The 55,111-nt window shown below is 64.9% G+C and carries 56 protein-coding genes (1 of these 56 cut by a window edge); 24 read left to right on the top strand and 32 right to left on the bottom strand.

The window, feature by feature from the left end; genetic code table 11:
- Positions 1-136: 136 nt before the first annotated feature.
- The 4 genes from Q8J98_RS02340 to Q8J98_RS02355 all read right to left on the bottom strand — a co-directional run bounded on the left by Q8J98_RS02340 (position 137) and on the right by Q8J98_RS02355 (position 3,463).
- Positions 137-643 carry a GbsR/MarR family transcriptional regulator gene (locus Q8J98_RS02340; RefSeq protein ID WP_305292975.1) on the bottom strand — a complete coding sequence of 169 codons (507 nt, stop codon included), beginning with the start codon at positions 641-643 and terminating at the stop codon, positions 137-139.
- Positions 640-1,644, bottom strand: coding sequence for an aldose epimerase family protein (locus tag Q8J98_RS02345; protein ID WP_305292976.1), 1,005 nt, complete (start codon positions 1,642-1,644; stop codon positions 640-642). The genes Q8J98_RS02340 and Q8J98_RS02345 overlap by 4 nt, the downstream gene beginning before the upstream one ends.
- A complete protein-coding gene (locus tag Q8J98_RS02350; RefSeq protein ID WP_305292977.1) occupies positions 1,641-2,471 on the bottom strand; it encodes a 2-dehydro-3-deoxygalactonokinase in 831 nt (276 codons plus the stop codon). Before Q8J98_RS02350 ends, Q8J98_RS02345 begins: the two co-directional genes overlap by 4 nt.
- Before the next feature lie 62 nt (positions 2,472-2,533).
- Positions 2,534-3,463: a zinc ABC transporter substrate-binding protein gene (locus Q8J98_RS02355; protein ID WP_305292978.1), complete on the bottom strand. Its 930-nt coding sequence runs from the start codon at positions 3,461-3,463 to the stop codon at positions 2,534-2,536.
- Positions 3,464-3,547: 84 nt separating this feature from the next.
- Here Q8J98_RS02355 and Q8J98_RS02360 point away from each other — a divergent pair, with 84 nt between their 5' ends.
- The 4 genes from Q8J98_RS02360 to Q8J98_RS02375 all read left to right on the top strand — a co-directional run bounded on the left by Q8J98_RS02360 (position 3,548) and on the right by Q8J98_RS02375 (position 6,362).
- Positions 3,548-4,045 carry a Fur family transcriptional regulator gene (locus Q8J98_RS02360; protein WP_305292979.1) on the top strand — a complete coding sequence of 166 codons (498 nt, stop codon included), beginning with the start codon at positions 3,548-3,550 and terminating at the stop codon, positions 4,043-4,045.
- The gene (locus Q8J98_RS02365) at positions 4,036-4,806 is read left to right on the top strand and encodes a metal ABC transporter ATP-binding protein (RefSeq protein ID WP_305292980.1); all 771 of its coding nucleotides are present in this window, start codon (positions 4,036-4,038) and stop codon (positions 4,804-4,806) included. The genes Q8J98_RS02360 and Q8J98_RS02365 overlap by 10 nt, the downstream gene beginning before the upstream one ends.
- Positions 4,799-5,581, top strand: a complete 783-nt coding sequence (locus Q8J98_RS02370) for a metal ABC transporter permease (RefSeq protein ID WP_305185595.1) — start codon at positions 4,799-4,801, stop codon at positions 5,579-5,581. The genes Q8J98_RS02365 and Q8J98_RS02370 overlap by 8 nt, the downstream gene beginning before the upstream one ends.
- Before the next feature lie 145 nt (positions 5,582-5,726).
- Positions 5,727-6,362: a CAP domain-containing protein gene (locus Q8J98_RS02375; RefSeq protein WP_305185594.1), complete on the top strand. Its 636-nt coding sequence runs from the start codon at positions 5,727-5,729 to the stop codon at positions 6,360-6,362.
- Positions 6,363-6,374: 12 nt separating this feature from the next.
- Here the strand turns inward: Q8J98_RS02375 and Q8J98_RS02380 are convergent, their stop codons facing one another.
- From Q8J98_RS02380 to Q8J98_RS02425, 10 genes are all read right to left on the bottom strand, one after another.
- Positions 6,375-7,082 carry a YjbF family lipoprotein gene (locus tag Q8J98_RS02380; RefSeq protein ID WP_305292981.1) on the bottom strand — a complete coding sequence of 236 codons (708 nt, stop codon included), beginning with the start codon at positions 7,080-7,082 and terminating at the stop codon, positions 6,375-6,377.
- On the bottom strand, positions 7,079-9,178 hold the full coding sequence (locus Q8J98_RS02385) for a YjbH domain-containing protein (protein WP_305292982.1): 2,100 nt from the start codon (positions 9,176-9,178) through the stop codon (positions 7,079-7,081). Before Q8J98_RS02385 ends, Q8J98_RS02380 begins: the two co-directional genes overlap by 4 nt.
- 110 nt (positions 9,179-9,288) lie before the next feature.
- Positions 9,289-10,536: an FAD-binding oxidoreductase gene (locus Q8J98_RS02390; RefSeq protein WP_305292983.1), complete on the bottom strand. Its 1,248-nt coding sequence runs from the start codon at positions 10,534-10,536 to the stop codon at positions 9,289-9,291.
- A 137-nt stretch (positions 10,537-10,673) separates the two neighbouring features.
- Positions 10,674-11,834 carry an iron-containing alcohol dehydrogenase gene (locus Q8J98_RS02395; RefSeq protein ID WP_305292984.1) on the bottom strand — a complete coding sequence of 387 codons (1,161 nt, stop codon included), beginning with the start codon at positions 11,832-11,834 and terminating at the stop codon, positions 10,674-10,676.
- Entirely contained in the window at positions 11,831-13,219 is a 1,389-nt protein-coding gene (locus Q8J98_RS02400) for an aldehyde dehydrogenase family protein (protein ID WP_305292985.1), read from the bottom strand. The genes Q8J98_RS02395 and Q8J98_RS02400 overlap by 4 nt, the downstream gene beginning before the upstream one ends.
- A gap of 22 nt (positions 13,220-13,241) precedes the next feature.
- Positions 13,242-14,606, bottom strand: coding sequence for a glutamine synthetase family protein (locus Q8J98_RS02405; protein ID WP_305292986.1), 1,365 nt, complete (start codon positions 14,604-14,606; stop codon positions 13,242-13,244).
- An 81-nt stretch (positions 14,607-14,687) separates the two neighbouring features.
- Positions 14,688-15,725 carry a TRAP transporter substrate-binding protein gene (locus tag Q8J98_RS02410; RefSeq protein ID WP_305292987.1) on the bottom strand — a complete coding sequence of 346 codons (1,038 nt, stop codon included), beginning with the start codon at positions 15,723-15,725 and terminating at the stop codon, positions 14,688-14,690.
- A gap of 47 nt (positions 15,726-15,772) precedes the next feature.
- Positions 15,773-17,098, bottom strand: coding sequence for a TRAP transporter large permease subunit (locus Q8J98_RS02415; RefSeq protein WP_305185586.1), 1,326 nt, complete (start codon positions 17,096-17,098; stop codon positions 15,773-15,775).
- Entirely contained in the window at positions 17,098-17,604 is a 507-nt protein-coding gene (locus Q8J98_RS02420) for a TRAP transporter small permease subunit (RefSeq protein ID WP_305292988.1), read from the bottom strand. The genes Q8J98_RS02415 and Q8J98_RS02420 overlap by 1 nt, the downstream gene beginning before the upstream one ends.
- On the bottom strand, positions 17,605-18,381 hold the full coding sequence (locus tag Q8J98_RS02425) for an N-formylglutamate amidohydrolase (RefSeq protein ID WP_305292989.1): 777 nt from the start codon (positions 18,379-18,381) through the stop codon (positions 17,605-17,607). It abuts the gene before it with no gap.
- Between the two features lie 127 nt (positions 18,382-18,508).
- On the opposite strand from Q8J98_RS02425, the gene Q8J98_RS02430 reads away from it, so the two are divergent.
- Positions 18,509-19,381, top strand: coding sequence for a MurR/RpiR family transcriptional regulator (locus Q8J98_RS02430; protein ID WP_305292990.1), 873 nt, complete (start codon positions 18,509-18,511; stop codon positions 19,379-19,381).
- Here the strand turns inward: Q8J98_RS02430 and Q8J98_RS02435 are convergent.
- The 8 genes from Q8J98_RS02435 to Q8J98_RS02470 form a co-directional block, all read right to left on the bottom strand.
- Positions 19,365-20,072 carry a PIG-L deacetylase family protein gene (locus Q8J98_RS02435; protein WP_305292991.1) on the bottom strand — a complete coding sequence of 236 codons (708 nt, stop codon included), beginning with the start codon at positions 20,070-20,072 and terminating at the stop codon, positions 19,365-19,367. The two genes, Q8J98_RS02430 and Q8J98_RS02435, sit on opposite strands and share 17 nt — an antisense overlap.
- Positions 20,069-21,340, bottom strand: coding sequence for a hypothetical protein (locus tag Q8J98_RS02440; RefSeq protein ID WP_305292992.1), 1,272 nt, complete (start codon positions 21,338-21,340; stop codon positions 20,069-20,071). The genes Q8J98_RS02435 and Q8J98_RS02440 overlap by 4 nt, the downstream gene beginning before the upstream one ends.
- Positions 21,337-22,380, bottom strand: a complete 1,044-nt coding sequence (locus Q8J98_RS02445) for an ABC transporter ATP-binding protein (RefSeq protein ID WP_305292993.1) — start codon at positions 22,378-22,380, stop codon at positions 21,337-21,339. The genes Q8J98_RS02440 and Q8J98_RS02445 overlap by 4 nt, the downstream gene beginning before the upstream one ends.
- 10 nt (positions 22,381-22,390) lie before the next feature.
- On the bottom strand, positions 22,391-23,209 hold the full coding sequence (locus tag Q8J98_RS02450) for a carbohydrate ABC transporter permease (RefSeq protein ID WP_305185579.1): 819 nt from the start codon (positions 23,207-23,209) through the stop codon (positions 22,391-22,393).
- Positions 23,206-24,048, bottom strand: coding sequence for a carbohydrate ABC transporter permease (locus tag Q8J98_RS02455; RefSeq protein WP_305292994.1), 843 nt, complete (start codon positions 24,046-24,048; stop codon positions 23,206-23,208). The genes Q8J98_RS02450 and Q8J98_RS02455 overlap by 4 nt, the downstream gene beginning before the upstream one ends.
- A 98-nt stretch (positions 24,049-24,146) precedes the next feature.
- Positions 24,147-25,409, bottom strand: a complete 1,263-nt coding sequence (locus tag Q8J98_RS02460) for an ABC transporter substrate-binding protein (protein WP_305292995.1) — start codon at positions 25,407-25,409, stop codon at positions 24,147-24,149.
- A complete protein-coding gene (locus Q8J98_RS02465; RefSeq protein WP_305292996.1) occupies positions 25,406-26,503 on the bottom strand; it encodes a LacI family DNA-binding transcriptional regulator in 1,098 nt (365 codons plus the stop codon). Before Q8J98_RS02465 ends, Q8J98_RS02460 begins: the two co-directional genes overlap by 4 nt.
- Positions 26,504-26,616: 113 nt before the next feature.
- The gene (locus Q8J98_RS02470) at positions 26,617-27,756 is read right to left on the bottom strand and encodes an MFS transporter (RefSeq protein WP_305292997.1); all 1,140 of its coding nucleotides are present in this window, start codon (positions 27,754-27,756) and stop codon (positions 26,617-26,619) included.
- Between the two features lie 189 nt (positions 27,757-27,945).
- On the opposite strand from Q8J98_RS02470, the gene Q8J98_RS02475 reads away from it, so the two are divergent.
- The 4 genes from Q8J98_RS02475 (at position 27,946) to Q8J98_RS02490 (ending at position 31,081) form a co-directional block, all read left to right on the top strand.
- On the top strand, positions 27,946-28,566 hold the full coding sequence (locus tag Q8J98_RS02475; protein ID WP_305185574.1) for a 50S ribosomal protein L25/general stress protein Ctc: 621 nt from the start codon (positions 27,946-27,948) through the stop codon (positions 28,564-28,566).
- 131 nt (positions 28,567-28,697) lie between these two features.
- The gene (gene pth / locus Q8J98_RS02480; RefSeq protein ID WP_305292998.1) at positions 28,698-29,414 is read left to right on the top strand and encodes an aminoacyl-tRNA hydrolase; all 717 of its coding nucleotides are present in this window, start codon (positions 28,698-28,700) and stop codon (positions 29,412-29,414) included.
- A 134-nt stretch (positions 29,415-29,548) separates the two neighbouring features.
- Positions 29,549-30,706 carry a serine hydrolase gene (locus Q8J98_RS02485; protein WP_305292999.1) on the top strand — a complete coding sequence of 386 codons (1,158 nt, stop codon included), beginning with the start codon at positions 29,549-29,551 and terminating at the stop codon, positions 30,704-30,706.
- A gap of 3 nt (positions 30,707-30,709) precedes the next feature.
- On the top strand, positions 30,710-31,081 hold the full coding sequence (locus Q8J98_RS02490) for a DUF2237 family protein (protein ID WP_305293000.1): 372 nt from the start codon (positions 30,710-30,712) through the stop codon (positions 31,079-31,081).
- A 2-nt stretch (positions 31,082-31,083) separates the two neighbouring features.
- Here the strand turns inward: Q8J98_RS02490 and Q8J98_RS02495 are convergent, their stop codons facing one another.
- Complete coding sequence (locus Q8J98_RS02495; protein WP_305293001.1) at positions 31,084-31,422, bottom strand: hypothetical protein; 339 nt, start codon at positions 31,420-31,422, stop codon at positions 31,084-31,086.
- Between the two features lie 262 nt (positions 31,423-31,684).
- Between Q8J98_RS02495 and Q8J98_RS02500 the strand changes: the two genes are divergently transcribed.
- Together Q8J98_RS02500 and Q8J98_RS02505 are read left to right on the top strand one after the other, a co-directional pair.
- Positions 31,685-31,960 carry a hypothetical protein gene (locus Q8J98_RS02500; protein WP_305293002.1) on the top strand — a complete coding sequence of 92 codons (276 nt, stop codon included), beginning with the start codon at positions 31,685-31,687 and terminating at the stop codon, positions 31,958-31,960.
- Positions 31,961-32,052: 92 nt separating this feature from the next.
- Positions 32,053-33,264 carry a PqqD family peptide modification chaperone gene (locus tag Q8J98_RS02505; RefSeq protein WP_305293003.1) on the top strand — a complete coding sequence of 404 codons (1,212 nt, stop codon included), beginning with the start codon at positions 32,053-32,055 and terminating at the stop codon, positions 33,262-33,264.
- A 24-nt stretch (positions 33,265-33,288) separates the two neighbouring features.
- Here the strand turns inward: Q8J98_RS02505 and irr are convergent, their stop codons facing one another.
- On the bottom strand, positions 33,289-33,708 hold the full coding sequence (gene irr, locus Q8J98_RS02510; protein ID WP_305185568.1) for a Fur family transcriptional regulator Irr: 420 nt from the start codon (positions 33,706-33,708) through the stop codon (positions 33,289-33,291).
- A gap of 171 nt (positions 33,709-33,879) precedes the next feature.
- Here irr and fabA point away from each other — a divergent pair, with 171 nt between their 5' ends.
- From fabA to Q8J98_RS02525, 3 genes are read left to right on the top strand one after another with little or no spacing between them, the layout of a single operon-like run.
- On the top strand, positions 33,880-34,389 hold the full coding sequence (gene fabA / locus Q8J98_RS02515) for a bifunctional 3-hydroxydecanoyl-ACP dehydratase/trans-2-decenoyl-ACP isomerase (protein WP_305185625.1): 510 nt from the start codon (positions 33,880-33,882) through the stop codon (positions 34,387-34,389).
- Positions 34,390-34,413: 24 nt separating this feature from the next.
- Positions 34,414-35,643, top strand: coding sequence for a beta-ketoacyl-ACP synthase I (fabB, locus tag Q8J98_RS02520; RefSeq protein ID WP_305293004.1), 1,230 nt, complete (start codon positions 34,414-34,416; stop codon positions 35,641-35,643).
- Positions 35,644-35,649: 6 nt separating this feature from the next.
- Positions 35,650-36,438, top strand: a complete 789-nt coding sequence (locus Q8J98_RS02525; protein ID WP_305293005.1) for an enoyl-ACP reductase — start codon at positions 35,650-35,652, stop codon at positions 36,436-36,438.
- Between the two features lie 64 nt (positions 36,439-36,502).
- Here Q8J98_RS02525 and Q8J98_RS02530 read toward each other — a convergent pair whose 3' ends face one another.
- Positions 36,503-37,102, bottom strand: coding sequence for a hypothetical protein (locus tag Q8J98_RS02530; RefSeq protein ID WP_305293006.1), 600 nt, complete (start codon positions 37,100-37,102; stop codon positions 36,503-36,505).
- A 127-nt stretch (positions 37,103-37,229) separates the two neighbouring features.
- Here Q8J98_RS02530 and Q8J98_RS02535 point away from each other — a divergent pair, with 127 nt between their 5' ends.
- The 4 genes from Q8J98_RS02535 (at position 37,230) to Q8J98_RS02550 (ending at position 41,801) form a co-directional block, all read left to right on the top strand.
- Positions 37,230-37,916 (top strand): haloacid dehalogenase type II, encoded by a 687-nt coding sequence (locus Q8J98_RS02535; RefSeq protein ID WP_305293007.1) that lies wholly within the window; start codon positions 37,230-37,232, stop codon positions 37,914-37,916.
- Complete coding sequence (locus Q8J98_RS02540) at positions 37,909-38,736, top strand: alpha/beta fold hydrolase (RefSeq protein ID WP_305293008.1); 828 nt, start codon at positions 37,909-37,911, stop codon at positions 38,734-38,736. The genes Q8J98_RS02535 and Q8J98_RS02540 overlap by 8 nt, the downstream gene beginning before the upstream one ends.
- Positions 38,733-39,689 (top strand): threonine/serine dehydratase, encoded by a 957-nt coding sequence (locus Q8J98_RS02545; protein ID WP_305293009.1) that lies wholly within the window; start codon positions 38,733-38,735, stop codon positions 39,687-39,689. The genes Q8J98_RS02540 and Q8J98_RS02545 overlap by 4 nt, the downstream gene beginning before the upstream one ends.
- A 252-nt stretch (positions 39,690-39,941) precedes the next feature.
- Entirely contained in the window at positions 39,942-41,801 is a 1,860-nt protein-coding gene (locus Q8J98_RS02550) for a hypothetical protein (RefSeq protein WP_305293010.1), read from the top strand.
- An 85-nt stretch (positions 41,802-41,886) separates the two neighbouring features.
- On the opposite strand, the gene Q8J98_RS02555 is transcribed toward Q8J98_RS02550, so the two are convergent.
- Both Q8J98_RS02555 and Q8J98_RS02560 read right to left on the bottom strand, forming a co-directional pair.
- On the bottom strand, positions 41,887-42,885 hold the full coding sequence (locus Q8J98_RS02555; RefSeq protein ID WP_305293011.1) for an SUMF1/EgtB/PvdO family nonheme iron enzyme: 999 nt from the start codon (positions 42,883-42,885) through the stop codon (positions 41,887-41,889).
- Positions 42,882-44,612 (bottom strand): hypothetical protein, encoded by a 1,731-nt coding sequence (locus tag Q8J98_RS02560; RefSeq protein ID WP_305293012.1) that lies wholly within the window; start codon positions 44,610-44,612, stop codon positions 42,882-42,884. Before Q8J98_RS02560 ends, Q8J98_RS02555 begins: the two co-directional genes overlap by 4 nt.
- A gap of 331 nt (positions 44,613-44,943) precedes the next feature.
- On the opposite strand from Q8J98_RS02560, the gene Q8J98_RS02565 reads away from it, so the two are divergent.
- From Q8J98_RS02565 to Q8J98_RS02575, 3 genes are read left to right on the top strand one after another with little or no spacing between them, the layout of a single operon-like run.
- Positions 44,944-45,606 carry a GntR family transcriptional regulator gene (locus Q8J98_RS02565; RefSeq protein ID WP_305293013.1) on the top strand — a complete coding sequence of 221 codons (663 nt, stop codon included), beginning with the start codon at positions 44,944-44,946 and terminating at the stop codon, positions 45,604-45,606.
- A complete protein-coding gene (locus tag Q8J98_RS02570; RefSeq protein ID WP_305293014.1) occupies positions 45,607-47,229 on the top strand; it encodes an FGGY-family carbohydrate kinase in 1,623 nt (540 codons plus the stop codon). It abuts the gene before it with no gap.
- Positions 47,230-48,819, top strand: a complete 1,590-nt coding sequence (locus tag Q8J98_RS02575) for a fucose isomerase (RefSeq protein WP_305293015.1) — start codon at positions 47,230-47,232, stop codon at positions 48,817-48,819.
- A 7-nt stretch (positions 48,820-48,826) separates the two neighbouring features.
- Here Q8J98_RS02575 and Q8J98_RS02580 read toward each other — a convergent pair whose 3' ends face one another.
- The gene (locus Q8J98_RS02580; protein WP_305293016.1) at positions 48,827-49,483 is read right to left on the bottom strand and encodes a GntR family transcriptional regulator; all 657 of its coding nucleotides are present in this window, start codon (positions 49,481-49,483) and stop codon (positions 48,827-48,829) included.
- A 145-nt stretch (positions 49,484-49,628) separates the two neighbouring features.
- On the opposite strand from Q8J98_RS02580, the gene Q8J98_RS02585 reads away from it, so the two are divergent.
- Complete coding sequence (locus Q8J98_RS02585) at positions 49,629-50,288, top strand: GntR family transcriptional regulator (RefSeq protein WP_305293017.1); 660 nt, start codon at positions 49,629-49,631, stop codon at positions 50,286-50,288.
- Here Q8J98_RS02585 and Q8J98_RS02590 read toward each other — a convergent pair.
- From Q8J98_RS02590 to dctP, 4 genes are read right to left on the bottom strand one after another with little or no spacing between them, the layout of a single operon-like run.
- Positions 50,285-51,133 carry a shikimate dehydrogenase gene (locus Q8J98_RS02590; RefSeq protein ID WP_305293018.1) on the bottom strand — a complete coding sequence of 283 codons (849 nt, stop codon included), beginning with the start codon at positions 51,131-51,133 and terminating at the stop codon, positions 50,285-50,287. The genes Q8J98_RS02585 and Q8J98_RS02590 overlap by 4 nt on opposite strands.
- The gene (locus Q8J98_RS02595; protein WP_305293019.1) at positions 51,130-52,425 is read right to left on the bottom strand and encodes a TRAP transporter large permease; all 1,296 of its coding nucleotides are present in this window, start codon (positions 52,423-52,425) and stop codon (positions 51,130-51,132) included. The genes Q8J98_RS02590 and Q8J98_RS02595 overlap by 4 nt, the downstream gene beginning before the upstream one ends.
- A complete protein-coding gene (locus tag Q8J98_RS02600) occupies positions 52,426-52,935 on the bottom strand; it encodes a TRAP transporter small permease (protein ID WP_305293020.1) in 510 nt (169 codons plus the stop codon).
- An 11-nt stretch (positions 52,936-52,946) separates the two neighbouring features.
- The gene (gene dctP, locus Q8J98_RS02605; RefSeq protein WP_305185550.1) at positions 52,947-53,942 is read right to left on the bottom strand and encodes a TRAP transporter substrate-binding protein DctP; all 996 of its coding nucleotides are present in this window, start codon (positions 53,940-53,942) and stop codon (positions 52,947-52,949) included.
- Positions 53,943-54,229: 287 nt separating this feature from the next.
- On the opposite strand from dctP, the gene aroQ reads away from it, so the two are divergent.
- Together aroQ and Q8J98_RS02615 are read left to right on the top strand one after the other, a co-directional pair.
- The gene (gene aroQ / locus Q8J98_RS02610; protein WP_305293021.1) at positions 54,230-54,673 is read left to right on the top strand and encodes a type II 3-dehydroquinate dehydratase; all 444 of its coding nucleotides are present in this window, start codon (positions 54,230-54,232) and stop codon (positions 54,671-54,673) included.
- Positions 54,670-55,111, top strand: partial view of a Gfo/Idh/MocA family protein gene (locus Q8J98_RS02615; RefSeq protein ID WP_305293022.1) — the 5' end (the start) only. 596 nt of this gene lie beyond the right edge of the window; the window shows 442 of its 1,038 coding nt (coding positions 1-442); it begins with the start codon at positions 54,670-54,672; its stop codon lies off the right edge, out of view. The genes aroQ and Q8J98_RS02615 overlap by 4 nt, the downstream gene beginning before the upstream one ends.

Here is a 55,111-nt window from a genome sequence, read left to right on the forward strand (position 1 = left end):
GTGTTGCGGTTGGTCAGCAGAGCTTGAAGCTCAGCGCGGTCGGCGGGGCCAAGGAAAAGGCAGATGTCGGAGCGTCTCATCCTCCGACTATGCCACAGCATGGCACCGGCGGGAATCCTACGTCAGGTGTCGAACACTAGCCCTTTTTCTTTTTCTTCTTGATGTGACTTTCCGCCTTGTCGGTGCCGATTTGGGCGGCCAGCACCTCGGGTGGCGCATCGGCAAGTTTACTTAGCCATGCGGCGACCGCTTCCAGCATCTTCGCCAGATCGGCCGCGCCTGTATCACCGCCATTGGCTAGCTTCTGCCGTAGCCGGTCGCGCATGGGTGCGATGTCGCGGTGCAGCTGGCGCGCAAAAGACAGCCGCAACAGCGCCCAAGGATCGGTCGGAGCCGTGAAACCTTCGCGCCGGGTGCCGAGTATGCGCATCGCCAGCACCAGCCCGGCCTCGCGCAGTTCCTTCAGCGCGGTTGAAACGGCCGAGCGAGAAAGCCCGGTTATGGCCACCAGCGCATCGGCATCGGGTGCCATTTCGGCCCGCCAGATCACGCCAAAGCACTGGCCCGCCGGGCGCGACAAGCCAAGGCGGGGGGCGGCATCGACAAAGAAGGCGGCAAGGTCGGGCGGTGGGGCCTGAGTCATGGCTTCTCCTGGTCAAGGGTCAGATGGTAGCGGGTCTGCTGATGAAACCGCGCGCCCGGGTCAAGCCGCACCGACGGAAAATCCGGGTGCGCCGGGGCATCGGGCCAAAGCTGTGGTTCCAGCGCCAGCCCGCAATGGGGACCGTATTCAGCACCGCCATGCCCCTTCCATGGCGCGGATGCGAGCTTTGCGCCATCATAGACCTGGAGCCCCGGTGCCGTGGTGGCAAGTTGCAGCGAAATGCCCCGCGTGCCGCGCAAGCTTGCAACGGGGCTGAGCGCGCGTGATGCTTCGGCGAGCAGGAAGCAATGGTCAAGCGGCGGCAGCCCGGCCAGGCTGCGCGCCTGGCGCAGGTCACGCGCATCGCCGCCTAGCGGCTGGCGCATGCCCGTGGGCAGGCATGCGGCATTGGTGGGCAGATAGGCATCGGCGGCGACGCTGAGATGGTGCGCCGTGGTGGTGCCGCTGCCATCGAGGTTCCAGTAAGGGTGATGCGCAAGGTTCATCAGGGTTGGCGCATCGGTCGTGGCGGTCAGGGTCAGCGTCAGTGTTGCCGGGGCGGACAACCTGTATTCGGCGCTGATCCGGCGGTTGCCGGGAAACCCGCCGAGGCCCGCCGCCAGTCTGAGCGACAGTGTCACCCGGTCAGTTGCAAGGTCCTCGACCGTCCAGACCTGCGCCGAGGTGCCGCTGCCTCCGCCGTGCAGGGTGTTCTGGCCTTCATTTGCCTCGAACCGGAGTTCGCGCCCTGCCAGTTCTGCCCGTGCCCCGCTGATGCGGTTTGCGACCGGCCCCACGACCGCGCCGAACCACGCCATCGGGCCTTCGTAGGCGCCGATTTCATCCGAACCGAGCACCAGCGGCCAGTCTGCGCCGTCAAGCCGAAGATCGGCGAGAATTGCGCCCAGCGTCAGCACCCGTGCGCGCAGACCACCGGCGGAAAGGGTGATGACCGCGACCTCGCGCCCGTCACGCATTGTGCCAAACGGATACGGCTTCATTTTGTCACCACCCGCGCCGCAAGTGCAAATCCGGCGATCAGCGCCGCTTCGGCGTCGCCCTCGGTTACCGGCACCCCCTGCGCGGCCAGGGCGCGGGCGTAAAGCGCGGCATTTGCCCCGAGCACCCGAAGCCGCCGACCAAGCCACCAGGGCCGCGCCGCAGCAAGATCGGCAGCAATCAGAGCCGCATATAGCCGGGCTTTCGCTGCGGGGGGCGGCAGGGCGCGCGCTTCGGCCAGCATTCGAAGCATTCGTTCCGGGCGCGACATTGTATGCGGCAGGTCGGCATCGAAGGCGGCCAGGTCTATGGCATCGGCGGCGGCAGGTTGCGGGGCGAACCAGCGGCTTGCCGTCAGCGCTTCGGCCAGGGCACCCGAGAACGCCGCGGTGGCGCTTGTCACCTCGCCCGCGCTTATCTCGACCCAGTAGCTCAACGGGCCGGGCAGGCAGATCACCCCGTCAAATCCCGGATCGGCGGCAAGGCAGCCTGCCAGCCGCAGCGCGTGGGCCGCAGGCAGAACCAGCCGGGGCGCGGGTTGCACGAGGTCGGGGAGGAGGAGATTGCCAGCCACATCCGCGATCGGCCGATCAGCGGCAAGTGGCGGGCAGGGCAGCGGCCGCGTCGGCGCGCCCGGAAACCCGCAGCAAAGCACCGGGCGGACCGCTGAATTGGAAAGCTGCAATCGCGCCGACGCCAGGGCGACCTCTGGCGCGTCGCCCGGCGAAAGCGGCACGGCGCGGCGGACAGGCACCCGACCCGCAACCGCCACCCAAAGGTGCAGCGCCTCCGGTGTCAGCTCGGCTCCGATCCAGTCAACCGCCGTCATCCCCGCCTCAGGCTTGCCCCGCAGCCTTCTTTAGAAACGGCTTTGCGTCGCTGGGCAAGCGCTCAACGCGGTGCGAGGCAGTCCGAAAGCTTCGTTGCGATGTCGTTCAGCAGTGCTTCGTAGAGCCCCACGCCTGTCGGCAGGGTGCCGCCGGTGGGGTCGAGCGCCGCCCCGGCCCGCACCTCGGTGCCGTCGAGCACAAGCGAAAGCTGCCGCGGATCATGACCCACCTCGGGAAAAGCGCAGACGATGCCACCTGCCACCAGGTCGGCACGCAGTTCGGACAGATGCGCGGCACCCGGGGAGCTTGCGTCGCGCTGGTTCAGCGCGCCTGCAATGGTGAGGCCATAATGGTCGGCAAAATAGCCGTAGGCATCGTGAAAGACCACAAACGGGAGGTCAGCGAGCGGTGAAAGTCGGGCGGAAAGGTCGGCGTCGATTGCCGCGATGCGCGCAATTCCCGCCTGGGCGTTGGCGGCGAAGGTTGCAGCGTTGGCGGGATCGGCGGCGGCCAATTCGCTGGCGATGATCGCAAGCCATGCCTGCGCGTTGGCCGGGTCGAGCCAGGCGTGGGGGTCGATACCTTCGTGGTCATCGCCATCGTGTACTGCCCCGGCTGTATGATCTTCGTCGTGCGTGGAGGTCTCGCCATAGGCGCGGCGGTAGGTTTCGGGCGCGTCGAACAGCGCCACTGCCTTGCCCTTTGGTGCCGTAGCTGCAAGCGTGCGGCCGAGCCATGGCGTCAGTTCTTCACCCACCCAGAAGACCAGATCGGCGCTTTGCACGGCGGCCGCCTGCGATGGGCGCAGCTGGTAGGAATGCGCGTCGGCCCCCGGCGGCAGCAGCACCGTGGCCTGGCCGAGATCGCCGAGCACGGTTTCGGCGAGTGCCGCTATCACCGCGATATCGGTGACCACGGCGGGCGGCGCAGCGCCGGTGGCAAGCGGCAGCAGCGCGAACGAGGCGGCGAGGGGGGTGGTCAACAGGCGCATGGGGGTCTCCGGGTGCTCTTGCGGTTAACTCGTGCACCATGTATGTTATAGCATAACATCGCAAGCAAAATGTGATAGAGTAACATGACAGCGCCCGACCTTGCCTTTGAAACGCATGACCACGCGCGTTGCAGCCACAACCTTCTGGCCCGCGCCGAAGCGATTGCCGCAGCGCAGGGCGCGCGCTTTACCCCGGTGCGGCGGCGGGTGCTGGAGATATTGCTCGAGGCGCACCGCGCCATGGGTGCCTATGAGGTGCTGGAGCGTCTTGCAGCCGAGGGTTTTGGCAAACAGCCGCCGGTCGCCTATCGGGCGCTGGAGTTTCTGGTCGAGCACGGGCTTGCGCATCGGGTGCGGCGGCTCAATGCTTTTGCCGCCTGCACCCATCCGGGCGAAAGCCACGCGCCGGTGTTTCTGATCTGCCGCATCTGCGGCGCTGTGGCCGAGGCCCCTGCACCCGCGCTGCGCGCCGCACTTGACGCGGCGGCGGCCCCGCTCGGTTTTGTCGCCGAACGCTGCACCATCGAGGCGCTGGGGCTTTGCCCTGCATGCCAAGGGGCCGGTGCGGTGCCATGCAACTGATCACCGCGACAAATCTGAGCGTGCGCTACGGCGGCGTTGCGGTGCTTTCCGGGGTCGATTTCACCGTCGGCCGGGGCGAGATTGTCACCGTCGTCGGCCCCAACGGTTCGGGCAAGTCAACGCTGATCCGGGCGCTGATCGGGGCCGAGCGCGCCGCTACGGGCGAGATTACCCGCACGCCGGGGTTGCGCATCGGCTATGTGCCGCAACGGCTGCACGTCGATACGACGCTGCCGCTGACCGTTGCGCGCTTTCTCAATCTGCCGCGCCGGGTGGCTGCCACCGAGGCCGCTGAGGCGCTGGCGCGCACCGGGGTCGCAGGGTTGCAGAGGCACCAGCTTGCCGCGCTTTCGGGCGGGCAGTTCCAGCGGGTGTTGCTGACGCGCGCGCTGCTTTCGCGGCCCGACATACTGATTCTCGACGAGCCGACGCAGGGGCTGGATCAGCCCGGAATCGCCGCCTTTTACCGGATGCTGGCAGATTTGCGCACGCAAACCGGTTGCGCGGTTCTGCTGGTCAGCCACGATCTGCATGTGGTCATGGCGGCTTCGGACCGGGTGATCTGCCTCAATGGTCACGTCTGCTGCGAGGGCACCCCCAGCGTGGTTTCCGCAGCGCCGGAATATCGTGCGCTCTTTGGTCTTGGCACCGGCGGGGCGCTGGCGCTTTATCAGCACGCGCACGACCATGACCACGAACACGACCTTGGCCACGGCCATGATCACTCCCACCCGCATAGCCATGAGCACGCCGATGCTTGATGATTTCCTCATGCGCGCGGCGCTCGCCGGGCTTGGCCTGACGCTTGCAACCGGGCCGCTTGGTGCCTTTGTCGTCTGGCGCCGGATGGCCTATTTTGGCGACGCCACGGCGCATGCCGCAATTCTGGGCGTGGCGCTTTCATTCGGTTTCGGCATCTCGGTTTATGCGGGCATCATTGCGGTGGCGCTGGGCATGGCAATCACCGTGGCAAGCCTTGCCGGGCGCGGCTATGCGATGGATGCGACACTGGGCGTGCTTGCGCATTCGGCGCTCGCCTTCGGCCTTGTCGCCGCGTCGTTTCTGACTGCGGTGCGGGTCGATCTGTCGGCTTGGCTCTTTGGCGATATTCTTGCCGTGGGGCGTGTGGATCTGGCGGTGGTCTGGGCTGGCTCGGCGTTGGTGCTGGCGCTGCTGGTCTGGCGCTGGCAAGCGCTCTTGACCGCAACCGTCAACGAAGAACTGGCGGTGGCGGCAGGTCTCAACCCCCGCCGCGAAGCGCTGGTGCTGACCGTGGCGCTGGCGCTTGTGGTTGCGGTTGCCATCAAGATTGTCGGCGCGCTGCTGATCGCGGCAATGCTCATCATCCCCGCTGCCGCCGCGCGGCGTCTGGCGCGTGGCCCCGAATCCATGGCGCTGGGCGCAAGCCTGATCGGGGCGGTCTCGGTGCTTGCCGGTCTGTTCGCATCGCTGCGCCTTGATACCCCTGCCGGTCCCTCGATCGTCGCCGCCAGTGCCTGCATCTTTGCGGCAACGGCGCTGGTGCGACGGCGCTAGAACCGCGGGTTCCGCGGTCGCTGCGCCACGGCTTGGCTTGCGTGCCGAGAGGGCAGTGCCAGCTTGCCGAAACGGCCAATTTCCGCCATGAATCTGCCGCAACCACCCGGCATTTTCCGCCTGAAGGTTGCGGGCGGAGGCAGCAATGCAGATGGTTAGGGTCGGTTTGCGGGCGCTCGCGGTTTTCGCCGCTATTGCCTTGCCGCAGATTGCCGGTGCCTGTTCACTGGCTCGGGTATCGGGTGCCGATGTGGTCGTGCCGGCCTCGGGCAGGATCAACGAAGCGCTGATTGACGCGGCGATTCGGGCCGAGGTGAACTATCAGCGCTGCCGGGCGGGCCTTTCGGAGCTCGCTGCGGCACCGGGGCTGGCCGAAGCTGCCTCGACGCATGCAAAGTGGATGGCGCGGGCACAGACGATGAGCCACGAGTCGAAGGTGCCGGGGCAGTCGAGCGTGCTGGCGCGGCTGCAATCCAGCGGCATCGACTTTCGCGCCGGGTCCGAGAATATCGGCAAGATCGCCCGCTACGGCATTGACGGCATCCATTTTCGCATCCGCGATGCGGGCGCTTGCGCCTTTGCCACGCAGGATGGCACCGCGATAGGTGCGCACAGCTACCAAAGCCTCGCACGGCATATCGTGACCCTCTGGGTCAACTCGCCAAAGCACCGCACCAACATGCTGGATCCGAAGGTGCGGATGGTGGGTTCGGGCGCAGGCTACGACCCCTCGGCACCCTATTGCGGTGCCTTCTATGTGTCGCAAAACTACGCGGGATAGCGCCGCTGAACTTCAGGGCCGCAAGGTCTGCAACGTCACATAGCCAAGCTCTGGCCCGATCCATTGCCGCGAGGCGAGCACCGCGCCCTTGTCGCTGACCAGATAGGCGCTGCCCACGGCCTGGCCCTGAAAAGCGCAGATCTCGACCATCTGGATGCCACGGAATTTCAGCCCGGCAACCTCGTATTCGCTCTTGTCGCCACGGCTGACGGCGCATTCCATCGGCAGCGGACGCTCGACGTTTTCAGCATCGAGGTAGCGCTGGACCTTGGCGGCAGCACCTTCCTTGCGGGCAAGAATAAGCGCGGCAACGGCATCGGTTTCTGCACTCATCATGTCAAAGCCGAAACCGCGGGTGCCCACCAGAATGCCGCTGCGCAGGATCAGGCTCTGCTCGGAAGGCAGTGCATAGGTGCGCATCGGGCCATTTTCGCCGTAAAGCCCCATCACCGTGGTCTGTCCCTGCGCCTCCAGCGTGACCAGCATAAGCGGCCCGGCAAATGAGCCGAGCGCTGCTGCGGCGATCTGGTCGGGGGTCGGAGCATCCGAAGGCGCGGCTTCTGCCGCGCGGCCCGCAGTGGCAACGCCGATGAGGTTTTTCAGCAGCCCGCGCGCCATATTGCTGGTTTCGGTCTGCCCGGCATCAGAGCCGCAGCCCGCGACCGCAAGCAACAGCACCGCAAGCAGCGGTGCGTGCCGAAGTCGCTTTGCCGCGGTCATCTCCAGAACCTTCCCCAGCCGCTGTAAAGCGCGCCGACATGGCTTTGGCGAACCGAATCGTAAAGCCTGCCGTCAACCGCCAGCCGCGCGCCACCATCTCCGCCCGACATGCCAAAGGTGTTGGTGAAGCTGGCGATCGTCGGCTTGCCGGTAGTCCAGCCAATCGGAATCGTCAGCGACAGGCCCTTGTCGAAACGGGCGTCACCCGGGCCCGCGCCGGGCATGTCGGTGAAGGTCGCGAAAGCCCCGATGCGCCAGCCATTGGCAAACTCGCGGTTGAGCGAAACCGTGCCGCCCCAATCGCCCGCCAGATAGCGCCCGACATCAAGCCGTCCGGTGAAACCGCTGCCGATGTCGTAATAAACCGAGGCGTGGCCGGTTACGACGGTGTAATCGAGAAAGCCGAAGCGCTGCTCGTAATCGCGTTTCTGCACATAGTTCAGCTCGGCACCAAGTGCCAGACGGCTGTCAACCGGCTTCCACAGCAACTCACCCGAGACGCCGCCGAACATCCGCTCCAGAAGGCCGAAGCTCACCCTCGCGTAGAGGTTTTCGGCAGGGCGGCCGTACCAGCTGAGCGTCAGACTGGGAATCGTGAGGTCGCCATTGCGCTGATAGCTTACCAGATCCGAACGCACCGGGCTGGGCCCCGGAACGCGGCTGCTCTGGTCGAGGTTGCCGGCAACTTTCTGGCGCACCGATCCGGCAAGCACGAGGCCCGGGCTGATCTCATAGCGCATCGAGGCGGCGATGCCGACGTCGATCAGGAACGGATCGACCGGATCAAAGATCGAGGCCTCTGCATAGGGCGTGAGAGCCCATTGGAACCGCGGGAAAAGATCGTCGGTCGGGCGCAACGGACCCGAAGAAACCGCAAGCGCGTCGGTGATGGTTGCGCGGGTAAGCAGCGCCGCGGAGTTGCCGTTTTCCATCGCTTCGAGGTCAGAGCGGCGGAGTGTCACCGAAGAAGTCGGCATACCGTTCGCAACCGAGGTAAGCACCAGGTATTCGACCGAGGGCGGCAGCGCGCGGGTGAGGACCCGCGCAACATGGCCCAGCGCCTGCGCCTGGGTGGCGTAGGTCTGGTTGCGCACCCGCACCTCGGCTGTGCTGGCGCTCAGCGCCATGCTTTCAAGCAAGATGCCGTCTGCACTCAGCGCCTTGGCCACAGCAGCCTGCACTGCCGGGTGAACCTGCGCCTCGGCCGCCCATTCGCCCGACCAGCCTACCGGGTCGGCGGCGCGCGACGGCCGCGGCGCGACCGGCAGCGGCGTCTTTTCGATCCCCGAGGGGAAGGGCGGACGGCGCGGATCGATGGCGATATTGACCTGCACACCCACTTCCGAGCCGTAAAGGTAATAGGCCGAAACGCTGGCCGAACGCCCGATGCGATAATCGAGACCAAGATTGAGCGGCGACGCCCGGTCAAAACCTGCGCGCGCAACCTCTTCGGCGTAGGCGTCGGGCGAATATTCGGCCTTGAGCGTCAGCTTTTCGGTAGCTTGCCAGCTTACGCCCAGAAACGGTGCCGCATCGCCGCGGAACCAGCGGTCATAGTTGATCGGGCTGCCATCGACCACCGCCGGGCCGGGGCGCGCGCCAAAGGGCGCGCCGATCGAGTTGCTCGACCCGAGCCGACCCCAGCCAATACCCGCCGAGACCTGCAAGGTCGGGGTGATGGTCTTGGTCGCGACCACATATTCCGAGGCAAAGGCACCCGAACCGATGAAATCGCGCACACCAATCGCCACCGCCGGTCGCCAGCCCTTTTCATCGAGAAGTCGCAGATGCAGGTCGATCGAGCGGTCATAAAGCGGGTCGTCAGGCGCGAAATAGTCGTCGATCCGCGAATAGCGGAAAAGCGCGGTCAGCCGCGGTGTGATCTGGAATGCAAAGCTGTGGCGCTGGCCGCCGGCGCCGAAATAGGTCGATGCCCCGATCACACCATCGGGCAGGCTCAGCGCCGAGGGCGTGTCGATCAGGCCGGGCAAGCCAAAGCTGTTGCGGCTGCCGCCAATCAGCGGTTCTGCCGATGCCGCCTGAAGGGCGGCAAGGCTGACCGCGAGCGCGGCAACGACTGAGCGAGATCTGTTCATGCGAACCCCCCCGGATCCGGTTTCGACCCTGTATAGCCGATCTGTCAGGCAGCGCGAGTGGCAAAGCCACCCGACGGCATTTTGGGCGCGGGGGTTGCGCCTGCGCCACGCTAGCGGAATCGGCCCGGGTGGCAGGCCGAAAAATCCCGCGCGCTTTCCCGTCCGGCAAGATAATCCGCAATGATTTCCGCGGTTAGCGGTGCCAGCGTCACGCCGATATGGCCGTGGCCATAGGCGTGCAGCAGATCGTTGCCGCTGCGCGAAGGGCCGATCACCGGCAGGCTGTCTGGCATCGAGGGGCGAAAACCCATCCATTCGCGCGCGGGAACTCCGAGGTCGGGGAAAAAGGCGCGTGCCCCGGCGACCATACGGGCGATTCGATGCGGCGAGGGCGGCGCGGCAAGCCCGCCAAGCTCAACTGTGCCCGCAACCCGCAACCGCCCTTGCATCGGGCAGAGATAGAACCCGCGTGCGGTCGGGCAGCAGGGTCGGTGGAGCAGCTGCGCGGGCATGTCCCATTCGACATGATAGCCGCGCTCGGTATCAAGCGGCACCCTGTCGCCTGCCTGCAACGCCAGCGCGCGGCTATGCGCCCCCGCGGCAATCACCACGCGGCGCGCGTGCACCTGCACCCCTGGCCCGCCCAGTCGCAGGCCATCGATGCCACGCGATATCGTCGTGACCTCGCCGCGCAACAGCCCCGCGCCCTCTGCCAGTGCGGCCTGTGCCAAAAGCTGCACCATCCGCCCCGGATCGATCATGAAGCTCGCACCGGGAAAGAACGCGCCGCCACCCTCGACCGGCGGCAACCCCGGTTCCAGCGCCGCAATCGCATCGGCGCCGAGCATCTCCACCGCCACGCCGGCACTGCGGCGAAATGCGAGGTCAGCCTCGGCGGCGCGCCGCTCTCGCACGCGCTCGTAAAGGTAGATGCAGCCCTTGTGTTGAAGCAGGTCCGCACCGCCGATTTCAGCGGCAAGTGCGGCCCAGCGCGGCTGCGCATCGGTCAAGAGGCTGGCGAGCGCCAGGGCGTTGTGCCGCGCGGCGGCGGGCAGGCACTGGCGGGCAAAGCGCAGCAGCCAGGGTGCCAATGCGGGAAGCGCGGCCTTGCGGATTGTGAGCGGCGAGTTGCGGTCGAACAAGAGCCGCGGCAGCCCTGCCAGAACCGAAGGTGTGCCCACCGGTTGCACGGCGTAATCCGCGACCGTGCCGGCATTGCCGTAGGACGCGCCCATTCCGGGCGGCTCCCGATCGATCAGCACCACCTCGCGGCCCTCCAGCGCCAGCCGGTGCGCAATGGCAAGCCCGATCACCCCCGCGCCGATCACCGCAATCTCGCATTTGATCGGGCCGGTCATCACGAAGTCCTCGCTTTGGGTCGTGGCACGGTTGCTGGCCTCCGGCGGGGATATTTCATTCTGAAGCAGATGCTTCAGTCCAAATATCCCCCCGCGGGAGGCGCAGCCCGGCCCGCGCCGGGCGGGCCGGGTCGGCTTTACATGCAGGCGTCAAACAGTTTGCGTGTGTTGCGCCTGGTCATCTTGACCGGGTTGCCGCCGCAGGACGGGTCTTCCAGCGCCATCTCGGTCAACTCGTCCAGTCGGCTCGCCTCAACCCCCATTGCGGTGAGATTGGCGGGAATGCCAAGCTCCGCACGCAGGTCCATGACCTTGGCCCGGAAGCCCTTGAAGCCGCCCTTGATGCCGAGGTAGGCGGCGGCGGCCTTGATCCGGGCGTCGATGGCCTTGCGGTTGAAATCGAGCACCATCGGCATCACCACGGCGTTGGTGGTGCCGTGGTGGGTGCCGTAAACCGCGCCGACCGGGTGCGAAAGCGAGTGGATCGCGCCAAGCCCCTTCTGGAACGCCACCGCGCCCATGGCCGCCGCACTCATCATGTGGGCGCGGGCATCGAGATCATTTGGGTCGGCATAGACCTTGGGCAGGTTCTCGAACACCAGCCGCATGCCTTCAAGCGCGATGCCCTGGCTCATCGGGTGGTAGAAAGGCGAGCAATAGGCCTCAAGGCAATGCGCCAGCGCGTCCATGCCGGTGCCAGCGGTGATGAAGCGCGGCATGCCGACGGTCAGGCCCGGGTCGCAGATGGTCACGGCGGGCATCAGCTTGGGGTGAAAGATGATCTTTTTCTTGTGCGTCGCCGAATTGGTCAGCACCCCCGCGCGGCCGACCTCGGAGCCGGTGCCCGCGGTGGTGGGCACGGCGATGATCGGCGCGACCTTGTCGGCATCGGCGCGGCTGTACCAATCGCCGATATCTTCGAGATCCCAGACCGAGAGCTTCGCTGGCTGATGCGCCATCAGCGCGATCATCTTGCCAAGGTCGAGCGCCGAACCGCCGCCGAAGCAGACCACGCCATCATGCCCGCCCGCCTTGTAGACCGCGATGCCGTCGGCCATGTTCTTCTCGTTGGGGTTGGGATCAACCTCCGAGAATACCGCGCGGCCAAGCCCTGCCGCTTCCAGCACGTCGAGCGCGCCCTTGGTGATCGGCAGGCTCGCCAGCGCCTTGTCGGTCACCAAGAGCGGGCGCTTGAGGCCCACCGCCTTGCAGTGCTCGGCCAGCTCGGCAATGCGACCGACGCCGAACTTGATCGCGGTGGGGTAGGACCAGTTCCGGTTGGGAACATTGTGGCTCATTTCGTCACCTTCTTGAGATGATAGGATTTCGGCCGCGTGACCGAATAAAAACCAAGGACCGACAGGCTGCCACCGCGCCCGGTATCCTTGCAGCCGGTCCAGCAGAGCGCGGGGTCGAGGTAGTCGCAGCGGTTCATGTAGACGGTGCCGGTCTCGATGCGCGCACCAATGGCGGCGGCGCGTTCGGGATCGCGGGTCCAGAGCGAGGCGGTCAGGCCGTAGGGGCTGTCGTTCATCACCGCGATCGCTTCATCGTCGTTCTTGACCGGCATGATGCCGACCACCGGGCCAAAGCTTTCCTCGCGCATTACCCGCATTTCGTGGTTCACGTTCACCAGAATCTGCGGCGCAAGGAAAGCGCCGCCATCATCCTCGGGAAATAGCGCGGGGTCGATCAGCGGCGTTGCGCCCTCGGCGATCGCCTCACTGATCTGTTCGCGCACCACATGCGCGAAGCGCTTGTTGGCCATCGGGCCGATGGTCGATGTGGGCTCGAACGGGTTGCCGAGTTTCAGCGCCTTGACCCAGGCCACGGCCTTTTCGACGAAGGCATCGTAGAGGCTTTCGTGCACATAGATGCGCTCGATGCCGCAGCAGCACTGGCCCGCGTTATACATCGCGCCGTCCATCAGGCTGTCAACCGCCGCATCAAGGTCGGCGTCATCCATGACATAACCGGGGTCCTTGCCGCCAAGCTCCAGCCCGAGCCCGGTGAATGTGCCCGCCGCAGCGCGTTCCATCGCGGCTCCGCCCGCAACCGAGCCGGTGAAGTTGATGAAGTTGAAGGCGCGCGCGCCGATCAGCGCCTCGGTGGTGGCATGATCGAGCACGACATTCTGGAAAATGTCGGCGGGCACTCCGCCGGCGTGGAAGGCCTCGGCCAGACGTTCACCGACCAGCAGGGTCTGGCTGGCGTGTTTCAAGACCACGGCGTTTCCGGCGATCAGCGCCGGGACGATGGTGTTGATCGAGGTGAGGTAAGGGTAGTTCCATGGCGCGAGCACGAACACCACTCCCACAGGCTCGCGGCAGATGCGCCGTTCGAACCGGTCGGAGTTTTCCACCACCATCGGTGCCAGCGCGCCTTCGGCGATCTCGGCCATATAGGCGGTGCGGTCGTTGACGCCGCCAAATTCGCCGCCGTAGCGGGTCGGGCGGCCCATTTGCCAGGCCAGTTCCTCGACCACGCGCGGTTTCATTTCGTTGAGCTTGGCCACCCCGGCGGTCACCGCGGCGATGCGCTCGGCGAGCGGCCGTGCCGCCCATGCCGGTTGCGCGGCACGCGCGCGCGCGGCCATTGCCTCGGCCTCGGCCAAACTCAGGCAGGGCCGTTCTGCATAGACCCGCCCATCGACGGGCGAGATGCACTGGATCGTTTTCGTCATCGTTTTCGTCCTCTTGCGCCGCTCAGGCGCGTTCAAATCCGCGTGCCACTTCCCAGTCGGTCACGACACGGTTCTGTTCCTCAAGCTCCCAGAGCGCGGCGCGGTGATAATGTGTCACCACCTCGTCGCCAAACGCCGCGCGCAGCCAGGCGGAGGTGCCCATTGCCGAGGCCGCCGCCCCCAGTGTTCTGGGGATCTCGCGCACTTCGCCGGCCTGGTAGATGTCACCCGAAATGGCGGGCTCCAGCACCATCTTCTTTTCGACCCCGTCCAGCCCTGCCGCGAGCAGCGCCGCGCAGGCAAGGTAGGGGTTCAGGTCGGCGCCACCAATGCGGCATTCGACCCGGATCGCCTTGCTGCCCTCGCCGCAGACGCGGAACCCGGCGGTGCGGTTGTCGAGGCTCCAGACCGCCTTGGTGGGCGCGAACATACCCACCACGAAGCGCTTGTAGCTGTTGACGGCGGGCGCGAGGAAAGCGGTGATTTCGGCGGCATGGGCAAGCTGGCCCGCGATGTAGTGGCGCATCAGGTCCGACATTCCCGCCGGGTCTTTTTCGTCGCGGAACGCGGGCTTGCCGCCTACCCAGAGCGACTGGTGCACATGGCTCGACGACCCTGCGCGGCGGTGATCGTATTTGGCCATGAAGGTGACGCTCGCGCCGTATTGCAGGGCGATTTCCTTGATGCCGGTCTTGATGATCGCGTGCATGTCGGCGGTATCGAGCGCGTCGGAATACCTGGCGTTCACCTCGTGCTGACCCGCCTCGGCCTCGCCTTTGGAGTTTTCGATCGGAATGCCCGCATCCCAGAGCCCGTTGCGGATGGCGCGCATCATCGGCTCGTCGCGCGCGGTGCCGAAGATCGAATAGTCGACGTTGTAGCGCGCCGTCGGGATCATGTTGCGGTAGCCCGCGTCGAACAGTTCCGAAAAACTTTGCTCGAAAATGTAGAATTCAAGCTCGGTCGCCATCATCGCGTCGAACCCGAGCGCCTTGGCGCGCTCGATCTGGCGCTTGAGCACGGTGCGCGGTGCGTGCGGCACAAGCTGGTGGGTGTGGTGGTCAAGCACGTCGCACATCACCATCGCGGTTCCCGGCAGCCAGGGCAGGCGGCGCAGGGTGGCAAGGTCGGGCTTCATCACATAGTCGCCATAGCCCTTGTTCCAGCCGGTGGCGGCATAGCCTTGCACGGTCACCATTTCGACATCGGTGGCCAGAAGGTAGTTGCAGCAATGCGTTTCTTCCCAGGCACTTTCCACAAAATGCCGCGCCACAAAGCGCTTGCCCTGCAAGCGGCCCTGCATATCGGCAAAGCAGGCGACCACGGTATCTATCTCGCCCGCGGCGACGGCTTTTTTCAGGGCGTCAAAGGTCAGATTGGCGGGCATCTGGGCGGGCTCCTAATGGGGGTGCGACTCGGGCGGTGTCAGAGTGACGCGCGGAGGTTGCCCCCCGCGCGCCGGTTCTTGTCAGGCGTAGCGGTAGGGTTTGCCAGCGTTGTGCATGGTTTCGTTGTATTTCTTGATGATTTCGACAACTTTCGCCTTGACCGGGCTTTCGGTTGCAACCTCATCCCAGAACTTGGCTGCCTCTGCCTCAACCGCGGCCCATTCGGTGTCGGGAATGGTCGTCAGCTGGGTATCGGCACCTTCGACGCGAAGCTTTGCCTCGCCATTCCAGTACCAGTGCTGGCGGTAGTAGTGCGATTGCTCGAAACAGACGCGCATCAGCTCCTGCAAGTGCGGCGGCAAGGCGTTCCAGCGATCCATGTTGGCAAAGAAATGCCCGATCCAGGCACCCGAGATGTTGTTGGTCAGGAAGTAGGGCGCCGATTTCGCCCAGCTTGCGGTATAGACCTCGGTGATCCCGGACCATGCGACGCCGTCAAGCTCACCCGTCTGCAACGCCACGCCGATGTCTTCCCACGGCAGCGTCACCGGCACCACGCCAAAGCGCGCCAGGAAACGGCCCGCGGTGGGGAAGGTGAAGACGCGCTTGCCGTTCAGATCGGCAAGGCTGTTGATCGGTGATTTCATCGAGAAGTGGCAGGGATCCCATGAGCCGGCCGAGATGTGTTTGACCCCGACCTTGGCATATTCCTCGCCCCAGATCTCGTTCAGCCCGTAGTGGTTGAAGAGCGCCGGAACATCGAGCGAATAGCGCAGCGCCAGCGGGAAGTAGCCGCCGAACACCGTTACCTCGGTGGGGCTTGCCATCGAATCGTCATCCGATTGCACGGCGTCGATGGTGCCCTTCTGCACGGCGCGGAACAGCTCGGACGTGGGCACCAACTGATCGGCGTAGTAAAGCTCGATCTCCATCTGGCCCTGGGCGATGGTATTGAATGCGTCGATCGCGGGCTTGATCACCTCGGCACCCAGTGCGCCTCCGGCATAGGTCTGCAAGCGCCATTTGATCATGGTTTGCGCAAGAGCAGGCGCGCCAAGCGAAGCGGCACCGGCCGCGACTGCGCCGCTGGTCAGGAATTTCCGTCTGGTTGTGGTCATGGTGGTTTCTCCTAGTTGGGTGGGAAAGTCCCCATTCGGGGTTATTGTCAGATACCTAGAACCGTGTGTGGCAGCCACAGCGCCACCTGCGGAAACAGCATTACGACGATCAGCGTCAACAGCATCAGCCCCACGAAGGGGAAAACCGAACGGTAGATCACCGGCAGGGTGTATTCGGATGGTGCCATGGCGCGCATCAGAAACAGGTTATAGCCGAAGGGCGGCGTCAGATAGGCGATCTGGCAGGTGATGGTATAGAGAATGCCATACCACACCAGATCGAACCCCAACGCGCGCGCCAGCCCCACATAAAGCGGTGCGACGATCACCAGCATCGCGGTATCGTCCAGAAACATGCCCATGATCAGGAACGACGCCTGCATCAGGATCAGCACCTGCCAGCGGTTGAGCCCCAGATCGCGCAGGAAGAAGTTCTCGATCGCCCGCCCGGCACCCAGCCCGTCGAACACCGCACCAAAGGCAAGCGCGGCCATGATGATCAGCATGAACATGACGGTGATGGCGAGCGTGTTGCGGGTCGATTTCTCGAAGACTTCCCAGGTGAAGCGCCGCTTCAGCACCGCCGCCGCAACCGAAGTGACGGCACCGATCACGCTCGCCTCGGTCAGGCTCGCCCAGCCCTTGATGAAGGGCACCATCATTGCCGCGAAAATCAGCACCGGCAGCAGACCCGCGCGCAGCAAGGCAAAGCGCTCGCCCCAACTGATCAAGGCGCGTTCTTCGGCGCTTATGCGTGGCGCAAGCGACGGGTTCAGCCAGGCGCGGACCATCACATAGGTCATGAACATAGCCGCCATCAGCAGTCCCGGCATGATACCAGCAAGCCAGAGCTGGTTCACCGGCGCGCGCGCGATCAGCGAGAACAGCACCATCACCACCGAAGGCGGTATCAGGATGCCGAGGCTCGATCCGGCCTGAATGACCCCCGAGATCAGTTGCTTGTCGTAGCCGCGCTTGGCAAGTTCGGGCAGCGCGATGGTGGCACCGATCGCCATGCCCGCAACGCTAAGCCCGTTCATCACCGAAATCATCACCATGAGCAGTATGGTGCCAATAGCCAGCCCGCCCGGCAAGGGCCCGAACCAGACGTGGAACATCCGGTAAAGATCATCGGCCAGACGGCTTTCGCTCATCACATAGCCCATGAATACGAACATCGGCAAGGTCAGCAGCGGATACCATTTCATCAGCTTCATGATCGCGCCAAAGCCCATGTCGCTGCCACCGGTGCCCCAGAGCGAAATTGCCGCCACCACGGCGACAAAACCGACCGCGCCAAACACCCGCTGCCCGGTGATCATCATCAGCAGCATGGTTGAAATCATCAGGATCGCGATCCACTCGTAGCTCATCAGAGTTCCTCTCCGCGCAGTATCGCGATATCGCGGAACAGATGTGCCACGGCTTGCATCAGCATCAGCACGAAGCTCGTGCAGATGATTGTCTTGATTGGCCAGAGCACCGGGCGCCAGGCTGTCGGATTACGTTCTCCGGTTTCGAACGAGTAGATCGTGCTCTCGACCGCGCCATAAAGCATGACGCCGAGATAGAAGATCAGCGCGAAAATGGTGACCACATCCCACATTGCCTGGGTGCGCGGACGCAGCCTTGCATAGAGCAGGTCCATGCGCACGTTGGTTCCGAGCTGGAAGGTATACGGCGCGCCGAGAAGGTAGTAGGCGACCAGCGTGAACTGCGCCATTTCCAGTGTCCAGAGCGAGGGAACACGGGCGATCTTGGTGATCGAGGACCAGAGCAAAATGCCCATGATGACGAACAGAAGATACATGGCCGTGCGCCCGACCCGGTGGTTGAGGGCCTCGACCCAACGCACATAGGCCTTCACCCAGCGAGGCATTCAGACCCCACTTTCCGCGGCGGCGAGGGCCGCGCGCAAGCTTGGGGCAAGGCGGTCTGCAACGCTTCGTTGCGCCTCGGCATCTGCGATCAGGTCGCTGCGCAACTCCAGCATGACACTGGGCAGGCCCATGGGTGTTGCATGCAGCGCGAGCGTGTGGGTCACTTCGTCCGCCGCCGAATAGGGCTCGTTCAGGCGCGCATATAGCCCGGTCGGCGCGGCCGCGAGAACCGCGCGGGCCAGCCTCGGATCGGCGTCATGGATGATGCCGAACTCGACCGCGCGCGGGCGGCCGAGCCAGACCGGGGTGAAGGAATGCACCGTCACCAGCACCGGCAGCGGCCCGGCCACCGCACGGCGCGCCAAAAGCGCCCTCAGCGCGGCGTGAAAAGGCAGATAGACCGCTTCGGTGCGCGCCCGCCGCTCATTGGCGGCAAGCCCGATATTGCCGGGAATGCTGTGCACCTCGCTTTGCTCGGCCATTGCGCCGCGCGATTGTGGCGGGCGGTTGAGGTCGTAGATCAGCCGCGACACCCCGGCATGCACGAGCGGTGCATCAAGCAGTTGCGCCAGTGCGCGCGCCAGCCCCAGCGCGCCGGGGTCCCAGGCGATATGCGCACCCATCTGTGCAGGCGTCAGGCCAAGCTCGCCCCAGGGCGCGGGAAAGGCGTTCGAGGCGTGCTCGCAGCAGATCACGAAACGGCCCGATGCCTCGGGGTTTTCCACCGTTACCACGGCTGGCGCTTCCTGCACCTGTTCCAGCGGCTGAACCGTCATGTTTCCCTGTTGCATTCTTTTTGTTGCGACCAGCGTCCACCGCGCGGGGGGATTCTGTCAAGATCATTTCAATTCACAAAATCCTGTTACAATCTATTCAAAGCGACTCAGTCCTAGGGTGCCCAATTTGGCAGCAGTGCAACAGACCATCGAGGAACGCCTGCGCGCAGGTTTCGAAACGCTGACCCGCGCCGAGCGGCAGTTGGCAAGCCACCTCTTGCGGCATTACCCGGTGGCGGCGCTCGGTTCGATCACCGCGCTGGCCAAAGGTGCCGAGGTGTCCAGCCCAACTGTTGTGCGGCTGGTGCAAAAGCTCGGGTTCGCAGGCTACACCGATTTTCAGACCGGCATCCGCGCCGAGGTGGAAGAACGTCTGATCTCGCCCCTGGCCAAGCATGACCGCTGGGCGGGCGGGGTGCCTGACACCCATATTCTCAACCGCTTCGCCGATGCGGTTCTGGGCAATCTGCATGCCACACTGGCGCAGATCAACCATGCCGAGTTTGACGCGGCGGCGGCGCTGATGGCCGACCCGGCGCGCAAGGTCTTTGCCACCGGCGGGCGGATCACCCATGCCATGGCCGAGTATTTCGTGACCCATATGAAGGTGATCCGCCCCGGTGTGAGCCTGATTTCCGAAATGTCGAACGCCTGGCCACCGGCGCTGATCGAAATGGTGCCGGGCGACGTGCTTTTGGCATTCGATATCCGTCGCTATGAAAACAACGTGCTGCAACTGGTGGAAATGGCAGCCGAGCAGGGGGCCGAGGTGGTGCTGATCACCGACCCCTGGGTTTCACCCGCCGCCGCCCACGCGCGCTATCGCTTTTCGGCACAGATCGAAGTGCCTTCGGCATGGGATTCGACGGTGGCGATTCAGGTGCTGGTCGAAACCCTGATGGCGGCCGTGCAAAGCCTGACCTGGCAGCAGACCGAAACGCGGATGAAGCGGCTGGAGGGGCTTTATGCGCGGGCGCGGTTTTTCAGAAGGGCGAAGTAGGCGGAGTTTGCGCCGCGCCGCGAAACAGCACCGCCCGAACCGCAGGCGGCGGCGGCAAGAGCGCGCGAATGTCGGCGAAGGGAAAGCGTGGCTCAAAGCGAAACGCTTCGGCGCGCGCCTCGGGGCCGCCGTTGCACTCGCCCGCGCGGAACCCGGCAAGTCGGGTGACGGCTGGTAGGAAGCGCGCCGGGTCCTGGCTTTCGTGGCAAAGTATCGCTTCACATTTCAGCGCAAAATGCGCGGTCACATCGACCCAGTGGGTGGGGGTGAAACCGGTGCCGTTCAGCGTATCTGCGTAAAGCAGCGGCACCCCGAAGCCGGTCGCCTGTGCCAGCGCGGCGGAGAGCGCGCGGTGGTCGGCATGGTAGCAATTGGGCGCATGGGTGACCACGAGATCGGGCCTTTCCCGGCCGATGAGCCCGCGCAGCGCTTCGATGAGCGGCGCATCATGCATCAACTTGCCATCGGGGAAATCGAGAAAGCTCGGCTTGGCTGACAGCAGCGCCGCAGCGCGCTCTGCCTCGGCCCGGCGTGCCAGCCGAAGTGCGGCCGGGTCCTGCACGCCCCCCGCCGCGCCATCGGTCGCGACGGCCAGCGCCAGTTCCGCCCCCATAGCGCGCCACGCCGCGAGGCTGCCGAACAGAAAAATCTCGATGTCGTCAGGGTGTGCCCCGACCGCCAGAACCTTCATGCCCGCTCCATCGCCAGAAACTCCAGCACCATCGCCGCAGTCCAGGTGAACCTGCCACCCCCAAGCGGTTCTCCGGTGGTCGGGTCGTAGTATTCGGCAAAGCCGCTTTCGTGGATCAGATCAAGGCTTGAGCGGGTGATCGCCGCCGCCGCGGCGGTTTGCCCGGCCCGGACCAGACCGTCGGCGATCATGTAGTTGACCACCAGCCAGACCGGCCCGCGCCAGTAGCGCTTGGCGTCGAAACGGGGGTCGGCGGGGGCGTGGCTTGGCACCCGGAAGCGGGCACCGTGCGCTTCGATGCTGGCGGCAATCGCTTGCGCGCGGGCGGGCGGAATTGCCGCGAATGCGGCAAGTAACCCGCCAACCGAAGCACTATCGATCAGCGCGCCGGTGGTGCGGTCGCCGCAGAGGTATTGACCGTGCTCCACGCTCCAGAGCCGCTCCAAAGCCGCAAGACCGCGTGCCGCGAAGGCGCGGTTTTCGGCGGCAAGCGCAGGCTCGCCCAAAGCTTCGGCCAGATCGGCCAGATCGGCGCAGGCACGCAGCAGGATCGCGTTGAAGCCGGGGTCCACCACCTGAAACGGCGAGGCGTCGTGCAGCTTTGCGGTATCCCAGCCAAGGCTGCGGAAATGTTCGACCAGCCAAAGATAGCGGTCGTATTGCGCCTTGGTCGGGCGGTGCTCGGGGTTGGCGTGCTGGGTGTCGCGGCGGGTGTAGGGCGCGATGCCCTCGGTCGGCACCCGCTCGAAGGACACATCCCAGTCGATCGAATTGTCACGCCCGGATTCCCATGGGTGGATGATTGCCACCAACCCCTCGCCCTTCGGGTCACGGGTGGCAAAGAACCAGCGATGCCAGGCGGCGACCTTTGGCAGCAGCGCGCGCACCCGCGCCTCGGCCTCGGCGCGGTTGCTGGCACGGTCAAAGAGGCGGCGCAGCGCAAAGCCTGCGACGGCGGGTTGGGTAATACCGGAGGTCGGCACCGGCCGCCCGGTGGACCAGACTTCGGGGCCGGGAAAATAGCCATCGTCGTTAAGGTGAAAGATGATATGCGGCACCATTCCGCAGGGCCATTGGTGCGCGAACAGGGTTTCGATTTCGGTCCAGGCGCGGGCCTCGTCGTAATGGCGCTGACCAAGCGCGGTCAGGCAACTGTCCCAGTTCCACTGGAACGGATAGAGGCCCTTGGTAGGCACGGTGTAGCTGCCGCGGTCATTCTCGCGCAGAATGTCCTCGGCGATCTTCGCAAGCGGGTCCTGGGCAGTCATGCGATGGCCTTCTGGGTGTTGAGATCAAACCAGCGGATGCGGTCGGAAACAGGTGATAGCGTGATGTGGTCGCCGGGTGCCAGTGCCAGCGTGCTGTCGAGCACCGCGCGCAGCACCACGCCCGCGACGGTCGCGGTGACAAGGATGTGCGGCCCGAGCGGCTCCACCACGCGAACCTCGGCCAAAAAACCATGGTCGGCGGGGTGCAGGTCTTCCGGGCGGATGGCGAATTCGATCTGCGGCAGGTCGGCGCGCGGGCCGTCAAAGGTCAGCCCCGCCACCTGCCAGCAGCCTTCGCCCGCAGCGGCCGCAGGCAGGAAGTTCATCGGCGGGTTGCCAATGAAGCTGCCCACAAAGCGCGCGGCGGGGTTGCGGTAAACCTCGACCGGAGGTGCCGCCTGCACGATGTCGCCGCCGTGCATCACCGCGATGCGGTCGGCCAGGCTCATCGCTTCGACCTGATCGTGGGTCACATAGATCGTGGTGGTTTTCGAGGCGGCGAGTACGCCCTTCAACTCGGCGCGCATTTCCAGGCGCAAGAGCGCGTCGAGGTTTGAAAGCGGCTCGTCCATCAGAATCACGTCAGGCTCCATTGCCAGCGCGCGCGCCACCGCCACGCGCTGCCGCTGGCCGCCCGAAAGCTGCCCCGAATAGCGTTTGAGCAGGCCCTCGATGTGCATGATCTCGGCGGTGCGCGTCACCCGGCGTGTCACCTCGGCCTGCGCAAGCCTCTGCATTCGCAGACCGAATGCAATGTTCTCGAATACGGTCAGATGCGGAAATACCGCGTAGTTCTGAAACACCATCGAAATGCCACGCTCGCGCGGCGGCAGCATGTCCACCCTGCGTCCGCCGATCCAGACCTCGCCCTTGGTCGGGCTGTCGAGCCCCGCGATGATGCGCAAAAGCGTGGTCTTGCCGCAGCCCGAGGCCCCCAGAAGCACCACGAATTCGCGATCGGAAATCGTCAGGTCGATCGAATGCAGCGCGGTGAAGGCCCCGAATACCTTTGCAACACCCTTGATTTCTATTTCGGCCATGGCACCGCTCCTATCGGTTGGCGATGCCCCACATCGCGAAAAGGTACTTGCGCACCGCGAAGATGAAACCAAGCGCGGGCAGCACCAGCGCCGCTCCACCCGCGAACTTCAGTGGCAAAGGCGAGACATCAAGGCTTTGCAGCAGGAACGCCGTCAGCGTGCGATGCTCGATGGTCAGCACCGCGCTGGCGAAAACCTCGTTCCACGAGATCACGAAAGCGAACACCGCCGAGGCGGCAATGCCGGGGGCGGCAAGCGGCAGCACCACCTTGAGAAAGGCCTGCACGCGGTTGCAGCCAAGCGTCAGGGCCGCTTCCTCCAGCTCGTAGGGGATGCCGGAAAACAGCGAATAGGTGATCAGCACCGCAAACGGCAGCGCCAGCGTGGTATGCACGAAGGCAAGGCCCAGCACCGTGTCATCAAGCCCGACGCGGATGAACAGCACCGCCAGCGGCAACGCCAGGAGCGGCAGCGGAAAGGCGCGGGTCATGACCACCATGAAGCGGAACAGTTGCTTGCCGGGGAAATCGAACCGCGCCAGCGCGTAGCCAGCAGGCGCGCCCGCGGCAATCGCCATGACCATCGTCAGCACCGCCACCTGAACCGAGTTCCAGAGTGCCGAGGTGACGCCCCGAAAGCCAAGAAAGAACCGGATCGATGCGAGGTCGAACGAGGGCCAGAAGCGCTTGGGAAAGCCGGTTACCTCGGCAGGGGCCGAAAGCGCGTTGACGAGCAAGAGATAGATCGGCACCAGCACCCAGACGCAAGCCAGAACCACGGCGGCCACGAATACCCGGTTGCCAGCGCGGCGGACGGTGGTCTCGCTCATGGCCGCGCCTCCTTGGGAACGTGCAGCAGGCGCAGGATGAGCACGGTAAAGCCCACCGAAATTCCCAGGATCACCATCGCATAGGCCGCCGCGACGCCGCGTTCCTGCATGGTAAATTGCCAATGGTAGGTTTCGCTCATCAGCACCGGCAGGTTGGTGCCGCCAAGCGCGAGCACCACGGCAAACACCTCGAAGGCCATGATGACGCGCAGGATCAGCGCGGTTTGCAGGCTGGGCTTCAGCAAGGGCAGCGTGACCCGGCGAAAGCGCTGCCAGCGACTTGCGCCGAAGACCTCGGCGGCCTCGCCATATTCCTTGGGAATGAGGCCCATGCCAGCCACAAGGATGACCATCATGATTGCCGTGGCGCGCCACAATTCGGTCAGCACGATGGCGGCAAAGATCACGCCCTTGCTCTGGTAGCCGAGGAAAAGCTGCGGCCGCTCGGTGATGCCAAGCCCGGTCAGCGCCGAATTGAGAAAGCCCGACTGTTCGAAGATGGCAAGCCACACGAGGCCCGCGGCAAGGTCGGAAATGCCAAGCGGAATGGCGAAAATGTAAAGCACCGCGCCGCGCGCGCGCACCAGCCGGGTGACCATGCTGGCCATCATCAGCGCCAGCGTCAGTTGCAGCGGGACCACCACCGCGGCAAGCAGAATGGTGTTGCGGAAGGTGATGCCGAACTTCCAGTGACCTGCCATGCGGTCGAAATTCTCGAGGCTCCAGACCCCGTCATGCCGGAGGCTGTCGATCGCTACCAGCGTGAACGGATAGAGGAAGAACAAAATGAGGAACGCCGTTGCAGGAAACAGCAACAGGTAGGGCAACATGCGCGGCATCGGCTGGCTCTCCCCCGTGGCTTGCCGGAACTGGCGACCTGCATGGGCGGTGGCGGGGGCCTGCGGTGCGGCTGCACACCGCAGGCCCCCTCAGGCGCTCATTTCACCGGGCAAGGCCCGTCCGAGGCGGCATCGGGTGCCCAGCAGGGGGCATTCGCCTCGATCATCAGGGCGCGCAGCACCGCGGCCTCTTCGTCAAGCACGGCGCGCACCGGCTGGCCATTCAGCACGATCCGCTCGAACGTGTCGGTGTAGATCTGGCTGAACTGGCCGCCCTTGTCGCCAAGTCCCATCGGCAGAAGTGCGGGCAGCGCATCGGCTGCGCCGGTCATTGCCGCAATTGCCGCCGCCGAGGCCCGCACCGAGGGTGGCATGTCGGCAGGCATGTCGGTTGCGATCACCGGGAAGAAGTTGGTGGCGCGCAACGTGGCGATCTGGGTTTCCGGCTTCAGCATGAAGGCGACCAACGCCAGCGCCTGCGCCTTGTCGGGTGCAGTCGTGGGCACCGCGATGCCCGCCAGAACCGGCATGAAGGCGCGGCCCTTCGGGCCTGCCGGGGCCGGGAAGGCGACGAAATCATCGGGGCGCTGGTTGAACGCATCGGCGATGCGCGCAACATGGTCGAACGCAACCCAGACTTCTTCGGTCAGCAGTTGCTCTTGCATGAAGCCGTAGCCGGTCGAGGCAGGGTTGGTATAGGCCCAGAGCTCCTTGAACTTGTTCCAGGCAACCTCTGCTTCGGCCGAACGGAACTCGGTCACCGTCGATCCGGTGTAGGAGGGCAGCAGGAAGCCCTGGAAGAAGCGGTGCTTGAGCCCCCTTGGCCCCGCCGGGAAGCCGAACTTCGGCCCGCCGGTGCCTTCGGCGAGCGCCTTGGTCCAGGCGATGAACTGGTCATAGCTGAGCGCGTTGATATCGGCACCTGCGGGCAGGTAGGGCAGGGCTTTCTTGTTGGCAACCATCAGATAGGTGGCCTGCATCCAGGGGATGTATTTCTGCTCGGTGGTGCCGAGGCGGCCCAGTTCAACCATGGCCGGGCCTACGGCCGATACGTCGATGCCGCTCAGATCGACAAGGTTCGCCCCGAGCGACGAGAGATCGCCGTGCAGGCCGCCCAGCACCGCAATGGTGCCTCGCCCGGCCTGCGCTTCGGCCTGAATGCGGGTGATCCAGGGGCCCTCGTCAGAGGGCTGGTAATCCACCCCGCCGGGGAAGCCCGCCAACACCTGTTCGCGCATGCGCTGGGTTTCCTCGACCGGCTTGGCCTGGGTTGACCAGAACAGCGGTTCGGCCAGTGCCGGCCCTGCCATCAGCAAAATTCCGGCGACAAGCGCCGTCGAGCGCAGACGATTGAAAGTCATTTTCTTGCTCCTCTCCCGTTATGTGCGAGTTGGGTGGTCTGGCCGCGCGGAGAAAGCCGCACGGGTCCGTGGCTTGCCCGCAGCACCAGCTTTGGGCGGATCAACAGGGTCTCGGGCACAGCGGGCCGGGTTTTTTCGGCCAACTGCGCCACCAGCATTCGCGCCGATTCGCGCGCGCTGCGGGTGGTTTCGGAATCGAATGTGGTCAGGCCGGGGCGGGCCAGCGCTGACGACGCGATGTTGTCAAAGCCGATCACGCTCAGATCGCCGGGTACCGACAGCCCCAGATGCGCGGCCTCTTCCAGCACCGTAAGTGCCAGCCCGTCAAAAAGCGTGAGCACGGCGGTGGGCCGCTCCGGTGCACTCAGAAGCGCGGCAATGGCGTCGTGCCGCCGCGCCCCATCATAGCGCGGCGAGGTGGCAATCTGCAGGCTCACTTCGGGGTCGCCGCGCCGCGCGATGGCTTGCAGCAGCCCCTCGGTCCGGTGCTGCCGAAACATCATCGGCTCCTTGATCGTCACCAAGCCGAAGCGGCGATGGCCAAGCGCGTAAAGCACCTCGAAGGCTTCCGCAAAGGCTGCGGTGCCATCGGTATCCACCCACGAATGCTGCGGTGCCTCGATCGAGGTGCGCCCATGTGTCACGAAGGGAAAACCCGCAGAAGATAGAAACTCGATGCGCGGATCGGCCTCGGAGGTGCGCGCGATGATCAGGCCATCGGCGCGATGGGTGCCGACGATGTTGCGGATAACCGAAAGCTCCGACTGGGTTTCCGGCACCGCTGCCAGAAACAGGTCGATCCCGTGCTGACCCAAGCCCGCGCCGAGACCCGAAATGAACTCGCCAAGATAGCTGTCTTCGCGACCGTAGCCGGGATCGGTCAGGATCAGCCCGACAAAGCCGCTGCCACGCCCGGACACAAGCGATTGCGCGGCTCGGTTCGGTATATAGCCGATATCGCGGGCAGTCGCTTCGACACGCTGCCGGGTTTCGGGCGAGATGCGCGGGTTTCCGGCAAGCGCGCGCGACACTGTCGCGGCAGAAACACCGAGCGTCCGGGCGACATCCTTGATGGTCTTGCGGTGCCCCGGCATCGGCCCTCCCCAGGTCCTTTGCAGCCCATGCGGGTAAGTATGCACCGATTCGGCATTTGTGCAAACGTTTACACAATCATGCGGAAGCGCCCGCGCAGAGGTGAAGAAGTGGCTTATCGCCGCGTCAGCTGCGCCAGTCCGGGCAGGATCATCGCCATTGCCAGAGCCACGGCGACGAAAGACCAGCGCAGGCCGAAGGTCTGCGCGACCAGCCCCATGCCGACCGGACCAAGAAAAAACCCGGTGAATCCCAGCATCCAGCTTCGCGAAATCGCGTAGGCGCGCTGCTCGGGTGCCACCGCGCGGCCGAGCAGCGAATTGGCCGAGGGCACCACCACCGCAACGCCCAGCCCGATCAGCGCTACGCCAAGCACTGCCACGCCGGGGGCCGGGGCCACCGCCACCACCAGCGCGCCGAACATGCCGAGCAGCGCCGACCCCGCCACCAGCCGCGCCTCACCCAGACGTGCAGCCAGGAATTGCCCGGAGAGACGGCCAATTCCCATCGTCAAACCGAGCATCGCCGGGCCGAACGAGCCCTCGCCTTTCGGTCCGCCGAGGGTGCGTTCAATATGCAGCGCCGACCAGCTTTCGGTTGCGTTTTCCGAGACGAAGGCGGCGAACAGGATTGCCGCGGCGGGCCAGATTGCGGCCCAAGGCGAAGCGGCAGGCTCGCCCCCGTTGGCCGCGGCAGGCACTGCGCCCGCAGCCCTTTCCGCCATCACCACAGCCAGCGCAAGCAGCACGATGAACAGCATCGGTGCCACCGTTTCGGGGCCAAGTCCGGCCTTGCGCGCCAGTCCGCAGCCAAAGGCTGACGCGCCGAACGCAAAGGAAAAGAGCGCGTGGTTGAGGTTCATCAGATGCAGCCCTTCGCGGGCCTCGCGCTCGGAAATGCGCACGTTTGCGGCGATGTCGAGCGTTGACATCGCGGCACCCATGGCCAGCAGCACCAGCCCGAGCGAGAAAATGTCACCCGCCAGAAGCGGCAGGAACGCCGCTGCGGCCACCAGCACCCCGCCAACAGGCAGCATGGCGCGCCCAAGTGTCGCCATGACACGCGGCGAGACCGCCATCGCCGCCATGCCGCCCGCCGCCGAGAGGACCAGCACCAGCCCCATTTCGCCGTCGCTTGCGCCTGCCGCCGCCTTGTAATCGGGCAGATAGGCGGCGAAGCCACCCCAGAACACGCCGACCGAAGCCAGGCCCGCCCCGGTTGCCCGTGATGCCCGCAATACCCTTGCGAAATCCATGAAATCCCCGTTCAAAGCGCTTTGGAAGCTTCGCGAAGCCCTAGCATGAGGGCGCTGCGGCGGCAACGGCTGGCCGCTGCATGGCTGCAAAAGGGCTTCCCTTTGCGGCTGCCTCACTGTATAGGGGCCGCCTTGCGGGCCTGCACCCTTGGAGGAGTCCCGCGCAACTTGAAGACTATGGAGACACCAATGGCCAAAGAGATCCCGGATCTGCTGGCCGTGGTACGGACGGGGACAGGCAAGGGGGCCGCTCGTCAAGCTCGTCGTGAGGGCAACGTACCCGGCATTGTTTATGGCGACGGCAAAGAGCCGCAGCCTATCGCATTCGAATACAACAAGCTGCTGCAAAAACTGCGTGCGGGGCGGTTCCTCTCGACGCTCTGGAACCTCAAGATCGAGGGCCAGGACGACGTGCGGGTGATCTGCCGTGGTGTGCAGCGCGACCCGGTCATGGACAAGCCGGTGCATGTTGACCTGATGCGCCTGCATCAGGCCAGCCGCATCAACCTGTTCATCCACGTCAACTTTGAAAACCCGGAAGCCTCGCCGGGGCTGAAGCGCGGCGGCGCGCTGACCATCGTGCGCCCCGAAGTTGAACTGGAAGTGCTGGCAGGCGAGATTCCGAACCACCTGACGGTCGATCTGACCGGCAAGGACATCGGCGATGTCATCCACATCAACGACATCGTGCTGCCTGAAGGCGCGAAGCCGACGATCAAGCGCAATTTCGTGATCGCCAACATCGGCGCGCCCTCGGGCCTGCGTTCGAGCGACAACGAAGGCGATGAGGCTGCCGCCGCTACCGAGTAAGGTTGCGGCCGCGACGAATGTGGCGCGGGAAGGGGCAGCCCTTTCCGCGTTTTCGTTTCCTCGGCCCGGCGCGCGGCGGCGTTGAAACCGAGGTCGCGGCGGCTTAGGCTGCACCGGGGCGGGGAGGGTGCATGAAACTGTTCGTAGGCTTGGGCAATCCGGGGGCAGGGTATGCAGCCAACCGGCACAACATCGGCTTCATGGCGGTTGACCGGATCGCGGTGGAACATGGCTTTGGCCCGTGGCGCGCGCGGTTTCAGGGGCAGCTTGCCGAGGGCAGCCTTGGCGGCGAAAAGGTTCTGCTGCTCAAACCCGGCACCTTCATGAACCTTTCTGGCCAATCGGTCGGCGAGGCGGTGCGCTACCTCAAGATCAGCCCTGCCGAAGTGACGGTATTTCACGACGAACTCGACCTTGCGCCCGGCAAGTGCCGCCTGAAGCAGGGCGGCGGCCACGCAGGCCACAACGGCTTGCGCTCGCTTCACGCCCATATCGGCGAGGGTTATGCGCGGGTGCGGCTTGGCATCGGCCACCCTGGCGACAAGAACCGTGTGGCCGACTATGTGCTCGCGGATTTTGCCAAGTCCGATGCGGGCTGGCGCGAGGATCTGTTGGCCGGCATCGCGGCAGGCGCGCCAGCGCTTGCGGCGGGCGATGGCGCGGCTTTCCTGAATGCCGTGGCGCTTCGCACCGCACCGCAACGGCCCGCAAAATCGCCGCGCCCGCCACGCGAGGCAGTGCAGACCGCCGCGCCCGCCACGCCCGAAGCTGCGCCGCCCGAGGCCGCCGTGCCCGACGCAGCACCGAAAACCGCTTTGGCGCGATTGGTGGACCGCTTTCGGCGCTGATCCGTCCGGCGCACCGAACCGCAGGTGCCTGGCACCAGATCGTTGCCGTGGGCATTTTAATTTGCGCCAAGGCAGGGCGGAATGTGTTGCGGCGCGGCGGGCGGCGTGGTTCCTTTCGCCGAGGGGGATTTGACATGCGGATTGTCAGAATTGTTATCAGGGTGGTCTTGCTCGTTGCTCTTGTTGCGGGCGGACTCGCGGTCTGGAAGCGCGAGGAGATTGCACGGCTCTTGGCGGTGAACAGCCTGTTCGCGCCGAACAAGATCGTTGCCAATTTCTCCGGCATGGACCGGCTGTTTCTCACCCGGCCCCTGGAAATCGGTGCCGGGCCGGTTTCGCAACTGCCACAGGGGGAAGCGGCGACGCTGCCGCCTGACGTCGCCGCCTGGGTCGAGGCGCGCGCGGTCACCGCGCTGGTGGTGCTGCAAAGCGGGGCGCTGGTGCACGAAAGCTATTACCTCGGCACCCGGCCCGAGGATCTGCGGATCAGCTGGTCGGTGGCGAAAAGCTATCTCTCGGCGCTGTTCGGGATTTTGCATGCCGAGGGAATGGTGCCTGACCTCGATGCGCGGGTGGTGGATTTCGCGCCCTCGCTGAAAGGCTCGGCCTATGACGGCGCAAGCGTGCGCGATGTGCTGACGATGTCTGCCGGGGCTGCGTTCAACGAGGACTATCTGGATTTCAACTCCGACATCAACCGGATGGGGCGGGTGCTGGCGCTTGGCGGGTCGATGAACGGTTTTGCCGCAGGTCTGCGCGCGCGCGCAGCGCCACCTGGAACGCGCTGGCACTATGTCTCGATCGACACGCATGTGCTTGGCATGGTGATTGCAGGGGCCAGCGGGCGCGACCCGGCTGACCTTCTGGCCGAGCGTTTGCTGGCGCCGATGGGGCTTGAGCGCAGGCCCTACTATGTTACCGATGGCGAGGGCACGGCCTTCGTTCTGGGCGGTCTCAACCTGACCACACGCGACTATGCGCGCTTTGGTTTGCTGTTTGCGCAAGCCGGGCTTTGGGGCGAGCGGCAGCTGGTGCCCGCCGACTGGGTGGCAGCCTCGACTGCGTTGCAGGCACCGGGGGGCGCTGCCTATGGCTACCAATGGTGGGTGCCCACTGACAGCGCGGCGCATGGCGGCGATTATTTCGCCCGCGGCATCTATGGCCAGTATATCTACGTCAACCCGGCGCGTGCCGTGGTGGTGGCGGTGAATGCCGCCGACACCCGGTTTGAAGACGTGGGGGTTGACGAAGGCAACCTTGCCGTATTGCGCAGTATCGCGGAGAGCCTATGAGACATGCAGAAGCTGCCATCGGTCAATGTGTTGGGCGGCGTGCTCGAACCCTGTTCGATGGCTCCGCGCACCGGTTTTTTCCGCGACGGGCTATGCAACACCTGCTTTGAAGATGCAGGAAGCCACACCGTTTGCGCGGTGATGACCGCCGAGTTTCTGGCGTTTTCAGCCTATGTCGGCAATGATCTGGGCACGCCAAGGCCCGAACTGGGGTTTGCCGGCGTCAGGCCCGGCGACGCCTGGTGCCTTTGCGCCGGGCGGTTCTTGCAGGCCTGGGACGAAGGTTGTGCGCCGCGGGTACGCCTTGCGGCCACGCATGCGCGCGCGCTCGAGACCGTGCCGCTTGCGGTGTTGCAGGAATGCGCGGAAGGTTGAGCCTATCGGCACTGTTCGTAAATGCTCGCCCAGCCCGGCGTGACCACCACCAGCCCGCCGCTGAGCGCGGGCATGATCAGCATCTTTTCTTTCCAGATTTCGCCTTCGCCAGCACAGTCGGCGTCATACATGACGGCTTCTTCGAAACCGGGCAAAGCAGTCGGGTTCGACAGCCGACAGGCGGATTCGTAAAAGCTTATCGTCGCCCCTGCCAAGGTCATCGCGCCGTCGCCCGGAGCCGCGCAGTCGCCTATCGCATAGGTGCCGTCGAATGACTGGCCAATGACCGCGCCAGGTGCCAATGCCAACAAAAGCGCCGCCGAGAAAGCCAAGACACGCATGATTTCGCCCTTTTCATGTTCGCTACGGATACGCGCGCGCCGCAGCGGAAGCCTACCACCATGGGATGCCGAGGGGGAGCGGCGAAATGCCGCCGGTAGCCGGGCGGGTCACTTGAATCGCGGCACTGATTCTGTAGAATTCCTCCATAGAGCAAGGGCGCAGATGCCTTGAATTCGATGTGCCGACCTGCGATTCGGCGCGGCCATGTTGCTGCCATTTTTTTCCTCTACACTTGACATCATTTTGAAAGGGAGAAGTGCCATGAGTGAGACAGACGATACCATGCTTTCAAGGCGCCGCGCCATCTCGCGGCTCGGGGCGTTGGCGTTGACGGCGTATTCTGTTCCGGCTTTCACGACGCTTTCTGCGGCGCATGCGAGCTCGGTGTCCGAGCCGTCAGAACCGTCAGAACCGTCAGAGCCTTCCGAGCCCTCGGAACCCTCCGAGCCGAGCGAGCCGTCTTCGCCTTCAGGTGCCGAGGTCTGTGACCCCACAATCACCGACCCGAACGCCTCGGGCTTCTGCGCGCCGACCTGACCTGAAGGAATGCTACACCCCGGCAATGGCTATCAGCTTTTGCCGGGGTCGCTGCGCCTGGGTGCGCGATCAAATCGGCAGGTGAACAGGGCGTGTCCGAGCTAGCCTATTTGGTTTTCGACGGCTTGACCGCGCCCGTCGTGTTGCGCGATTGCCCGGAGATCGTTGAAACAATTTCCGGAGTCATGCCAGGGTGGCATTTCGAGGTGTTGCCAGCCAGTGCCGAGCCCCCGTTCATCGCCATTTCCCGGCTTGCGGATGCCAGCCTGAATGTTTCGCTGGCAAATGGCCCGGCCAAGCGGCTGAACACATTGAACGCGGTCTGCGAACTGATCGCATGCATGGCGCAGGAATTGCTTCGCTCGCAGCCGTATCTGCTGTGTTTGCACGCTGCTGCGGTTGAGATCAGCGGACGGCTGGTCGTGTTTCCAAGCACCAGGCGTGCGGGCAAGAGCACGCTGATGGCCTGTCTCGCAGCGCGCGGCTTGCGCGTTTTTACGGACGACTATCTGCCGCTGGAGTCAGCCGACGACGGAAGTTTGGTCGGGCGCGCAACCGGGGTGCAGACGCGGCTGCGCCTTCCCGTGCCGCCCGAATTTACCCCCGAACTGCGCGCGCAACTTGAAGCGCGGTTCAGTGCGGCCAATTCGCAATATGTGTTCCTGCGCGCGGCACGCCCGGTGCCACACGGTGCGGCATCGCCAGTTGGCGCGATCGTGTTTCTGGAACGCGCGGCAACGGCGGAAACGAAATTGCTTCCGGCAAAATCTGACGAAACGATCGACCGTTTGCTGAAACAGAATTTCGCGCGGGGCATGCACAGCGCAGATATTCTTTCTGCGCTTGACGCAATTGCACGAACCGCCTTGCTCTTTCATTTGCAATACGCATCGGCGGAGAGCGCCGCCGAATTGCTCGAAAACGCCTTCGGTGCGCTGGGCAGCGCGCCGGTGCCGCAATTTGCATTGCGCGCGCGCCCTGTGGAGGTATTTGGCACGAAGCCGATTGCGGCGCGCGCGGAGCCGAGTGCACGGTATGCTCAAGCTGCCGGACTGAGCCAGGTCACATCAGACCGCCAATGCTATCTGACCGACCCCCAAGGAGTTGCGGTGCATCGTCTGAACGAGGGTGCCATGGCTGTCTGGGAGTTGTTGGAGGAAGCGATGTCGGCAAATGATATTGCGGACCTGCTGCATGATCGGTTTCCGGCAACCCCCCGCGAGTCCATTCGCGGCGACACGCTAGTGCTCCTAGACGAATTTCTGCGAAACCGCCTGATTGTTCCTGCTTCCGACTGCCCCTGACTTTCGCAGGACAATGGCCAAGCCTCAAGCGATGCGGCGGACCCGCAGAACCACATCGACGCGGGTCATTTCGGTGCCCTCAGGTGCCGCAGGCAGCCGCGAGATCACCAGATCTTCGACCGGGGCATCGGTAATTTCGGAGGTCTCTTCCCAGAAGTAATGCGGGTGCTCGTCCATCCGCGTGTCAAAGAAAGAGCGGGTCGCATCGACGGTGATTTCCTGCATCAATCCCGCCTGGCAAAAAGCCCGCATGGTGTTGTAAACCGTGGCCAGAGACACCGCCTCGCCCACCTGCCGCGCTTCGGCATAAAGCCCCTCGGCCGTGACATGGCGGTTGCCGCCGCCGCCGACAAGAAGCGTCGCAAGCGTCAGGCGCTGGCGTGTCGGGCGCAGCCCGCCGCGTGCAAGCCATTCCTGTCCGCGTTTCTCGGCCAAAGTCTGCATCGCTGATCTTTCGCGTGAAATCTAACCTAGAGTAGGGAACAGTTGCGGATTTTTCAATGGTCTAAATCTAGTAGCCGGGGCTCGCCCTGTTGCCCGGGCCTTGCCTCTGGCTTTGCGCGAGTGCTAGATGCCCGACAAGACGGGCTTGCGATGCACAAAGGGGCGGTGCCGATGGCGGGGTATCCGACATATTTCGACAAGGAAGACCTTCTGCGCTGTGCGCGCGGAGAGATGTTCGGGCCTGGAAATGCGCAACTTCCTGCCCCTCCGATGCTGATGATGGATCGCATTACCGATATTTCGGCCGATGGCGGCGAACATGGCAAGGGCCATGTTGTGGCCGAGTTCGACATCACGCCGGACCTGTGGTTTTTCGAGTGCCATTTTCCCGGCAACCCGATCATGCCGGGCTGCCTCGGGCTTGACGGATTGTGGCAGCTGACCGGATTCAACCTCGGCTGGCGCGGCTGGCCGGGGCGGGGCTATGCGCTTGGTGTCGGCGAAGTGAAGCTTACCGGAATGGTGCGGCCCGACCGCAAGCTGCTGCGCTACTTCGTCGATTACACCAAGGCCATCCACACCCGCCGACTGACCATGGGCGTGGCCGATGGCCGTGTCGAGGCAGATGGCGAAACGATTTATCTGGTCAAGGACATGAAGGTCGCTCTTTCGGAGAGTTGAACCAACGAGGAAAAGGAGGCCCCCATGCGCCGCGTCGTCATTACCGGGCTCGGGATCATCTCGCCAATTGGCAATTCTGCCGAAGAGGTCACCGCTTCGCTGCGCGATGGTCGCTCGGGCATCATCTTTGCGCCGTCCTACGCAGAACACGGCTTTCGCAGCCAGGTTCACGGCCAACCGCAGATCGTGCTGGAAGAGCATATCGACAAGCGCAACCTGCGTTTCATGGGGCCCGGCGCGGCCTACAACTTTCTCGCCATGGAACAGGCAATCCGCGACAGCGGGCTGGATGAGGGCGATGTCTCGAACCCTCGAACCGGCCTCATCATGGGGTCCGGCGGCCCCTCGACCTCGAACTTTTTCGAGGCGCATACGACGGTGATAGAAAAGGGCGCGCCAAAGCGCATGGGTCCGTTCATGGTCACCCGCTGCATGTCTTCGACCAACTCGGCCTGCCTTGCGACTCCGTTCAAGATCAAGGGCGTGAACTATTCGATCACCTCTGCCTGTTCCACCTCGGCGCATTGCATCGGCAACGGCGCGGAACTGATCCAGATGGGCAAGCAGGACATCGTCTTTGCCGGTGGCGGCGAGGAACTGGACTGGACGCTTTCCTGCCTCTTTGACGCGATGGGGGCGATGTCATCGAAATACAATGACACGCCCGCCACCGCGAGCCGCGCCTTTGACGCGACCCGCGACGGCTTCGTGATCGCGGGCGGCGGCGGTGTGGTGGTGCTGGAAGAACTTGGCCACGCGCTGGCACGCGGCGCGAAAATCTACGCCGAGCTTACCGGCTACGCGGCCACCTCCGACGGCTACGACATGGTGGCACCCTCGGGTGAGGGCGGCGAACGCGCGATGCGGCTGGCGCTTTCCACGCTCGAGGCGGGCCGAAAGGTCAGTTACATCAACGCCCACGGCACTTCGACCCAGGCGGGCGATGTGACCGAGGTGCTGGCAATTCGCCGGATATTCGGCGAGGGCAAGGTGCCGCCGATCTCCTCGACAAAGTCGCTGACCGGGCACAGCCTGGGCGCGACCGGGGTGCATGAGGCGATCTATTCGCTGCTGATGATGCAGGAGGGGTTCATTGCCGCTTCGGCGAACATCACCGAGCTTGACCCTGCCATTCGCCCCGAGGAAATCGCCATGACCCGGGTCGATGACGTCGCGCACGATTCGATCCTGTCGAATTCGTTCGGTTTCGGCGGTACCAATGCGTCGCTGCTATTCAGCAAATTCCACGGGTAGGCAAACATGGCTGATCTCTTGATAGGCAAGCGCGGGCTGGTGATGGGGGTCGCGAATGACCATTCCATCGCCTGGGGCATTGCGCAGGCGCTGCGCGCCGAAGGCGCGGAACTGGCGTTTTCCTATCAGGGCGAGGCCTTCGGGCGGCGGGTAGAGCCACTTGCCGCCTCGCTCGGGTCGAACATCCTCGTTGATGTCGATGTGAACGACGATGCCAGCCTTGATGCTGCCTTTGCCCGGCTCAAGTCGGAATGGGGCGGAATGGATTTCCTGATCCACGCCATCGCCTATTCCGACAAGGCCGAACTTAACGGGCGCTTCATCAACACCAGCCGCGAGAACTTCAAGAACTCGCTCGCCATCTCGTGTTATTCGTTCATCGACGTGGCGCGTCGTGCCGCCCAGATGATGCCGAATGGCGGCAGCCTGATCACGCTCACCTATGGCGGCTCGAACCGGGTGACGCCCTATTACAACGTGATGGGCGTGGCCAAGGCGGCGCTGGAAAGCGCGGTTCGCTACCTTGCCAACGACCTGGGGCCCGATCGGATCCGGGTCAACGCGATTTCGCCGGGGCCGATGCGCACCCTTGCCGGCGCAGCGATTGGTGGCGCGCGCAAGACCTACAGGCACACCGAGGCGAACAGCCCGCTGCGGCAGAATGCGACGCTGGAGGCAATCGGCGGCACAGCGGTTTACCTCTGCTCGGACTATGGGGCCTGCACCACCGGCGACGTGCTGATGGTCGATAGCGGCTACCATGTGCTGGGCATGCCGCAGCCGGAGAACATCTGAAGCGGGGGGCCTTGCGCCCCCCGCACCCCCCGCAGGATATTTCGCTGAAGCAGGTGCAGCGGGGTCAGGCCTTCGGTGGTTCGCGGTGCCGAAGCTGGTCGCGCAGCGTATCGAGTTGCGCGTGGAAGGCCACGGCGTCGGCATAATCGACAAAGCCCGGATAGTAGGGATGCTGCCCGTTCACGCGCCGTGCATGTTTGATCGGGCACCAGTATTGTTCGGTGCGCCCGGCAATTTCGCGCGCATAGGAAATGACCCCGTTGCCATAGCCGCAATAGACGCAGTTCAGCTTCTGGATGCCGTTGAGGTAGGCCAGCAGGTGGCGGTCGATCACGATGTGGTCGCGCCGCTTGACCCGCTCCATGCCGTAGATCGGAAAGCAGATCAGCTGAAAGACCGTCACGAACAGATCAAGTAGCGCGATCGGCACGATCAGCGAATAGATCACCGGCGTGGTCAGCACCACCAACGGCCGGGTGCGTGCGAGGAACACGCTAAGTTTCACCCGCGCGGCGCGGTGCTGGGCGCGCACGCCTGCCTCGAAGACCACGCGGCGGCGCACCACCTGATAGCGCAGCGCCGCGCGGCGTTCCTCGAAAGCGGCTTCAAGCTCGCCCTGAAGCTCCTTGAGCCGCTCCATCATCCGCTCGATCCGGGTGGCCATCTGCCCCTCCTGCATTCTGCCCGGTCATATCAGCACGTTTTGTGCCTGTCGGCCACTGTGGCGCGCATCGCCCCTTGCTCTGCCTCCCCGCCCGCGCCAGTCTGCGCCGCAGCATGGAGGGCTACCAATGGCCATCACGACCTGCGTTTTTGACGCCTATGGCACGCTTTTTGATGTCAATGCAGCCGCCCGCGCCGCCGCCGCAGAGCCGGGGCGCGAGGGTTTTGCCGCGATCTGGCCAACACTGGCCGAGGATTGGCGCGCCAAGCAGTTGCAGTATTCCTGGCTGCGCGCGGTCGCCGGTCAGTACGTGAATTTCTGGCAGGTCACCCAGGACGGGCTTGACTGGGCGCTGGAGGCCTCAAACCTCACTGATCCCGAATTGCGCGCCCGCCTGCTGGCGCTTTACTGGGAACTGCCCGCCTACCCGGAGGTGCCCGCCATGCTTGCCACGCTGAAAGCTGCGGGGATGAAAACGGCGATCCTCTCGAACGGCTCGCCCGAGATGCTGAACGGCGCGGTTACCTCGGCGGGCATCGGCGCTGGGCTTGATGCGGTGCTTTCGGTCGAAAGCGTTGGCGTGTTCAAGCCGCATGCATCCGTCTATGCGCTGGTCGAAAAGCGGTTCGGCTGCCGAGCCGATCAGGTGCTCTTCGTCTCTTCCAACGGCTGGGATGCGGCCTATGCGGCGGGCTTCGGCTTTACCACCGTTTGGGTCAACCGTGCCGGCCTGCCGATGGATCGGCTACCCGCCCTCCCGCAGCACCTTTTGCCCGACCTTTCCCGCATAGCGGAGCTTGCCCAGAGTGCCTGATTTCTTCACCGCGCCCGATGGCACCCGCCTTGATTTCACCGACGAAGGCGAAGGTCTGCCGCTGGTCGCCCTTGCCGGGCTGACCCGCAATGGCCGCGATTTCGACTACCTCGCGCCGCACCTGCCTGCGGGGGTGCGCCTGATCCGCCCGGATTATCGCGGCCGCGGCGGTTCGGCCTGGACCGGCGCGAAAACCTACACGGTGCCGCAAGAGGCGCGCGATGTATTGGCGCTGATGGACCATCTCGGACTGGCCCGCGCTGCAATACTCGGGACCTCGCGCGGCGGGCTGATCGGCATGTTTCTTGCCGCCACCGCCAAGGCAAGATTGCTGGGGCTTTGCCTCAATGATGTCGGCCCGGCGATCGAGCGCCGGGGGCTGGAGCGGATATTCGATTACGTCGGCCGCACCCCGCGCGCCAGAAGCTGGGATGAACTGGCCGAAAAGCTGCCCGCCCTGATGCCCGGTTTCGCCAATGTGCCCGCCAGCCGCTGGCGCGAAGAGGTTCGTCACCATTATCTGGAAACCCCCGATGGCCTTGCCCTGCGCTACGACCCAGCCTTGCGCGAAGCTTTCCTTGATGCGTTCAAGGGCCCCGAGGCCGATCTCTGGCCTTTGTTCGACGCCTGTGCGGGGCTGCCTCTGGCGCTGATCCGGGGTGCCAATTCCGACCTGCTCAGCCCTGCCAGTGCTGCCGAAATGCGCCGCCGCAGGCCCGACATGATCTTTGCCGAGGTGCCTGACCGCGCCCATGTGCCATTTCTCGACGAGCCAGAGGCGGTGGCGGTGATTTCTGCATGGATCGGGAGGCTCGCATGAACCGCGCCGCCATAGTTGCCGCGCGCGAACGCATCCGCGCGCATGTCCGGCACACACCCTTGCTTGGCTCGCCCGCGCTGGATGCGCTTGCCGGGCGGCGGGTGCTGCTCAAGGCCGAATGCCTGCAACATACCGGCAGCTTCAAGGCGCGCGGTGGCTGGGCGGCGCTTTCGGCGCTGCCGCCCGAGGTGCGCGCGCGGGGGGTGATCGCCTATAGCTCGGGGAACCACGCGCAGGGGGTGGCACGGGCGGCGGCGGCCTTTGGCGTGCCTGCTGTCATCGTGATGCCTGCGGACGCGCCGGGGGTGAAGATTGCCAATACCCGCGCGCTTGGCGGCGAAGTGGTGCTTTATGATCGCGCCACCGAGGACCGTGACGCGATTGGCGCGACCATGGCTGCATCGCGCGGCCTCAGCCTGGTGAAGCCTTTCGACGACGCTGCGGTGATCGCGGGGCAGGGAACCATCGGGTTGGAGCTGCTGGAAGACCTTCCCGCAGGCTGGCGGGGCGAGGTGCTGGCCCCCTGTGGCGGCGGCGGGCTGACATCGGGCCTCGCGCTGGCGCTGGAAGGCAGCGGCGCGAGGGTGCGCCCGGTCGAACCGGAAGGGTTTGACGATACCGCCCGCTCGCTCGCGGCAGGCCGGATCGAGCGCAATGCGCGCCTGTCCGGCTCGGTTTGCGATGCCATCGTCACGCCTTCACCGGGGGTGCTGACCTTTCCGATTTTGCAACGGCTCTGCGGGCCGGGCCTGGCGGTTACCGACGATCAGGCCCTTCAGGCGATGGTGCTTGCATTTCGGCACCTGCGGGTGGTGCTGGAGCCAGGCGGCGCGGTTGCGCTGGCAGCGGCGTTGTTTACCCCGAATCTGGCTCCCGAGGTGGTTGCCATCGGGTCAGGTGGCAATGTGGACGAGGCGATTTTTGGAGCCGCGCTGGCCCGATTCGGCGGCTGAAACGCGGCAGCCGGGCGCGGCAAGGCGCGATGCGCAGGCTGCCAACTCCGACGTTTCATGCTGCGCTGCGGCAACGACCGCGCTGCCTTCCTTGGCAGCTTCAGGCACTTAGCGGCGAAATTTCTGATTTCGGGCAGGCGTCGATCGGTGATCGTCGGCGGCGGATCGGCCAGATTCCGCCTACATAACTTGATCTTAACCCTATTCAGGGCTACTGGATGCACTCAAGGGACAGTGACCGGAAAAACACACGTGAACTTTTTTGATTTGTCGCGCAGGCGGGACCGTGGCTTTGTGGGCCTTTGGCGCACGCATCGTGGGGTTTTGCTGGCAAGCGTCGGGGTGCTGATCGTGGGCACTGCGGCGGCGCTTACCGTTCCTGCGGCCCTGCGCGCCGCGCGGTCTGATGCAGCGCCCGTGGTGTTGGCTGCTTTGCCCGAAATGCCAACACTAGTGCTGCCGCGTCCGGTCCTGGCTGAGCCTGACAATGCGGCATCGCTTCTTGCCGCGGTCGCGGCGCTCAGCCCCGACCCGGTCGTGGTGCGCGTTGAACCTTTGACCATGGCGGCACCGCTGCCCGAGCAGGCCCCGGTCCCGATCGCCGTGACCATGAGCAGCAAGGCGCTTGCAGACGCGGCTCTCGCCAAGACAGTGTCGCCGGATATCGTTACCGCACTGCCCTTGCCCGCAACCGAACTGCTGCAGCCGCCGCTGCCCGAGGTTTTTGCGGTGACCGTGCTGCTGGCATCGGCCGAAACGCCGCGCCCTGCGCTGCGTCCGGCCGCGGTAGCCGCGCGCGCCGCTGCAAATGCCCCGGCACGCCCACAGCCGCGCCCGGTAAGGCTGGAGGTCGCGGCAGCCACCACGTCGGCCGCGCCGCTGCGTCCGCTGCCGCGCCCAGCACAACGCTTCGCTGCGGCACCGGTCACCGCGGCCGCGCCGCTACGCCCGCAGCCGCGCCCCGCCCTGACTTCGCTGGCGGTGGCAACGCCCGCGGCCCCGGCCCGCCCGAGCCCCAGACCATTTGCGCCAGCGCAGGTCGTGCAGGCCGCGGCGCAACTGCCCGTCGCCCCGGTTTCGCCTGCGTCGCAGGCCATTGAGGAAGCCGTCGCCGTGGCAGTTGCCAGTGCTGCGCCCGAAGTTTCGCCACCGCCGCGCTTGCGTCCGGCGCGGGTTCTGCTCGCTGCCACCGCCGCGCGCCAGGCCGCTGCTGCGGTTGCGCCGCGCGAGGTGCAGACCGTGGCGCTGCGTGAACCTGTCGCCCCGCCCTCGGGCGCACTTGACGATGCCTTGGCGCGTGCCCCTGCGGCAGCCGATTGCCCATCGCAACTGGCGCGCGGCATTCCGCGCCGCCCCGGCAGCGCCGCAACTGGCAGCGAATTTGGCGCGGCACTTGGCAATGCCAATGGCAGCGAGCGCGACCAGATGATCGTTCGCGAAGTGCTTTCGGGCAACGTGCCGCAGTTCCTGCGCGCGCTGACCCCGGTCACGCTTTCCGGCACCAGTTCGGCGGGCAAGCCGGTGACGATTACCGTTTGTGTCACGCCCGACTATGTTGCCGTGGGTGACAATGCCGATTTCCTGCGGGTGCCGATGGGCCTGCCGGAGGCCGCACAAATCGCCGACCGGCTTGGCTTCATGCTGCCGACCACGCGCATTGTGGATGCCGTTTTTGCGCAGGCCGGGGTTCGGCTTGCCCCGCGCCCGATGGAAGCCGGGCCGCAGATGACCTCGACCAGCTATTTCCGCCAGCACAATGCCACCATCGACGGGCAGAGTTCCGCTGTCGGGCTGCGCAACGGCCAACTGGTGGCGGGCATCAAGAAGGATCTGGTGCTGACCAACGCGCTGCGTCGCTCGCCGGGGCAGGTGGCAATCTACGGCTGGCACCAGCCGAACGGTCGCCCGATTCAGCCGCTGACAACGGTCCACGGCCAGCACTATTCCGATTACAGCCATGGCGTGCGGCTGGTCAGCCAGACCGCCTACCTCAATGGCCGCGCGGTCGCGCTTTCGGATCTGCTCGAAGACCACGTCTATGCGCAGATCATCAGCTCTGAAGGCCCGATTGCGGCACCAAGAACCCTGCTCGCATCGCTCTACACGCGCTGACCCGTTTCAGCCCCGCCGCGAATTTGCCGCCCGCAGCCGTCAGCGCGGGCGGTTTTCGTTTGCCCCACCCGCATCGGTGGCGGCTTCAGATCGATTTGCAGCAGCGAAACCCGAGGTGGTAATTGGCATGGCTGCCCGACGACATTACCGATGAGCCGTGCCAGAAGGGCGCGCGCCAGCGGCACCAATCGGGGTGGGCGCGGACGGTATCCCAGATGAACCAGCTTCCCTTCATCTCGGTCACGCCGAGCGTGGTCGAACCGCGGCTCGACATCTGGCCTGGGCTGAGCGGCAGGTTCATGTGCTCGGCGGCATTGCCGTGCAGATCGTAAACCTTGAGCGGGCTGGTGCAGCCGGGAAAGCTGCCGGTCGGGTAGGTGTTGGAGCCGCAGCCGTTGAAGCTGCCGCCATCGCAGCTGCCATTCTTGAAACTTGCCGCTGCGCAAACCCCGGCCTGATAGTTGGCACCGTAAGCCCACGCCCTTTGGGGTTCGTATTTGGCGTTATGTGCGGCCTGCATGCGCGAAACCGCAGCCGAGGGCGAGACGCCTTCGGCCAGGTCAAAGCGATAGTCGGGTGCCTCCAGCGCTCCTGCACAGGCCCCCTCCCATTCATGCGCATCGCAAAGCCGCTTGCCTTCCGCCGCACAGATTTGCGCGGCCTCGGAGGTTTTCACCCAGACCACCGGATAGGTGCAGGGCACGTTGGGATATTCGAACTGGTCGATGCAGGCGGTGGCTTGCGAGGCGCTTTGTGTCCGCGGGTCGTAAAGCGGTGCCATGTACTTGTCGCCGCAGATCTGCTCGAAACGCGGGTTGTCGTAGTAGCCGATGCCGCCCGGCAGGCGCGCCGCACATTCTTCCGGCGTCAAAGCGTGGCGGGTGATCGCGGGGTTGCCCTGCCCGATGATCGCGGACCGGGCGAAGATTTCCTTGACCCGCGCCAGTTCCGAAGCGCTCACCCCTCGCCGCTGCTGCATCTCGCGGAACATGCCCGCGTTCAGTTCCGCCAGGCCCTGAGCCGCGGCCCCCTCTGCCGCGAAAGCAAGCGTGATACAGGCAAGAAGGCGCGGCAGGATGCTCATGATGGCGGAACCTTTCGCAACAGATAGAAGAAATCACGGTTGTCGGAATAGGCGACGAAGCGGGGCAGGCGGGTGCCGTCATTCGCGCGCGCATCAATATCGCGCATGGCACGCACCAGATGCGAGATCTCGAGCCCGCCTTCAGGCTTCTGCGTATAGACCGCAAGATAGGTGTGCTCGACCGAGTTCATGTCAAGCTGCATCGCATATTCGCAGCCATAGGCCTGAAAGACGCGCGCCATTGCCGAAGGTGTTGCGGTGGAGAAATAGGCGTAGATCAGCATCCGGCGACCCTGCACGGTTTTCATGCAGGCACCGGCGCGCAGCGTACGCAGTTGCGCCTCGGCAGACCCCGACCAGTTCCCCGGCCCCCAGGAGCGCACCAACGGCCCCGGCACCGAATCGCCGGTGGCGGGATCGGGCGCGATCAGCGGCACGCCGTTCTGCCGGGCAAAGCGGATCTGCGGCAACAGCGCGTCATCCTCGACAGCCCATGTGCGCATGCCGATGGTGCCGTCTTCCAGCACATAAAGCGTGGCGAGATCGGGAACCAGCTTGCTCAGGACCACGCCGTTGACGACAAAGCCGTAGTGATGGCCGTTGTAGCTGAAGGCATAATCGCCCATGCGAAAGGCACCATGTTCGCGCTTGTAGCCGCCGGTAAAGGTGGCGGCGACCCGGTGCGCCTGCGACGGGCTGACCATGCCGAGCGTCACCAGCGGCGTGCTCGATGCAACGCCGTCGGGCCCGGGAATGGAGTAGTTGCGCCCCGAGCCCGAGGGCCGCGGCGACCAGTTCAGTGTCGGGTGATCGGTGCCGACCTCGTAGCCGACTTCGAATTCGGTCAGATCGAAGGCGACAAGGTAGGCGGTGGCCCAGCGTTCAACCTCGTCCAGCCAGTTGGTTTCGTTCGGGCGGTCGAGAATTTCGCGGCTGATCTTGGCGGGTTGCACGACACTTGCGTAAACCCCGGTATTGCCCGCCATCGCATACCAGTTGCCCTGCGCTATGCCACCTTCAGGTGCGCCTTGCAGCGCCATGCCGATCGAGGTCGAGATCACCGGAAAATCCACCAGCGCCGCTTGCCCCAGCGCCTCGACCACGCTGCCCGCTGCGGTGATGCCAAGCGTTACCCCGGTTTCGGCATAGGCATCCTGATAGAAGGTATCCTTGACCAGATTCACCAGGCTGTCGCCGAACCAGACGTTATCGCGCAAGAATTCGGCGGTGCGTTCGCGCGAAGTGCGCGAGCCGTCAACCCGGTTGCGCAAATAGACCTGGCCATTGCAGAGCGGAGCAAAGGGCAGCCCCGCCTTTTGCGCCGCTTCCAGCACGGAAGCTTGTTCAACGACCAGCGGACAACTGTAGTTGCCATCCGCCCGCGCCAGCCGCAACGTCGGCACCTCGGCAGGTTCCAGCGCAAGTTCAACCCCGTGGCTGTCGATGTTTTCGAGGTGGTAGAAGCTCGAGCGCCGGGCAGCGGGTGCCTTGAGTTCAAGCAGATACCACGAATTGATTGCGGGGCTGAGCGAGACAAGCTTCAACTCGGTGCCGTCGGTCAGCGTCATGCGCTGCTCTGCGCGGAAGGGCTGCAAATCGACAATTGTCTTGGTTGCCACCGCATCATAGGCAAGACGCTGTGCCGCAAGCTGATCGGCACCGGGCAGCGGAATGCCCTGTGCGCTGCCCTGTGTCGGCGCAAGGGCGAGCGCGGCAAGCAAAGGCAAGCAGGCAGACAGGCGGCCAGCACGGGTACTAAATATCATTCGTGGCAAAAATAGCTGACGCAATCCGCACTCCCTCAACTCTTACTCTGCGCAGAAAGGCTCCCAAGCCGGAACCGCGCACCCGCCAAGCCCGCCAAAGTTCACTCAAGCGAGCACTGCAAGACGTGCCAAGATACCGCAGGAAATCCATGACCCGCAACACTTTAGCGAGCGATGTCAGGGCGGACAGCAATATGTGATTGCTTCGGGGCTTGCCTGCATCTGACAGGTCAAATAACATGTTACTGTGCCAAGCAGACCTTTCGGCATGGGCGACACGGGGAAAACTGTCTTGGCTGCCGATCAGATCGAGTTCCAGACGCTGCGTGACAAGGCCTACGCGAGCTTTACCGAGCATCTGCTTGCCCGCACCATTGCGCCCGGCCAGTTCGTTTCGCAGCGCGAGTTGGTCGAGATTACCGGCATGCCGCTTGGGGCGATTCGGGAAATGATTCCGCGGCTTGAGGCGGATGGGCTGATCCGCGCGGTGCCGCAGCGGGGGCTGCAAGTCGCACAGGTCGACCTCGATCTGATCCGCAACGCCTTTCAGCTGCGTCTGGTGATCGAGCGCGAGGCGGTAACGCAGTTTTGCCAGACCGCGCCGCGGGCCGAGCTTGAATCGCTGCTTGCGGCGCATCGCGCGGCGCAGGACGAAGCCGGTGGCTGGGTCACGCCAACCGCTCTTGACCGCGCGCAAGAGCTCGACTGGGCATTCCATGACCGCATGGTGGATGCGTTGGAAAACGAGCTGATCTCGAATGTCTACCGGGTCAATTCCGTGCGTATCCGGCTGATCCGGCTGGCGCAAACACGGATGCTGCCGGCGCTGTTGCCGACTGTGATGGGCGAGCATATCGCCATCATCGAAGCGATGCTGGCGCGCGACCCGGCCGCAGCGGGGGCGGCGCTTGAAGCGCATATCGAGGTGGCGCGGCGGCGCGCACTGGGGGTTTGAATGGGCCATTTCATCGGAATCGACGTCGGAACCGGCAGCGCGCGGGCTGGGGTTTTCGACGCCAGCGGGCAACTTCTTGCCGCCGCTTCCGCACCGATCGCCGCGCATTGGCCGCGCCCCGATTTCGCGCAGCAAAGCTCGGCTGAAATCTGGGCGGCGGTGGCGGCGGCCTGCCGGGGGGCGGTGTCCGGCGCGGATGTGGCCGCAGGTGACATTGCGGGCCTCGGCTTTGACGCAACCTGCTCGCTGGTGGTGGCCGATGCCAAGGGAGGCCCGGTTTCGGTCTGCCCGGATGGTGCGGCGGGGCAAGACGTGGTGCTCTGGATGGACCACCGCGCCATTGCCGATGCCGAGGCGATCAATGCCACCGGTGCGGCAGTGCTGGCACATGTCGGCGGTGTCATTTCGCCTGAAATGCAGATGCCGAAACTCCGCTGGCTCAAGCGCGAGTTGCCGCAAGCCTGGGCGAAAGCGGCGCGGTTCTGGGATCTGCCGGACTGGCTCGCGCATCGTGCCACTGGCACCGAGACACGCTCGCTTTGCTCGGCGGTGTGCAAATGGGCCTATCTTGGCCACAAGGGCACCGCGGGCGAGGGCTGGGACAAGGGCTTTCTGGCCGAGATCGGGCTTGGCGATCTCGCCGGTGACCCGGCGCGTATCGGCACCCGCTTTGCCGCGCCGGGCGAGGCGGTGGGTACACTCAGCGCCGCGGCGGCGGCAGAGCTGGGGCTCAGCCCCGGCACCCCGGTTGCCAGCGGCATGATCGACGCCTATGCGGGCGCGCTCGGCACGCTGGGTGTTGCACCCGAACGCGGGAGGGAGGCGCGGCTGGCGGTGATCGCGGGCACCTCGGCCTGCCATATCCTGACCGCGCCCGAGGCGGTGTTCGTGCCCGGTGTCTGGGGGCCGTACCTTTCGGTGCTGATCGGTGGGGTCTGGGCGAACGAAGGCGGCCAATCGGCGGCGGGCGCGCTGATCGACGCAGTTCTGTCCCGCCACGCGGCCCTTGCCGAGGTCGAGGCGGAGGCCCGCGCCAAGGGCCTGCGCCCGACCGACCTGCTTGATGCGCGGCTGGCGGCAATGGCTTTCGAAACCGCAACCCTGACCCGCACCCGCCATGTGCAGCCGGATTTCCACGGCAACCGCTCGCCCTTGGCCGACCCGACGCGCCACGGCGCGATCAGCGGCCTCACGCTTGCGCATGATGCGAACGACCTTGCGCTGGACTACCTCGCAACGGTGCAGGCGCTTGCCTATGGCACCCGCCACATCATCACCGAAATGCGCGCGGCGGGGGCGGCGGTTGACGCGATCGTGGTGAGCGGCGGGCTGGCGAAGAACGCGCTTTATCTGCGCGAAACCGCCGATGCCACCGGCTGCACCGTGCTGGTGCCCGCGCAGGCCGAGCCGGTGCTGCTGGGGGCCGCGATGCTCGGGGCGGTCGCATCCGGCAGCTTTGCCAGCCTTCCCGCAGCCATGGCGGCGATGAGCGGGCCGGTTCATGCCATTGCCCCGCGCGGCGGCGCGATTGCCGCCTATCACGATGCAAAATACGCCGTGTTCCGGCGCATGCAGGACGATTTTCAGCACTATGCCGCCCTGATGGCGGTTGTGGAGGCATAAATGACCAAGATCATGCTGGTTTCCAGCGGCGACCTGCGCGAAAGCGCGAACCTGACCTGCTGGCCCGCGCAAAGCGCGATGGAGGCGCGGCTGGCGGAGGTGCTGGCGGGCATGGGCCACGAGCTTGTGCGCGCCCACCCGGTCAAGCCTGCGGGTCACGGGTTTATCGCCAGCCAGCGCGAGGGCATGGATGTTTTCGCCAATATCGAGCCGCAGGCCCCGCTGATTGTCGCCGAGGCCGTCTGGCAATATTCGCACCACCTTCTTGCCGGGCTATTCGCCCACAAGGGCCCGATCCTGACGGTGGCGAACTGGGCCGGGCAATGGCCGGGGCTGGTTGGTCTGCTGAACCTGAACGGCTCGCTTACCAAGGCGGGGGTGCCGTTCTCATCGCTGTGGAGCGTGGCTTTTTCCGATGATTTCTTTCTGAACGGGTTGCAGGAATGGCTCGGAACAGGAAAAATCAAACATGACCTGCGCCATCTGCGCGCGTTCGACCCCGCCACCGTGCCTGCCGCCGATGCCGCAATGGCGGGCGCGATTGCTGACGATATCCGCGCCAGAAAGCTCATTCTCGGGGTCTTCGACGAGGGCTGCATGGGCATGTACAACGCCATCATTCCCGACGAGCTGCTGATGCCGCTGGGCATCTACAAGGAACGACTCTCACAGTCGGCGCTTTACTTTGCCACCCGTCAGGTGCCCGAGGCCGAGGCCCGCGCCGCCTATGACTGGATGCGCGCCAAGGGCATGACCTTTCACCTTGGCCAGAACCCGGCGACCGAGTTGACCGAGGTGCAGGTGATCGATCAGTGCCGGATGTATGTCGCGGCAGTGCGGCTGGCCGATGCCTTCGGCTGCGAGGCGATAGGGATTCAGTATCAGCAGGGGCTGAAAGACCTCTGCCCCGCATCCGATCTGGTGGAAGGGATGCTGAACAACGCCGACCGCCCGCCAGTCAGCCGCGCCGATGGTTCGGTGATCCGCGATGGTCAGGCAATCGTGCATTTCAACGAGGTTGATGAATGCGCCGGGCTTGATGGTGTGCTGATCAACCGCCTGCACAGCGCCCTTGGCCAGCCGGTCGAAAACACCCTGCACGACCTGCGCTGGGGCGAGAATTTCGTGGTGGATGGCAAAAGCGAGTTTGTCTGGCTGTTCGAAATCTCCGGTGCCGCCCCCCCCGCGCATCACCTTGGCGGCTGGGCGGGGTCGGAAAGCCTGCGCCAGCCCGCAATGTATTTTCCCGCCGGTGGCGGCAGCCTGCGCGGCGTGGCAAAGCCCGGAGAAATCATCTGGAGCCGGATTTTTGTTGAAGGTGGTGCACTGCACATGGACCTTGGCCGCGGCCGCGCCGTGACCCTGCCCGAGGCCGAAAGCCGCCGCCGGGCGGCAGCGACCAGCCCCGAATGGCCGATGATGCACGCAGTTTTGCAGGGTGTGTCGCGCGATGCGATGATGGCGCGGCACCGGGCGAACCACATTCAGGTGGTTTATGCAGAAGATGCCGCGGCGGCAGACCGCGCCATGCTCGCCAAGGCATCGCTTGCCGACGCGCTGGGCATTGCCGTGCATCTTTGCGGGGTCTGAACCGGGCCTAGCCGAGCATGCGCGCCCGCAGCAGCGCCCCGGTTGCCTCGATATGCGCGACCAGCCGCGACACCGCCAGATCGGCGTTGCGCGCGCAGGCGGCGGCGGCGATGGCATCATGCTCGGCCTGCACATCGCGGCCAGCGGGCAGGTCGGCAAGGTAGAGCGCGCGGTAGCGGTCTTGCAGGCACCGCAACTGCGCGCAGAACTGCAACAAGAGCGGCATCGCCGCGCCACGCAGCAGCGCCATGTGGAACCCGGTATGCGCCGCCTCCCATGCAGCGGGGGCCTCGGCGCTGCGGGGCGTGGTGCGCAGCCGGTAGAGCGCGCCCATCACCTGGCTTTCCCAATCAAGATCGCCTGCCGCGACAGCGCCGCGTAGTGCCAGCGATTCGAGCGCGACCCGCAGCCGGGTGATTTCCGCAAGATCGCCAAGCGAAACCGGCGTCACCGAATAGCCGCGCTGATCTTCGAAGGCCACCAGCCCGTCCGCCACCAGCCGCGACATCGCTTCGCGCAACGGACTGATAGAGACGTCCTGCGCCTCGCGCAGCCGGTCGAGGTTGATCTTTTCGCCCGGCGCAAGCTCGCCGCGCACGATAGCGGCGCGCAGGTCGGCGACGATGCGGCTCGACAGGGTTTCCTTGCGCGTTTTCGTCGCCATACTGGGCCTTCCGGTTCTGCGCCCCGAGCATAAGCGACGATCAGCGCCACAGCAATCTTTCCTGCAAAAAATGGATGATCGGCGATTTCTCTGGTGACAGACTGCCGCAGCCGCTAGTCTGTCGCAAACGGAAAGGCCCCCCGGCGTGACGCAATCGCTTGCCCAGACGACCTATGAAAAGATGCGATCCGACATCATTTTCGGAAAGCTCGCGCCAGCCTCGCGGCTGCGGATGGAAGAGCTGCGCGCGCGCTACGGAGTTTCCGTGCCGACCCTGCGCGAGGCGCTCAGTCGGCTTGCAAGCGAGGGGCTGGCGGTGGCCGAAGACCAGCGCGGTTTTGCCGTTGCACCAATTTCCGAGGCCAACCTGCGCGAATTGGCGGCCCTGCGCACGCTGATCGAGTTGCACGCGCTCGAGCGTTCCTTCCATGTCGGCGATCTGGAGTGGAAATCGCGCGTGGTCGCTGCGCATCACAAGCTCAGCCGGATCGAACAGCGGATGATCGCGGGCGATGCTTGCGACCGGGTGGAATGGAAGCGCTACGATTCGGGGTTTCATCACGCGCTGATCATGGGCTGCGGATCGGCGGAATTGCTGGCGGTGCACGGCTCGGTGTTCGACCGTTATCTGCGCTACCAGATGGTTTACCTCACCTTTCGCGGCCAAATAGCCGCCGACGAGCATCAAGCGCTGCTCGAGGCGGCGCTGGAACGCGATGCGGTGCGAGGAAAAGAGATTCTGGTGCGCCATATCGAAGGCGGGGTGGAGCACGCCCTGCGCGCCCACGCCGCGCAAGTCGCCTAGGCGCGGTGGCTCAAGATGCCCCGCACCCAGTCCGGGTTGGCAACCTCAAGCCCGGAGAAGATTTCGAACGCCCGCACCCCTTGCTGGAAATAAAGCTCGTAGCCGCCTAGAAATGCCGCGCCAAGCCCGGTGACCTGCGCCCGGAAAGGCGTGTCGGCCGGGGTATAGACCGCGTCAAACGCCCAGACCGGACGTCCGCGCACCGCTTCGGGCAGCGGTGATCCCGGGCGGCCCTCCATGCCAAGAGGGGTGCAGTTCACCACCCCGTCGATCCCCGCAAGATCGTGCAGGCGGGCCGGGTCTGCGGCGGCGACCGCAACCGCCGAATGGCCCCGGATCGCCGCGGCAAGCGACGCTACCTTGCCCGCGTCGGTATCATGAAGCAGGATTTCCGAGGCTCCGAGGTCTGCAAGCCCGAAGCCGACCGCCCGCCCCACGCCGCCAGTGCCCAGCACCAGCACCCGCCCGGGCTTTCGCGCGCCAAAGGCGGCGCGCCAGGCTGCAACAAATCCGGAATGGTCGGTGTTGAAGGCGCGCGGCCCTTCGGGGGTGAAAAGCACGGTGTTGGCAGACCCCATCGCCCGCACCACGGGATCGCCCGCAGGCACCTGCGCCGCCGCCTCTTCCTTATGCGGATAGGTCACGTTGACCCCGGCAAAGCCGAGCCGCGCGCATTGCGCCAGAAGGTCGGGAAAGCCCAGCCCCCACTCTGCCGGAATGATCAGATCGTAGGTGACATTCACCCCCAGCGACAGCCCGCACAGCACATGCAGCGCGGGCGAGCGTGTGGCGGTGATGTTGCCGCCGATCAGCCCCAGACGGAGCGTCCGCACCGGCTCGCTCATCCGTGATACCCGAAATAGCGCGGGATCATCAGCGAGATGTCGGGGAAGACTGTCAACGCGACAAGCGCCAGCAGCAGTGCAAACAGGAACGGCAACACGTTCACGATGATATCGCGCAATGGGATGCCGGTGACCGCATTGATCACGAACAGGAGCATCCCGTAGGGCGGGGTGATCAGCCCGATCATCGCATTCACCACCATCACCACGCCAAAATGGATCAGGTCGATGCCGAGCACATTCGCGGTGGGAATGAACAGCGGCAGCACCACGAGAATGATCGTGGTTGCATCCAGCAGGCAGCCAAGGCCAAGAATGAGCAGGTTCATCGCCAGCAGGAACATCAGCGGCGAGATGTCGAGATCGGCCATGTAGGTCGAAAGCATCTGCGGAATCCGCTCGGTCGCAACGATGTAGTTGAAGATCAGCGCGCAGCCAATGACGATGCCGACCGTTGCAGCCTGGCGCGCGCTGTCAACCACCACGCGGTAGAATTCGCGCAGACGAAGCGAGCGGTAAAGCCCGGTGGCAAGCATCAGCGCGTAAAGCGCGGCAATGGCGGCGGCCTCGGTGGGCGTGGTCGCACCGCCGTAGATGCCCGAAAGCAGTATGACCGGCATCATCAGCGCCGGAAAGGCGCGGATGGTGATACCCGGCGCATCGCGCAGCGGCGTTGGCGCTTCCACCGGAATATCCCGGCGCCAGGAGATGACGTAGTTCATCGACATCAGCATGAAGCCCATCAGCAGCCCCGGCAGGATACCCGCAAGAAACAGGTAGCCAATCGACTGGTTCGATATCAGCGCATACATCACCATCGGTATCGATGGCGGAATGATCGGGCCGATGGTTGCCGAGGCGGCGGTCACGGCGGCGGCATACCCGCGCGAGTAATGCCCGGTTTTCACCATCATTTCGGTAATGATCTTGCCAATCCCCGCCGCGTCGGCCACCGCCGAGCCGGACATGCCGGAAAAGATCAGCGACGAGAGAATGTTGACATGCCCCATGCCGCCGCGGAACCGGCCCACTACGGCAACGCAGAAGGTCAGCAGCCGCTCCGAAACCGTGCCCGCGTTCATGATGTTGGCGGCGATGATGAACAACGGCACCGCCAGCAGCGTGTAGCCATCATAGATCGACTGGATAAGCTGCTCTGCTGCCAGCGCAAGGTCGGCCCCGTCAACCGCCAGATAAAGCGTGGCCGCGACCAACAGCGAATAGCCGATCGGCGTGCCAATGGCGGCAAGCGCGAACACCGCCACCAGACAGACAATGAATGCGAGGCTCATCTAGCGCGGCTCCTGGGGTATGGGAAGCGGGCGTGATGGCGGCGCGCCGGGGTCGCGCAGAATGGCGATCAGCCCAATGACGTAGCGCGCAACAAGGCCGACGCTGAACAGAATATAGATGATGAAAACCCACTTCATGCGGACCTGAAGCACGGCGCTGCGCTTGATCTTGTAGAAATCCACATAGTCCCAGGCGGCAGGCAGAGCACCTGCCACCGCGATGATGATCGACACCGCCGCCAGCATTGCAAAGATGCGCTGCCAGCGCGTCGGCGCTGCCTGATAGAGCAGATCGAATTTCACATGGTCTTCATCGCGCAGGCAAAAGGCCGCGCCCCAGAGCACCAGCCACAGCCAGAGCGTGGCGCTGACCTCCTGGGTCCAGCCGACTGGCAGGTTGAAGATATAGCGGGCGGCAATCTGCACGATGAACACCGAAAACAGGGTGGCAAGCATTGCTGCCGCCACCCCATCCGCCGTGTTTCGCAGCAGGCTTCTGAAGCGCTGCATGCGGCCCGTCCTCAGTTGGCGGCGTTGATCGCGTCAACGATGCCCGCAGGCCACGAGGCTGCATAGGACGAGGCAAGATAGGCCGCCTGCACCTGGGTGCGGAAGGCCGCAACATCGGGCTCATACACTTTCAGGCCCTGATCCTTGAAGAACTGCACAAGGTCGTCTTCAAGTTTCAGCTGACGGCTGCGGCCAAGGGCGGCGGCGTCGTCAGCGGCTTTCTGGGTGATCGCCTGCTGCTCGGGGGTCATCTTGTTCCAGGAATCTAGCGACAGCGCGAGGTAGTTGAGGTCAACCAGATGCGAGGTCAGCACGATCTGCTTGGTGACCTCGTAGAATTTCGAATCCTTCACCGTGGGCAGAGGGTTATCCTGCCCGTCGATGGCACCGGTTTGCAGCGCGGTGTAGATTTCGCCAAACGCGACCGGCACCGGGTTCGCCCCAAGCGCGGTGCCAAGGAACTGCCAGGCGTCGGTGCCCGGCATCCGCAGCTTGACGCCAGCCATGTCGGCGGGGGTCATGACCGTGCCTTCGGAGCGCAGGTTCAACTGGCGGCGGCCAAGATACATGATCGTCAGCAGCTTCACGCCAAGCTCTTTTTCCACTTTGGCCTTGAAGGGGTCCATCAGCGGGTCGTTGAACACCGCCACCTGGTGCGCCGCGTCGCGGTGCAGGTAGCCTGCGGTGAAAACCGAGAATTCGGGGAAGAACGACGCGAGCTCTTGCGCCGAAATGATCGCCATTTCGAGGTTGCCGCGGGCAATCGCTTCAAGCTCGGTCGCCTGCTTGAACAGCGTACCGTTGTAGTGCGCCTCATAATTGGCAAAGGCCGCGACGCCGGGGCCAAACACTTCGGCAAGCGCCACCGTGCGCTGGTCGGTCTCGGTGGCGACCGTGGACATGCGCAGCTGGATCTTGTCCTGTGCGGCCGCGATGCCTGCCGCGAGAATCATGGTAGCGGCCGCCGTTGCGCCAAGTACCGCGCGGCGGGTAATCGAATAAGTCATGGCTGGTCCTCCCATTGCCGGACAGATTCCCCCTCAGGGGCAATGCGACCCTGAGGTTCGCAGGTTCTGGGCCGCCTGTCCAGAAAATATCTGGCGATAGCTGTTTTCATCCACGCTATACAGGATGCGAAGATGTTCGCTTAATAATCAATTATCCAGTTTCCCTATGGCGGTTTTTCGCGTAGAAACCTGCGGCGAAGCTGTCGATTCACAGGTAGAGTTGGCGCATGCGCCAGATTGCGAAGGATGCCACAGCCAGAGGCGCGCAGCATCAAGGGGGAACGACGATGAGCAAGACCATCTACATTCTGAACGGGCCAAACCTGAACCTTCTCGGCCAGCGCCAGCCCGAAATCTATGGCCGCGAAACCCTGGCCGATGTCGAGGCAGATTGCCGCAAACTGGCAGAGGGGCTCGGGTTCGGGCTGAAACTGTTCCAGTCCAACCACGAAGGTGTGGTGATCGACACCATCCACGAGGCGCGCAAATCGGCCTGCGGCATCGTCATCAACCCTGGTGCCTTCACCCACACTTCGGTTGCCATTCTCGATGCGCTCAACGCTTTCGACGGGCCGGTGATCGAGGTGCATATCTCGAACGTGCACAAGCGCGAATCCTTCCGCCACCATTCCTATGTGTCGCTGCGCGCCGAGGGCGTGATCGCCGGGCTCGGCACCGAGGGCTATCAGGCCGCCGTGCGCCGCATCGCGCAGCTTGCAGCCAAGACATGACCACCGCTCGCATTGCCATCGCGGGGGCCGGGCTGATCGGCAAGCGCCATGCGCAGGCAATGGCGCAAGCGGCAGGCGCAAGCCTTGCCGCGATCATCGACCCGCTGCCCGCCGCCGCCGGTTTTGCGGCGGCCGAGGGTGTGCCGTATTTCCCGACGCTCGGGGCGATGCTGGCGGCGGGGGGGGCCGATGGCGTCATCCTTGCCACGCCGAATGCGCAGCATGTGGAAGGCGGCCTGGCCTGCCTGCGCGCGGGCCTGCCGGTGCTGGTGGAAAAGCCGCTCGCCACCGATGTTGCGGCGGCGCGGGTGCTGGTTGAGGCCGCCGAGGCGGCCGGCGTGCCGCTGGCTGTCGGCCACCACCGCCGCCACAACCCGCTGATCGCTGCCGCCAAGGCGATGATCGCGGGCGGCGAAATCGGCACGGTGGTTTCGGTCC

Origin of the sequence: Phaeovulum sp. (assembly GCF_030684035.1) — a bacterium.
Classification (GTDB): domain Bacteria; phylum Pseudomonadota; class Alphaproteobacteria; order Rhodobacterales; family Rhodobacteraceae; genus UBA6213.

Coding starts and splice junctions, on each gene's coding strand:
- Q8J98_RS02595 (WP_305293019.1), bottom strand. CDS start 52,425: ATGAGCCTCGCATTCATTGTCTGTCTGGTGGCGGTGTTCGCGCTTGCC.
- Q8J98_RS02535 (WP_305293007.1), top strand. CDS start 37,230: ATGGCCATCACGACCTGCGTTTTTGACGCCTATGGCACGCTTTTTGAT.
- fabB (WP_305293004.1), top strand. CDS start 34,414: ATGCGCCGCGTCGTCATTACCGGGCTCGGGATCATCTCGCCAATTGGC.
- Q8J98_RS02390 (WP_305292983.1), bottom strand. CDS start 10,536: ATGACCGGCCCGATCAAATGCGAGATTGCGGTGATCGGCGCGGGGGTG.
- Q8J98_RS02395 (WP_305292984.1), bottom strand. CDS start 11,834: ATGAGCCACAATGTTCCCAACCGGAACTGGTCCTACCCCACCGCGATC.
- Q8J98_RS02380 (WP_305292981.1), bottom strand. CDS start 7,082: ATGACCGCGGCAAAGCGACTTCGGCACGCACCGCTGCTTGCGGTGCTG.
- Q8J98_RS02425 (WP_305292989.1), bottom strand. CDS start 18,381: ATGACGGTTCAGCCGCTGGAACAGGTGCAGGAAGCGCCAGCCGTGGTA.
- Q8J98_RS02420 (WP_305292988.1), bottom strand. CDS start 17,604: ATGCCTCGCTGGGTGAAGGCCTATGTGCGTTGGGTCGAGGCCCTCAAC.
- Q8J98_RS02385 (WP_305292982.1), bottom strand. CDS start 9,178: ATGAACAGATCTCGCTCAGTCGTTGCCGCGCTCGCGGTCAGCCTTGCC.
- Q8J98_RS02530 (WP_305293006.1), bottom strand. CDS start 37,102: ATGGCCACCCGGATCGAGCGGATGATGGAGCGGCTCAAGGAGCTTCAG.
- Q8J98_RS02355 (WP_305292978.1), bottom strand. CDS start 3,463: ATGCGCCTGTTGACCACCCCCCTCGCCGCCTCGTTCGCGCTGCTGCCG.
- Q8J98_RS02570 (WP_305293014.1), top strand. CDS start 45,607: ATGGGCCATTTCATCGGAATCGACGTCGGAACCGGCAGCGCGCGGGCT.
- Q8J98_RS02340 (WP_305292975.1), bottom strand. CDS start 643: ATGACTCAGGCCCCACCGCCCGACCTTGCCGCCTTCTTTGTCGATGCC.
- Q8J98_RS02590 (WP_305293018.1), bottom strand. CDS start 51,133: ATGAGCGAGCCGGTGCGGACGCTCCGTCTGGGGCTGATCGGCGGCAAC.
- Q8J98_RS02350 (WP_305292977.1), bottom strand. CDS start 2,471: ATGACGGCGGTTGACTGGATCGGAGCCGAGCTGACACCGGAGGCGCTG.
- pth (WP_305292998.1), top strand. CDS start 28,698: ATGAAACTGTTCGTAGGCTTGGGCAATCCGGGGGCAGGGTATGCAGCC.
- Q8J98_RS02545 (WP_305293009.1), top strand. CDS start 38,733: ATGAACCGCGCCGCCATAGTTGCCGCGCGCGAACGCATCCGCGCGCAT.
- Q8J98_RS02600 (WP_305293020.1), bottom strand. CDS start 52,935: ATGCAGCGCTTCAGAAGCCTGCTGCGAAACACGGCGGATGGGGTGGCG.
- Q8J98_RS02365 (WP_305292980.1), top strand. CDS start 4,036: ATGCAACTGATCACCGCGACAAATCTGAGCGTGCGCTACGGCGGCGTT.
- Q8J98_RS02445 (WP_305292993.1), bottom strand. CDS start 22,380: ATGGCCGAAATAGAAATCAAGGGTGTTGCAAAGGTATTCGGGGCCTTC.
- Q8J98_RS02455 (WP_305292994.1), bottom strand. CDS start 24,048: ATGCCGCGCATGTTGCCCTACCTGTTGCTGTTTCCTGCAACGGCGTTC.
- Q8J98_RS02465 (WP_305292996.1), bottom strand. CDS start 26,503: ATGCCGGGGCACCGCAAGACCATCAAGGATGTCGCCCGGACGCTCGGT.
- Q8J98_RS02345 (WP_305292976.1), bottom strand. CDS start 1,644: ATGAAGCCGTATCCGTTTGGCACAATGCGTGACGGGCGCGAGGTCGCG.
- Q8J98_RS02450 (WP_305185579.1), bottom strand. CDS start 23,209: ATGAGCGAGACCACCGTCCGCCGCGCTGGCAACCGGGTATTCGTGGCC.
- Q8J98_RS02575 (WP_305293015.1), top strand. CDS start 47,230: ATGACCAAGATCATGCTGGTTTCCAGCGGCGACCTGCGCGAAAGCGCG.
- Q8J98_RS02525 (WP_305293005.1), top strand. CDS start 35,650: ATGGCTGATCTCTTGATAGGCAAGCGCGGGCTGGTGATGGGGGTCGCG.
- Q8J98_RS02405 (WP_305292986.1), bottom strand. CDS start 14,606: ATGCCCGCCAATCTGACCTTTGACGCCCTGAAAAAAGCCGTCGCCGCG.
- irr (WP_305185568.1), bottom strand. CDS start 33,708: ATGCAGACTTTGGCCGAGAAACGCGGACAGGAATGGCTTGCACGCGGC.
- Q8J98_RS02360 (WP_305292979.1), top strand. CDS start 3,548: ATGACAGCGCCCGACCTTGCCTTTGAAACGCATGACCACGCGCGTTGC.
- Q8J98_RS02435 (WP_305292991.1), bottom strand. CDS start 20,072: ATGAAGGTTCTGGCGGTCGGGGCACACCCTGACGACATCGAGATTTTT.
- Q8J98_RS02500 (WP_305293002.1), top strand. CDS start 31,685: ATGAGTGAGACAGACGATACCATGCTTTCAAGGCGCCGCGCCATCTCG.
- dctP (WP_305185550.1), bottom strand. CDS start 53,942: ATGACTTATTCGATTACCCGCCGCGCGGTACTTGGCGCAACGGCGGCC.
- aroQ (WP_305293021.1), top strand. CDS start 54,230: ATGAGCAAGACCATCTACATTCTGAACGGGCCAAACCTGAACCTTCTC.
- Q8J98_RS02495 (WP_305293001.1), bottom strand. CDS start 31,422: ATGCGTGTCTTGGCTTTCTCGGCGGCGCTTTTGTTGGCATTGGCACCT.
- Q8J98_RS02400 (WP_305292985.1), bottom strand. CDS start 13,219: ATGACGAAAACGATCCAGTGCATCTCGCCCGTCGATGGGCGGGTCTAT.
- Q8J98_RS02460 (WP_305292995.1), bottom strand. CDS start 25,409: ATGACTTTCAATCGTCTGCGCTCGACGGCGCTTGTCGCCGGAATTTTG.
- Q8J98_RS02410 (WP_305292987.1), bottom strand. CDS start 15,725: ATGACCACAACCAGACGGAAATTCCTGACCAGCGGCGCAGTCGCGGCC.
- Q8J98_RS02490 (WP_305293000.1), top strand. CDS start 30,710: ATGCAGAAGCTGCCATCGGTCAATGTGTTGGGCGGCGTGCTCGAACCC.
- Q8J98_RS02370 (WP_305185595.1), top strand. CDS start 4,799: ATGCTTGATGATTTCCTCATGCGCGCGGCGCTCGCCGGGCTTGGCCTG.
- Q8J98_RS02440 (WP_305292992.1), bottom strand. CDS start 21,340: ATGACTGCCCAGGACCCGCTTGCGAAGATCGCCGAGGACATTCTGCGC.
- Q8J98_RS02470 (WP_305292997.1), bottom strand. CDS start 27,756: ATGGATTTCGCAAGGGTATTGCGGGCATCACGGGCAACCGGGGCGGGC.
- Q8J98_RS02475 (WP_305185574.1), top strand. CDS start 27,946: ATGGCCAAAGAGATCCCGGATCTGCTGGCCGTGGTACGGACGGGGACA.
- Q8J98_RS02555 (WP_305293011.1), bottom strand. CDS start 42,885: ATGAGCATCCTGCCGCGCCTTCTTGCCTGTATCACGCTTGCTTTCGCG.
- fabA (WP_305185625.1), top strand. CDS start 33,880: ATGGCGGGGTATCCGACATATTTCGACAAGGAAGACCTTCTGCGCTGT.
- Q8J98_RS02415 (WP_305185586.1), bottom strand. CDS start 17,098: ATGAGCTACGAGTGGATCGCGATCCTGATGATTTCAACCATGCTGCTG.
- Q8J98_RS02580 (WP_305293016.1), bottom strand. CDS start 49,483: ATGGCGACGAAAACGCGCAAGGAAACCCTGTCGAGCCGCATCGTCGCC.
- Q8J98_RS02375 (WP_305185594.1), top strand. CDS start 5,727: ATGCAGATGGTTAGGGTCGGTTTGCGGGCGCTCGCGGTTTTCGCCGCT.
- Q8J98_RS02485 (WP_305292999.1), top strand. CDS start 29,549: ATGCGGATTGTCAGAATTGTTATCAGGGTGGTCTTGCTCGTTGCTCTT.